This is a genomic window from Bradyrhizobium sp. JYMT SZCCT0180 (genome assembly GCF_018130165.1).
Classification (GTDB): Bacteria; Pseudomonadota; Alphaproteobacteria; order Rhizobiales; family Xanthobacteraceae; genus Bradyrhizobium.
This window is the reverse complement of the sequence record NZ_JAFCLZ010000028.1, coordinates 55582-107168: the sequence shown is the minus strand read 5'-3', so window position 1 is coordinate 107168 and position 51587 is coordinate 55582. Positions and strand designations below refer to the sequence as shown.

The 51587-nt window shown below is 62.5% G+C and carries 48 protein-coding genes (1 of these 48 running past the window's edge); 19 read left to right on the top strand and 29 right to left on the bottom strand.

Features of this window, described 5'->3' with window-relative positions:
* Nucleotides 1-360: 360 nt before the first annotated feature.
* Both JQ641_RS32645 and JQ641_RS32640 read right to left on the bottom strand, forming a co-directional pair.
* Entirely contained in the window at nt 361-1137 is a 777-nt protein-coding gene (locus JQ641_RS32645; RefSeq protein WP_212000282.1) for an IclR family transcriptional regulator, read from the bottom strand.
* Nucleotides 1134-1949: a sugar phosphate isomerase/epimerase family protein gene (locus JQ641_RS32640; protein WP_212000281.1), complete on the bottom strand. Its 816-nt coding sequence runs from the start codon at nt 1947-1949 to the stop codon at nt 1134-1136. The genes JQ641_RS32645 and JQ641_RS32640 overlap by 4 nt, the downstream gene beginning before the upstream one ends.
* 84 nt (nt 1950-2033) lie before the next feature.
* Here JQ641_RS32640 and JQ641_RS32635 point away from each other — a divergent pair, with 84 nt between their 5' ends.
* The gene (locus tag JQ641_RS32635) at nt 2034-2654 is read left to right on the top strand and encodes a nuclear transport factor 2 family protein (RefSeq protein WP_212000280.1); all 621 of its coding nucleotides are present in this window, start codon (nt 2034-2036) and stop codon (nt 2652-2654) included.
* 63 nt (nt 2655-2717) lie between these two features.
* On the opposite strand, the gene JQ641_RS32630 is transcribed toward JQ641_RS32635, so the two are convergent.
* A complete protein-coding gene (locus JQ641_RS32630; RefSeq protein ID WP_283815243.1) occupies nt 2718-3626 on the bottom strand; it encodes an NAD(P)-dependent oxidoreductase in 909 nt (302 codons plus the stop codon).
* Between the two features lie 202 nt (nt 3627-3828).
* On the opposite strand from JQ641_RS32630, the gene JQ641_RS32625 reads away from it, so the two are divergent.
* Entirely contained in the window at nt 3829-7182 is a 3354-nt protein-coding gene (locus JQ641_RS32625) for an adenylate/guanylate cyclase domain-containing protein (protein WP_212000278.1), read from the top strand.
* Between the two features lie 128 nt (nt 7183-7310).
* Nucleotides 7311-7589 carry a hypothetical protein gene (locus tag JQ641_RS32620; protein WP_212000276.1) on the top strand — a complete coding sequence of 93 codons (279 nt, stop codon included), beginning with the start codon at nt 7311-7313 and terminating at the stop codon, nt 7587-7589.
* A 226-nt stretch (nt 7590-7815) separates the two neighbouring features.
* On the opposite strand, the gene JQ641_RS32615 is transcribed toward JQ641_RS32620, so the two are convergent.
* The 3 genes from JQ641_RS32615 to JQ641_RS32605 form a co-directional block, all read right to left on the bottom strand.
* Nucleotides 7816-8049, bottom strand: coding sequence for a hypothetical protein (locus JQ641_RS32615; RefSeq protein WP_192737929.1), 234 nt, complete (start codon nt 8047-8049; stop codon nt 7816-7818).
* A complete protein-coding gene (locus JQ641_RS32610; protein WP_212000274.1) occupies nt 8019-9173 on the bottom strand; it encodes an ATP-grasp domain-containing protein in 1155 nt (384 codons plus the stop codon). The genes JQ641_RS32615 and JQ641_RS32610 overlap by 31 nt, the downstream gene beginning before the upstream one ends.
* Nucleotides 9174-9379: 206 nt before the next feature.
* Entirely contained in the window at nt 9380-11047 is a 1668-nt protein-coding gene (locus JQ641_RS32605) for a sulfatase-like hydrolase/transferase (RefSeq protein ID WP_212000271.1), read from the bottom strand.
* Between the two features lie 105 nt (nt 11048-11152).
* Between JQ641_RS32605 and JQ641_RS32600 the strand changes: the two genes are divergently transcribed.
* Nucleotides 11153-11968 carry a class I SAM-dependent methyltransferase gene (locus JQ641_RS32600; protein ID WP_212000268.1) on the top strand — a complete coding sequence of 272 codons (816 nt, stop codon included), beginning with the start codon at nt 11153-11155 and terminating at the stop codon, nt 11966-11968.
* Between the two features lie 58 nt (nt 11969-12026).
* Here the strand turns inward: JQ641_RS32600 and JQ641_RS32595 are convergent, their stop codons facing one another.
* The 5 genes from JQ641_RS32595 to JQ641_RS32575 form a co-directional block, all read right to left on the bottom strand.
* Nucleotides 12027-13940 (bottom strand): diguanylate cyclase, encoded by a 1914-nt coding sequence (locus JQ641_RS32595; RefSeq protein ID WP_212000262.1) that lies wholly within the window; start codon nt 13938-13940, stop codon nt 12027-12029.
* 231 nt (nt 13941-14171) lie between these two features.
* Nucleotides 14172-15455 (bottom strand): cystathionine gamma-synthase family protein, encoded by a 1284-nt coding sequence (locus tag JQ641_RS32590; RefSeq protein ID WP_212000261.1) that lies wholly within the window; start codon nt 15453-15455, stop codon nt 14172-14174.
* Nucleotides 15456-15705: 250 nt separating this feature from the next.
* Nucleotides 15706-15894, bottom strand: a complete 189-nt coding sequence (locus tag JQ641_RS32585; RefSeq protein ID WP_212000260.1) for a hypothetical protein — start codon at nt 15892-15894, stop codon at nt 15706-15708.
* A gap of 122 nt (nt 15895-16016) precedes the next feature.
* Entirely contained in the window at nt 16017-16778 is a 762-nt protein-coding gene (locus JQ641_RS32580; protein ID WP_212000259.1) for a hypothetical protein, read from the bottom strand.
* Between the two features lie 155 nt (nt 16779-16933).
* Nucleotides 16934-18238 (bottom strand): PQQ-dependent sugar dehydrogenase, encoded by a 1305-nt coding sequence (locus JQ641_RS32575; protein ID WP_212000257.1) that lies wholly within the window; start codon nt 18236-18238, stop codon nt 16934-16936.
* 204 nt (nt 18239-18442) lie between these two features.
* Here JQ641_RS32575 and JQ641_RS32570 point away from each other — a divergent pair, with 204 nt between their 5' ends.
* Nucleotides 18443-19429, top strand: coding sequence for a DUF808 domain-containing protein (locus JQ641_RS32570; RefSeq protein ID WP_212000254.1), 987 nt, complete (start codon nt 18443-18445; stop codon nt 19427-19429).
* A gap of 43 nt (nt 19430-19472) precedes the next feature.
* Here JQ641_RS32570 and JQ641_RS32565 read toward each other — a convergent pair whose 3' ends face one another.
* The gene (locus JQ641_RS32565) at nt 19473-20549 is read right to left on the bottom strand and encodes an HlyD family secretion protein (RefSeq protein WP_212000252.1); all 1077 of its coding nucleotides are present in this window, start codon (nt 20547-20549) and stop codon (nt 19473-19475) included.
* On the bottom strand, nt 20546-21067 hold the full coding sequence (locus JQ641_RS32560) for a MarR family winged helix-turn-helix transcriptional regulator (protein ID WP_212000250.1): 522 nt from the start codon (nt 21065-21067) through the stop codon (nt 20546-20548). Before JQ641_RS32560 ends, JQ641_RS32565 begins: the two co-directional genes overlap by 4 nt.
* A 50-nt stretch (nt 21068-21117) precedes the next feature.
* Here JQ641_RS32560 and JQ641_RS32555 point away from each other — a divergent pair, with 50 nt between their 5' ends.
* Nucleotides 21118-22668 (top strand): DHA2 family efflux MFS transporter permease subunit, encoded by a 1551-nt coding sequence (locus JQ641_RS32555; RefSeq protein WP_212000249.1) that lies wholly within the window; start codon nt 21118-21120, stop codon nt 22666-22668.
* A 461-nt stretch (nt 22669-23129) separates the two neighbouring features.
* Here JQ641_RS32555 and JQ641_RS32550 read toward each other — a convergent pair whose 3' ends face one another.
* Nucleotides 23130-23333: a hypothetical protein gene (locus tag JQ641_RS32550; protein WP_212000248.1), complete on the bottom strand. Its 204-nt coding sequence runs from the start codon at nt 23331-23333 to the stop codon at nt 23130-23132.
* A gap of 216 nt (nt 23334-23549) precedes the next feature.
* Complete coding sequence (locus tag JQ641_RS32545) at nt 23550-25112, bottom strand: 2-isopropylmalate synthase (RefSeq protein WP_212000246.1); 1563 nt, start codon at nt 25110-25112, stop codon at nt 23550-23552.
* A gap of 546 nt (nt 25113-25658) precedes the next feature.
* On the opposite strand from JQ641_RS32545, the gene JQ641_RS38550 reads away from it, so the two are divergent.
* From JQ641_RS38550 to JQ641_RS32535, 3 genes are all read left to right on the top strand, one after another.
* Entirely contained in the window at nt 25659-25790 is a 132-nt protein-coding gene (locus JQ641_RS38550; protein WP_283815241.1) for a hypothetical protein, read from the top strand.
* A gap of 125 nt (nt 25791-25915) precedes the next feature.
* On the top strand, nt 25916-26365 hold the full coding sequence (locus tag JQ641_RS32540) for an MgtC/SapB family protein (RefSeq protein ID WP_212000244.1): 450 nt from the start codon (nt 25916-25918) through the stop codon (nt 26363-26365).
* Nucleotides 26366-26474: 109 nt separating this feature from the next.
* Nucleotides 26475-26732 carry a hypothetical protein gene (locus JQ641_RS32535; protein ID WP_192737945.1) on the top strand — a complete coding sequence of 86 codons (258 nt, stop codon included), beginning with the start codon at nt 26475-26477 and terminating at the stop codon, nt 26730-26732.
* A gap of 90 nt (nt 26733-26822) precedes the next feature.
* Here the strand turns inward: JQ641_RS32535 and JQ641_RS32530 are convergent, their stop codons facing one another.
* The 6 genes from JQ641_RS32530 to JQ641_RS32505 all read right to left on the bottom strand — a co-directional run bounded on the left by JQ641_RS32530 (nt 26823) and on the right by JQ641_RS32505 (nt 32578).
* A complete protein-coding gene (locus tag JQ641_RS32530) occupies nt 26823-27755 on the bottom strand; it encodes a polyphosphate kinase 2 family protein (RefSeq protein ID WP_212000243.1) in 933 nt (310 codons plus the stop codon).
* The gene (locus tag JQ641_RS32525) at nt 27752-28732 is read right to left on the bottom strand and encodes a branched-chain amino acid ABC transporter permease (protein ID WP_349628658.1); all 981 of its coding nucleotides are present in this window, start codon (nt 28730-28732) and stop codon (nt 27752-27754) included. The genes JQ641_RS32530 and JQ641_RS32525 overlap by 4 nt, the downstream gene beginning before the upstream one ends.
* Complete coding sequence (locus JQ641_RS32520) at nt 28729-29610, bottom strand: branched-chain amino acid ABC transporter permease (protein WP_192737948.1); 882 nt, start codon at nt 29608-29610, stop codon at nt 28729-28731. The genes JQ641_RS32525 and JQ641_RS32520 overlap by 4 nt, the downstream gene beginning before the upstream one ends.
* A gap of 164 nt (nt 29611-29774) precedes the next feature.
* A complete protein-coding gene (locus tag JQ641_RS32515) occupies nt 29775-30479 on the bottom strand; it encodes an ABC transporter ATP-binding protein (protein WP_212000239.1) in 705 nt (234 codons plus the stop codon).
* Between the two features lie 2 nt (nt 30480-30481).
* The gene (locus JQ641_RS32510; RefSeq protein ID WP_192737950.1) at nt 30482-31249 is read right to left on the bottom strand and encodes an ABC transporter ATP-binding protein; all 768 of its coding nucleotides are present in this window, start codon (nt 31247-31249) and stop codon (nt 30482-30484) included.
* An 18-nt stretch (nt 31250-31267) separates the two neighbouring features.
* The gene (locus tag JQ641_RS32505) at nt 31268-32578 is read right to left on the bottom strand and encodes an ABC transporter substrate-binding protein (protein ID WP_212000237.1); all 1311 of its coding nucleotides are present in this window, start codon (nt 32576-32578) and stop codon (nt 31268-31270) included.
* Nucleotides 32579-32839: 261 nt separating this feature from the next.
* On the opposite strand from JQ641_RS32505, the gene JQ641_RS32500 reads away from it, so the two are divergent.
* The gene (locus JQ641_RS32500) at nt 32840-33667 is read left to right on the top strand and encodes a FadR/GntR family transcriptional regulator (protein WP_212000235.1); all 828 of its coding nucleotides are present in this window, start codon (nt 32840-32842) and stop codon (nt 33665-33667) included.
* Between the two features lie 25 nt (nt 33668-33692).
* Here the strand turns inward: JQ641_RS32500 and JQ641_RS32495 are convergent, their stop codons facing one another.
* Nucleotides 33693-34403: an NUDIX hydrolase gene (locus tag JQ641_RS32495; RefSeq protein ID WP_212000233.1), complete on the bottom strand. Its 711-nt coding sequence runs from the start codon at nt 34401-34403 to the stop codon at nt 33693-33695.
* 43 nt (nt 34404-34446) lie between these two features.
* Nucleotides 34447-35475 (bottom strand): ABC transporter substrate-binding protein, encoded by a 1029-nt coding sequence (locus tag JQ641_RS32490; RefSeq protein ID WP_212000230.1) that lies wholly within the window; start codon nt 35473-35475, stop codon nt 34447-34449.
* A 207-nt stretch (nt 35476-35682) separates the two neighbouring features.
* Here JQ641_RS32490 and JQ641_RS32485 point away from each other — a divergent pair, with 207 nt between their 5' ends.
* Nucleotides 35683-36132: a cupin domain-containing protein gene (locus JQ641_RS32485; RefSeq protein ID WP_192737955.1), complete on the top strand. Its 450-nt coding sequence runs from the start codon at nt 35683-35685 to the stop codon at nt 36130-36132.
* Between the two features lie 128 nt (nt 36133-36260).
* Here the strand turns inward: JQ641_RS32485 and JQ641_RS32480 are convergent, their stop codons facing one another.
* From JQ641_RS32480 to JQ641_RS32465, 4 genes are all read right to left on the bottom strand, one after another.
* On the bottom strand, nt 36261-37505 hold the full coding sequence (locus JQ641_RS32480; protein WP_212000228.1) for an MFS transporter: 1245 nt from the start codon (nt 37503-37505) through the stop codon (nt 36261-36263).
* A gap of 134 nt (nt 37506-37639) precedes the next feature.
* Nucleotides 37640-38425: an ABC transporter permease gene (locus JQ641_RS32475; protein ID WP_192737957.1), complete on the bottom strand. Its 786-nt coding sequence runs from the start codon at nt 38423-38425 to the stop codon at nt 37640-37642.
* Nucleotides 38425-39243, bottom strand: coding sequence for an ABC transporter ATP-binding protein (locus JQ641_RS32470; protein ID WP_212000294.1), 819 nt, complete (start codon nt 39241-39243; stop codon nt 38425-38427). Before JQ641_RS32470 ends, JQ641_RS32475 begins: the two co-directional genes overlap by 1 nt.
* An 88-nt stretch (nt 39244-39331) precedes the next feature.
* Nucleotides 39332-41014, bottom strand: a complete 1683-nt coding sequence (locus JQ641_RS32465; protein ID WP_212000293.1) for an amidohydrolase — start codon at nt 41012-41014, stop codon at nt 39332-39334.
* Nucleotides 41015-41151: 137 nt separating this feature from the next.
* On the opposite strand from JQ641_RS32465, the gene JQ641_RS32460 reads away from it, so the two are divergent.
* The 6 genes from JQ641_RS32460 (at nt 41152) to JQ641_RS32435 (ending at nt 47335) form a co-directional block, all read left to right on the top strand.
* Nucleotides 41152-41556: a winged helix-turn-helix transcriptional regulator gene (locus JQ641_RS32460; protein ID WP_212000226.1), complete on the top strand. Its 405-nt coding sequence runs from the start codon at nt 41152-41154 to the stop codon at nt 41554-41556.
* A 256-nt stretch (nt 41557-41812) separates the two neighbouring features.
* Complete coding sequence (locus JQ641_RS32455) at nt 41813-42952, top strand: SGNH/GDSL hydrolase family protein (protein WP_212000224.1); 1140 nt, start codon at nt 41813-41815, stop codon at nt 42950-42952.
* Nucleotides 42953-43095: 143 nt separating this feature from the next.
* Nucleotides 43096-43896 (top strand): ATP-binding cassette domain-containing protein, encoded by an 801-nt coding sequence (locus JQ641_RS32450; RefSeq protein ID WP_212000223.1) that lies wholly within the window; start codon nt 43096-43098, stop codon nt 43894-43896.
* Nucleotides 43893-45452, top strand: coding sequence for an ABC transporter permease/substrate-binding protein (locus JQ641_RS32445; RefSeq protein WP_212000222.1), 1560 nt, complete (start codon nt 43893-43895; stop codon nt 45450-45452). Before JQ641_RS32450 ends, JQ641_RS32445 begins: the two co-directional genes overlap by 4 nt.
* A 90-nt stretch (nt 45453-45542) precedes the next feature.
* Nucleotides 45543-46382, top strand: coding sequence for a dienelactone hydrolase family protein (locus tag JQ641_RS32440; RefSeq protein WP_212000221.1), 840 nt, complete (start codon nt 45543-45545; stop codon nt 46380-46382).
* A 17-nt stretch (nt 46383-46399) separates the two neighbouring features.
* Nucleotides 46400-47335 (top strand): DUF1932 domain-containing protein, encoded by a 936-nt coding sequence (locus tag JQ641_RS32435; protein ID WP_212000220.1) that lies wholly within the window; start codon nt 46400-46402, stop codon nt 47333-47335.
* 127 nt (nt 47336-47462) lie between these two features.
* Here the strand turns inward: JQ641_RS32435 and JQ641_RS32430 are convergent, their stop codons facing one another.
* Nucleotides 47463-49133, bottom strand: coding sequence for a sulfatase-like hydrolase/transferase (locus JQ641_RS32430; protein WP_349628657.1), 1671 nt, complete (start codon nt 49131-49133; stop codon nt 47463-47465).
* A gap of 99 nt (nt 49134-49232) precedes the next feature.
* Entirely contained in the window at nt 49233-50945 is a 1713-nt protein-coding gene (locus JQ641_RS32425; RefSeq protein ID WP_212000211.1) for a sulfatase-like hydrolase/transferase, read from the bottom strand.
* A gap of 124 nt (nt 50946-51069) precedes the next feature.
* On the opposite strand from JQ641_RS32425, the gene JQ641_RS32420 reads away from it, so the two are divergent.
* On the top strand, nt 51070-51549 hold the full coding sequence (locus JQ641_RS32420; RefSeq protein ID WP_212000209.1) for a hypothetical protein: 480 nt from the start codon (nt 51070-51072) through the stop codon (nt 51547-51549).
* Between the two features lie 4 nt (nt 51550-51553).
* A protein-coding gene (locus JQ641_RS32415; RefSeq protein ID WP_212000208.1) for a hypothetical protein crosses the window boundary here: on the top strand, nt 51554-51587 show its start. Its footprint extends 161 nt past the window's final position; only the first 34 of its 195 coding nucleotides appear in the window; its start codon is at nt 51554-51556; the stop codon falls past the right edge of the window.

Sequence of the window (51587 nt, the reverse complement as noted above, 5' to 3'; positions counted from 1 at the left end):
AAGAAAAAGGCCGGCGGGCATTACGCCGCCGACCTTGTCTTGCAACTGCCGTCTCGGGAGGTCCGGTTCCGTTGCTTTGCATTCCGTCGTGCTGGATAGGTAGCGCGACGCGTCGGCGGGCACCATTGCACGCAGGTATGGGACGGCCGTCCCGAGGTAGCCTGCCTCTACGCGGTTGGGCTGGAGCCGACTATCCCTTGGTTTAGGGCGCGTACTCGTGCGACCCGACTGACATCGTCATTTCCGGCGGGGTCGCCTCGCCGCTGGTTCCGGAATAACCTGGCGCCAAGCGGCCGTTACCGGGCGGGCCGGCTTCTGACTACCGCTCATCCGCGCAACTTTCGACACAAGCGACCAATATCAAAAGCGGATGCGGCGCTCCAGCTCGAGCTTGGCCTCGGTCAGTGCCTCTGTCACCAACTTCTCAATCTTCGAGTCAAATCGAACGGCCGGAAGCGCGACGTTTATTGAACCAAGCGGCTCGCCGCCCTCGGACAGAATGGCCTTGGCCAATCCAACGATTCCCGGCGTGAATTCTTCGAAGGAATAGGCGATCCCTGCTTGCCTTGCCTTGACGAGCTGACGTCGCAGCTCTTTTACCGAGGAGATCGTTTTCTTGGTCGCAGCTTCGAACTCGACCTTCGCCAGATACTTTTCCCGTAACGCGTCCGCCATGTGCGCCAGGATGATCTTGCCGCCGGAAGTCGCATAGAGCGGCGCCAGGTCGCCCGTCCGCATGTGTGACCCAAGACGTTGCGGACCGCTGACAGCCGCGACGACTTCAGCCTGATTCCCCTTCAGCAGATTGAGGGCCGAGGATTCGCGCGTCTTCGCGGTGATCTCCTCCAGAACCGGAAGTGCCTGCGTCACCAGGTCCAACGGTCGGGATAGCTGGCGTACGATGCTCGTGAAGCGGTCGCCAAGACGATAGTGCTTGTCGCTGCCAGAGTAGGAAACGTAACCGCGGCTGATAACCGTCTTAAGTAGCTGCGTCAGGCTGCTCTTTGGAATATCGAGCGCCTCGGCTATCTCCTGATGAGGCAGCCCATTGCTGCGGCGAGCAAGCAACTCGAACAAGTCCAGGACCCGGTCCGCTGATTTTACCGCGCTGGACGAATGCTCGAGCGGACTGTTCATGATGCCGAACCGTCGTGCTTACGGAGCAGGTTGCGGGTCGCGGTCCCGGCAAGGCGCGCCCGCTCGATCACCGACAGCGTGGCCAGCGAAGCATCCGGGGCCTCAACGCCCACCGGCGTCCCGTCCGAAAATGCATCGAGGAACGCATCGAGCCAAAGCTCACCGTTACCGGGGTACATTCGTCCGCCCCGCGCCTCCGGCTTGATTTCGTCAGCTGAAGGAATCTTCGCGCGAGCGTCGCAGAGATGTATGTATGAAAAGAGCGACGGATCGTAGCCTGCAATGTCGCGGGGATGGCCACCGGACCTGCTGAGATGAAGCGCGTCGACCAACAGCCCGGCGTTCTCAGGCTTTACGGATTGAAGCAACTGGTGCGCTTCTGCGAGCGTGCCGATGGTCGCATATGGAATGAACTCCAGCATCGTGCGCAGCCCGCACGAATTGGCAAGTTCGCAGAATGCACCGAAATTCTCGATAAGGCGCTGGCGGTTTTCGTCGAATCCGACGGTCAGAACATACCGGGCACCTAGATCACGACCGACTTCCAGTGCTCCGCGCAACGCGGCGATATTGGTGTCAGGCTGAATCCAGATGGCCTCGATGTCGAGAATTTCCATGTCGGTATCGCTAAGGCGCTGCTTGATGCGCTTTTGAAGTGCGGCATCCCCGACAACAGGGATGATCGTGTCACCGCGCAGCGGTGGGACGACCCGCAATCCGACCGCGTCGAACCCGCCTTCTTTGCCGGCATCGATCAGACCGATGGGATCGGCATCAAGGACCGTCAAATGAGCGAGTGACATCCGCCGCATAACGCCCTCTCCCAAGTTTACAATTGCGAATTGTTTATATATATAAACTAAGAAGAAGCAAGTTAGCGAACGGCGAGGTGAACAATGACTTCTTCCACAGAGATGGCCGACCGGCTGGCGATCCGCGAAGTACTTGAAAACTGGGCAATTTGGCGCGATGCCGGTGACTGGGAACGCTTCCGCACCGTCTGGCACGACGACGGACGCATGATGGCAACCTGGTTCCAGGGCTCCGCCGACGAGTTCATTGCGGTAAGCCGAGAGGGTTTTGAGCGCGGCGTCCGCATTCTGCATTTCCTTGGCGGGATATCGATCGATGTCGCGGGTACGCGCGCGATCGGACAGACCAAGATGACCATCAGCCAGCGTGCGGCGGTCGACGGTGTCGATTGCGATGTCGTCTGCACCGGGCGCTTCTACGATTTTCTCGAGAAGCGAGGCGATCGATGGGGCGTTGTTCTGCGTCAGCCGATTTACGAGAAGGATCGGATCGATCCCGTTGATCCCTCTGCCTCACTCCAGCTGGATCGCGATCGGCTGATGAGCTTTCCGATCGGCTATCGCCACCTCGCCTATTTGCAGACCGGCATTGGATATCCGGTGAAGCCAGACATGCCCGGACTGACGGGCCCGGAGGTCGAACGTCTCTACGCTCGGGGTGCGGGCTGGCTGAATGGAAAACCGTTGGGGGTTGGACCGGAATAAGGTCGCTTCAAAAGAACCGGCTGATGCTAACGCGACGAACGGGGGAATGCGCCCGACGACCCGCTACGTGCCGCCCGCCTTCAACACTTCGAACACCGCGGCCGTATCCTGATCGCCCAATCCCATCGCCATGGCCTGTGTGTAAACCGGTTGCGTCATCGTAAAGAGCGGCGTTTCGCAGCCGACCTCGCTGGCGAACTCCGCGATAATGGCCATGTCCTTTTTCCAGGTCGATATCCGCATCGTTGCCGGTTCATAGAGGCGGCTTGCCATCATCGGGGCCCGCATCTGAAACATCCGCGAACCGCCCGCGCCGGGAGCGATCATCTCGATCACCTGATTCAAATCGAGGCCGGCCCGTTCCGCGAGCAGCATCGCTTCCGCCGAAGCGACGTTATGGATCGCGACCAGGTGATTGGCGACGAACTTCATCCGGCTGCCATTGCCGTATTCGCCGAGATCGGCACTTTGCTTGGCAAAGTCGGCAAACAGATCGCCACAGCGCGCGATCGCGGCTTTATCGCCGCTCGCATAGACGACGAGGTCCCGGACCACGGCCTGGGCGCCGGTGCCGCTGAGCGGACAGTCGAGCGCGATATGACCTGCGGGTTCGAGAATTTGCTTGAAACGCACCTTGTCGGCGATGGTGAAGGTACTGAGTTCGACGACGATGCGCTCACCCTGCCCGCACGCGGCGATTTCCGCAGCAACGGCATGGGCAGCCGCGGCGTTGGGCAGGCTCGTCATGATCGTCGCGGCGCGGGCGGCGACGGCGCTGGCGCCATCGACGATATCAACGCCGGCAAGCGCAAGCTCGCTCCTGCGCGCCGGTTCGGTGTCGAATCCGACGACGGTCCTGCCCCGTGCGACGAGGTTGCGGGCGATGGCGCCCCCCATGATGCCCAGTCCAATGATACCCACTGTCCGATCTGTCACGTGACCTCCAGCCTGTTGACTCCTGCCAACAACCAACTCGTTCGACGATTCTCAGCCAACCGCGGCAAATCATATCATTGGCGGTGCTTCGCGGTCCGGCTCAAATCCGAATTCCTCCTCGGACGGCCGATTTCGCCAATGGAGCGATGCACGAAATACTGACTTGTTGCCAGTTGTGCTGGACGCTACCTTCGCTTGCCCGATTTTTCGATTATCCTATTTTTTCCTGGAAGTTCACATGATCTGCCCGGGTTGCCAGCACGAAAACAGCGCGGAAGCGAAATTCTGCGAGGAATGCGCTTTGGCCCTGGCACCTGCTTGCACGAATTGCGGCAACCAGATTTCACCCACGGCCAAGTTCTGCTCGCATTGCGGTCACCCTACGGGCCGGAGCGTGCCGACGTTCTTGTCTTCGCGCTCGCTGGCGCTGAGACCGCCGACCCCGCGCCACCTCGCCGAAAGAATCCTCACGGCCAGAGCCGAAGTCGAGGGCGAGCGCAAGCAGGTCAGCGTGCTGTTCGCTGACATCACGGGGTCATTGGAGCTGATATACGGCCGGGATCCCGAGAGTGCGCAGGCGATCCTCAATCCCGTGCTCGAGCAGATGATTGAGGCCGTTCATTACTATGAGGGGACGGTCAACAGGCTTTTGGGTGACGGGATCATGGCGATCTTCGGCGCGCCATTGGCGCACGAGGATCATGCCGTGCGCGCTTGCTACGCCGCGCTGATGATACAGGAATCCGCCGCCGAACTGGCGGACCGCGCCGAACAGCCGCTCAAGATTCGCGTCGGGATCAACTCCGGGGAAATTGTCGTCTGTGCCATCAGTAAAGATCTCGATATGGAGTACACCGTCGTTGGCGAGACCGCGCATCTGGCGGCTCGCATGGAGCAGATGGCGCGGCCCGGCTCGATCCTGACGACAACGCAGACCATCCGCCTGGCGGAAGGATACATTACCGCGCGGTCTCTCGGCCCGATGCCGATCAAGGGACTTGCCGAGCCCGAGGATGTCTATGAACTCGTTGGCGCCGGCCCCGCGCGCACCCGTTTGCAGGCGGCAACCATTCGGGGCCTGACCCAGTTCGTTGGCCGCGAGACCGAACTGGATCAGCTCCGCCGGGCACAACAGCCGGTAGCCACCGGGGCAGGCCAATTGGTCGCTGTTATCGGCGAGGCCGGCGTCGGCAAATCGCGTCTGCTTCATGAGTTCACCCACTCACACCGGCTGCTCGGCTGGCTGGTTCTCGAGACCACGGCGATCTCGCTCGGACGAGGAACGAGCTACTTGCCCGTGGTCGCGCTTCTCAAGAGCTATTTTGCAATCCAGGACCGGGACGAGCAGCACGAAATACGCCGCAAGGTCGTCGAGAAGACAATCGCGCTCGACGAAGGGCTTGAACCGACGCTGCCGGCGCTATTGGCGCTGCTCGACATACCCGTCGATGACGCCGGCTGGCACGCGCTCGATCCGGCTCAGCGCCGGCGCCGCTATCTTGATGCCGTAAGAGGCCTGATACTGCAGGCAGCGCGCAAGCAGCCGGTTCTCCTGATCTTCGAGGACCTTCATTGGGTGGACAACGAGACCCAAGCGTTGCTCGACGCCCTGGCGGGCGCTCTCGGGTCGGCCCGGCTGCTGCTGCTGGTCACCTATCGTCCCGGCTACCAGGACGTCTGGGGCTCCAGGCCAAACTACCGTCAGGTCAGGTTAAGCGCGCTGCCGACCCATGACACAAATGATCTGCTGGAGGTGCTGCTTGGCCGGGATCCCGAACTTGATCCGCTCAAGCAGCTTCTGATGGGGCGCGGCGGCAATCCGTTTTTTCTCGAGGAAACTGTCCGTGCCCTGGTGGAAACACAGGCCTTGTCGGGAGAACGAGGTCATTATCGGCTGACGCGCCCGATTGGAAATATCCAGGTCCCGCCCACGGTGCAGGCCATCCTGGCGGCGCGCATCGATCGGCTTCTCCCCGGCGACAAAAATCTGCTGCAGATCGCATCCGTGGTGGGCCGGGAGATTCCGTTGGCGGTGCTTCGACCCATGGCCGATTTTACCGAAGACGCACTTGAGCATGCGCTCGAACATTTGCAGACGGCCGAGTTTCTCTTTGAGACCGGACTTTACCCGGACGTTGAATATACATTCACCCATGCGCTCACGCACGAAGTGACCTATAATGGGCTGCTGCGGGCCCGGCGGAGCTCGCTCCATGCGCGACTGGTCAATGCGATAGAGACCTTGTACCGGGATCGGCTCGGCGAACACATCGAGCGCCTGGCGCAGCATGCCGTTCGTGGTGAGCTGCTGGAGAAGGCTGTTCGATACCTCCGGCAGGCCGGACAGAAAGCGCTGTCGCGTTCGGCGCTCGAGAACGGACGGGTCTGGTTCGAACAGGCGCTCTCCATCCTCGAGAAAGTGCCCGAAACCAGAGAGAATATCGAACTTTCCATCGATATCCGGTTTGATCTGCGCAACTCGCTTCACCCGCTGGGCCACCTCGAGCGATGCCTGGATCACCTTCAGAAGGTGCAGGTGCAGGCCACGCAGCTCGGCGACAAGCGACGACTTGGCCAGGCTTCATCGTTCCTGTGTCAGTATTACCGCCTGATGGGGGAGCTCGATCCGGCCACCGAAGCCGGCGAACGCGCCATGGCGATCGCCGAAGAGCTCGACGAACTGCCGCTGCGAATGGTGGTGAGCGGACATTTTGCGGCCCTGTGTGCCGCCAGGGGAAATCACCGTCGCGCAGCCGAGATACTGGACGTGGCCGTTGAGCGCCTTCGCGGCGACATTGCCACCGAGATGATGGGCACCACGGGGGTTCTCGGCGTATTCATGCGCGGATATCTTGCGTGCTCGCTCGCCGAACTCGGCGAGTTTGAGCGCGCGGCATATTTCGCCAAGGAGTCCGTCGAAATCGCCGAAAGCGCGAACCAGGTCTACAGCCTCGCTTTTTCCTATTACTGCAAAGGCACCGTTCTGGCGCTGCAGGGCGAAGTGGCACAAAGCATCAAGATCCTCGAGCAAGCCCTCAATCTCGGCCGCTCGTGGACGCTCCCCCTGGTGCTGCCGCTGATCGGCATCGCGCTCGGGCACGCTTATTGCCTGGCGGATCGCGCGGACGAGGCGATCGCGCTGCTGGAGGAAACCGAACGCGAGGGAAACACCATGCATCGCCTCGGTGGCCACGCCATGATTCTGGTCCGCCTGGGCGAAGCCTATCTTCGGGGCGCCCGCTTGGCCGACGCAGAGCGAACCGCCCGGCGAGCGCTCCTGATTGCGCGCAAACAGGGAGAGTACGGTTATGAAGCCTACGCGCTCCGGCTGCTTGCCGAGCTTGGACTGAGTGACCCCTCCCCCCTCGACGAGAGCGAAACCAATTTTCACGAAGCCCTCCGAAAGGCCGAGGCGTTCGATCTGCGCCCTCTGGCGGCTCAATGTCACCTCGGGCTCGGAAAGCGCTACAGGTCAGCCGGCCAGAGCGGAAGCGCCGAGCAGCACCTCAATGCGGCCGCAGCCCTGTTCCAGCAACTTGGCATGCAATTCTGGCTTGAGCAGACGCAGTCGCAGCTTGCTTCATTGTCCTAGTTTAGGCTCGAGGAGAAGAGCCAGAACAGGCAGACGCCAGCGCAAAACCCCGTTACGAGGGATTTGTTGATGGTTCGGTAATCTTCTGCATCCAAGATTCGGGCAGTTAGTTGCGTTGGAGTACCGCTTTGGAAAATTTTGACGAGCTGCGCGACCTCGCAGCGGACGTTCGCACATTCATTGAAAGCTCAGAAGACCCGGCCGCCGCATTGAGGGATGTGGTCGCGGCGTATGATGTTGTTCTGGGTATATTCCCCTCGGATGAGGGAATGGGCCTGCACGTCGTCAAGGGCAGCAGCTTGCTTGACCGCCTCGCTACCCTTCAGTCGAATGCCCTCTATAGTCACACCGCCATTGCCTTGCATAACCGGGAACAGGCGGTTCAGCTTCAGGCGCTGGTGGCTTAAAGGCGCCCCTGAGATCGTTCAAACTGCTTTTGACGTGCGCCGCATCGTAAGGGTCCGGCGCTTCGCGGCCCTGGCTTCCGGGGCTGCAACTTCCAGGGCGGTGACCTCCAGTCCGCAAGCGCTGGCCAGCGCTCGCAGCTCGAGTTGAAGGGCCTCGAGCTCATGGCTGTCGAGGCCTCCATCGATTGCGAGCGCGGTGACGACCGGATCCCGGATCTCGGGAGACTTACTTCTTGGCGGCCTTCTTTTTCTTGGCAGCTCTCTTCTTGGCTCTTGCTTCCCTTGCAAGACGGTCCTTTTTTGCGGCCGCGGTCGCTTTCCACTTTTTCTCAAAATCCTTCACTCCCGCGACGAACTGACGAAGCATCGCCTTCCCTTCGGCGCTCTTCGGCGTGACCGCCACCCGAATATAGGTACGGCCTGTGGTGCTTATCTTCTTGTTGACTTGAATGTACGCCATCCGCTCTTGCCCCTTCCCGTTGTTTTCAGGCGGCCCCGACCGGAGGCGGCCCCTTGCCAAGTACTTCGAATGTTATCAGCGAATTGGGAGGCGTGGAAGATGCGCGGCGCGCTGTCGAGGTCTCGCATCATGTACCAGTCCGGCGTGGCCTCGTAGCTGTCTTCGATCTTGACCTTCAGGCCTCGCGCCAGCTGAACGAAGGTCCTCGCCATGTTGTGCTTTCCGACCATATCGAAAACGTTGGTCGAAGACGTAAACCTCCCGACGCCGATTTCCGTGATGCAGGGAATGCCGCGCACGTCCTCCTTGAGATCGACGCTGAAGACGCCGGACGCCCTTGCATCAAGCAGCTTGATGGCCCGCACGCAGGTGTCCACGACTTTCGGTTCGAAGACCGTCTTTGCCAGCCCCGCCACCGAGGAGACCCGCGACGGCTGGCTGCCCATGCCAAGATAGGAAAGCCGTTCGTAGGTCTTGATCAGCACCAGCTCGCCGTCCTTCCAGACGCTCTGGCAGCCGAAATCCCGCCCCGGCAAAAACTCCGACAGCAAGAACGCCGCGACCGGCACGCCGCGCATCTCCTGCCAGTACTTGATCCAGCTCCGTGCCTGCTCGGCGGTCTGGACCGGCAGCGCGCCGAGCGCGCCGGCCCCGCTCCGGACGCGGCACCATAAAGGTCTGCCGCCTTTGAGCTGCTGGAAGATTTTGCTGACGTTGTTTAGGTCCCGCACCGGATAGGTTTCGGGAGCGTCGATGCCGTTACGGCGCAACAGTGAAACGAGACGATACTTGTCGCGGGAAACACTCAAAACGGCTTCGCTCGGCAGGAACAGATATTCGCCGAGCGTCTTCCGTGCGCGCGACAGGCTCTCAACATCGGAATCAACGGTTGGAATAATGAGATGCAGGCGCTCGGTCTTCATGATCCAGCGCAGCACCTCGCTCCATTCCGGGTGATCGGCTGATGGGACGAGGTAATTCCTGTCGGCGTCGGATTTCTTCAGGGCGAACTGGTCGTCGTTGCAGCCAACGATAAAGGAAGAGCCGGCGCCGGCCCGGATGCTGCGGACCAAATTGTTACTCGAACCGTTACCCGCGCTCGTAAACAGCAATCGCGCAGCCACCAACTTCTCCCGTATCGCTTAAATTATGATCTCGCCTGAAAGGAAGCTAACGATGAACCTCGCGAAGGTAGGCAACAAATCCTGTTGAAGCAACCGGGCATGGGCGTATCCCACAGCGACAAGCATTCGCGAAGCTCGCAACGGGACGAAGCTCTGACGCAGCAGCGGACGTTCGGCAAGCGGGCGACGTGGGCCCCGGAGAAGGTTTAGCGCTGGTATCGCACGGCCGGTGCCACGTCGATCACGCCCAGATCGACCAGGGTACGGTGAAACTGGCGTTTTCGTTCCGACGATGATGCGAAGTAGGCGCCGCCGCATTGTTCAAGCAGGCTCGCGCGCGTCGCGAAGATCTCGTCCAGCGGCAGACCGGCATGCTGCAAGGCCACAGTGCCGAGAAAGGCGATATCCAGGTCCGGGCCGCGTCCACGCGGAATTCGATCAGGGAAGTCATTCAAGGTTTCCATGGCGTAGAACGTGCGGAACTGCCGCCTCGCGTCCGAGCCGAGCTTGAGTTTCTTCTCGATCCGCCGGGTCATGACGGGCTGATGATCGCCATAGTGCACAATGAGTGTCGGACGCTTGGGAAAACGGGAGGAAAGCTCGGATTTGAGTTTATTCCAGGTCACGGCGGTCTCGACCAGCCGCGCGTAATACTCGGCATAATGTGCATCGGGAAGGCTCGCGGCAGCGAACGCCCGCTCGCCTTCAAAGCGCCCGGGGGCAACCAGGTTTCGGTTGTGCGGGCCGTGATTGAAGTTGGTCAGCGCATATAGAAAGCGAGGTGAGGCATCGTCGGCCATGCCTTTCATATGCGCATTGAGCGCGGCGTCGAGAAACAACGAATCGGAATTTGTCGCTTCGAAACGATCGACGTCGAACGGCGGTTCAAAATCATCCGTGAAGAGGCGCTCGTTGATCCCGATTGAACGGTAGAACCTGTCGTAGCTAAGAAAGCTGCGGCGGCAACTCGAGGTGAGCATTGTTCTGTATCCGAGCGCCGCGAGCGTCCCTGGAAGACTGCTGTGGAAGCGGCCGGCCCCGCGCTTGAAGAGAAAATAGGCGTTCGAACCGAAGCTCGCGCTTGAAAGGCCGGTCAGCAGGCTGAATTCCGATTGCCACGATCCTCCGCCGAAAATATCCACGTTGAGGCTGCCATGGTGTCCGTCTTTCGGTGACAGAAACGATTCGACAATCGGCTCAACCGGCAGACCAAACAGGCGCGGATCGAAGATCGACTCGTGCTGGATCACGATGATGTCGGGATAGTCGAGGCTGCGCGCCGGTACGGCCTCCATCAGCGGCAGCGGGTCCTTGGCGATATCGCTCAGCGCCAGCCCGCCGGACGGCCGCCAGGAAAGCGGGTTGAGAAGCGAAGCGATGAAGCTGGAAAGAAAACAGCGGCGGAGCGCCGCATTGCGCTGGAAAGGTACCGGCCCGCCGCTCGCTTTGTAGGCGGCCACCAGGCCGATACAAGCCATGCCGAAAAACAGGATCTGGAGTTCAAACGGCACTGGCGGTCCGCGCACGTAAATCAGGGTCGCGACCGCGGCCAGCATGAGCGTGATGCTTCCCGCCAGAGCAGCCGTCAGTGCGATTGGATATTGCACCAGTAAAAATGGAACTGTTCCGGCAAAAGCCAGCGGCAAATCCGTTGCAATGAGTTTGATCCCACTGTGATTATACTTGACTCTCGACGCTCCGAAAACTGCCGCCGCCACGATGGATGACAACAGGATCGCGCGTTCCAGATCGCTAACGACAAACAGCAGCATTGCGGTGCACAAACACAGCGCGGCCGCAGCCAAAGTAAGATGCTCAAGGCTGCGTTCCGCCAACCAAAGCACGGCGAGAGCGATCAGGATGATCAGGGCCAACGACATCTCGATAGGATGCCAGAGGAATGATTTGGCGTCCACGATGGCGAAAGCGTGCATTCGCGAAGCACATTGAAATCTGCTAGGGGTCAAGATGGAGCAGACATGATCGACCCCTTCGACATCAATCGCCGGAACTGGGACGAGCGCACCGCCATTCATGCGCGCGATAGCAACGGCGATTACATGCTCGACCGGTTTCGGGCGGGCGAGGACGCGCTGACTGCGATTGAAGTGGCGGAACTGGGCGACATCAGGGGAAAGCGCGTCCTGCATCTGCAGTGCCATATCGGCCGCGACACGTTGTGCCTGGTGCGGCGCGGCGCGACGGTGACCGGGCTGGATTTCTCTCCGGCCGCGCTGGATGTGGCGCGGCGCCTCTCCGATGAGACCGGGCTAAAGGCTGATTTCGTCGAGGGGACCGTCGACCAGGCCCCTACCCTGACGCCGGGCCCGTTCGATCTCGTCTTCACCACCTGGGGCACCATTTGCTGGCTGCCTGATATGAAGAAATGGGCAGAGACCATTGCGACCGTGCTGGCCCCGGGTGGCGAACTCTATTTCGCGGACGCGCATCCCACCTTCACGGTGATGGAAGAATTCGACGGCAGGCTTGTTCCCACCTACGATTTTCAAACGCCTGCCGACCGGCCGCTGCAATTCGCAAACGAGACCACCTACACCGGCGATCCCACGATCATGTCGCACCGATCGACCCGCGAGTGGATCCACTCGCTCTCGGCCGTGCTCGGCGGCCTGATCGATGCCGGACTGACGATTACGATGTTCAGGGAGCACGAAGTGTTGCCCTGGCGCGGCCTGCCAAGCCTGGTGCCGGCATCGGAAAGGCTGTGGCGGCTTGCCGATGGCGTGCCGCGGATGCCGTTGTCGTATTCGGTCAGGGCCAAAAAGGGTTCGTGAAAATCGGCGCCGCGAGGCATCCAGCTTCAGACGCTCCTGGCTTCAGGCGCTGTTGTAATCAAGCGCTTCTGGCGTCAGGCCAGGCGACGACTTGTCCTGACATGACCAGCCGATCGCGTCCTTCATTCTTGGCCGAATAGAGCGCTCGATCCGCTGCGGCAATCAGAGCCGCGTGGTCGGTCATGCTCTGGGCAGGGACATTCGTCGCACCGCCGAGACTGACCGTAATGAGTTTGGAAGGCGGGTTGAGCGCGTGCAGCATGCCGAGTTCAAGAAGCGCTTCACGCACCTTCTCGCCGACCTGCATGCAGCCCTCCGAATCGGTGTTGGGCAGGAGCAGCACGAACTCTTCACCGCCGTAGCGGGCTGCCAGGTCTGCCGGCCTGCGAATTTGCGCGTCCAGGATCCGCGCCAGCGCGCGCAGGCAGGCGTCTCCGGCCTGGTGACCATAATGATCATTGAACTTCTTGAAATGGTCGACGTCGATCAACAACAGCGACAGCGGCGTGCCATCGCGCTTGGCGCGCGCCCATTCCTCCGACAGGCGCTCGTCGAAATGCCGGCGGTTGGCCAATCCCGTCAATCCATCGGACGTGGCAAGCGCCGCCAGCTTGTTCTGCAAATCCTGTTGCTCTGTCATGTCGCGCGAGATGGCGACCACGCCGTCGATCTTGTTGGTCTCGGCCGCGCGCGTCACGCGCAGAGCGGTCTCGACCCAGATTTCATTCTTTTCGCGGTGACGGACGCGGTAGATCAGCCGCGCCTCTTCGGCCTCGCCGTTTTTCAACGCCGCGATGGCTTGCTCAACCCGCGGCCGGTCCTCGACGTTGATTGCCGCAAGGGCCGGCGCTCCCAGCAACTTGGCGGGGTCGTGGCCGAAAACGCGGGCGCATGATGGCGAAACGTAGAGAATCCGCTCGTCCAGCCCGATACGCATCACCACATCGCTGCACTGTTCGGCCAGCAGGCGAAAGTCCGCCTCCTTGGCCACAAGGGCTGCCGCCATGCGCTGGCGCTGGAGCAGGTAACGCACGAAGGCAAAGCCGGTCAGCGCGATCACCAGCAAGAGGCCTGCGACGACAGCCAGCCGTGTGAACGATTGCTGGCGCCATGGCTCCAGCACATCTTCCTGCGCCTTGGTCGCCAGAACCAGGATGGGATATCGGCTGCTCAGCTGGTAGAAGCTCAACCGCTCAAGTCCGTCCAGCGGCGATTTGAAGTAATAGACGCTGGCGCTGGGGCGGTCTTTCAGGGTCCGGAACAATGGCGACTTGGACATATCGCGTCCGACATTGCTGCCGTCTTCGTCGCGGCTGCGCGCCAGCAAGACGCCATCGGCATTCAATAGCGCCACCGAGCCGTTCGGCCCGATGTCAAATCGACGGTAGAATTCCTTGAAATAGGCCACGTCGATGCTGGTCAACACCACGCCGGCAAAGCTGCCATCGGGATGATTGAAGCGACGGGACAAAGTGATGATCCACTGTCCTCCCGAACGACTCTTGACCGGCCGGCCGATCAGCGTCCCGCGGTCGGTGGAAGTGCGATGGTGTTGGAAGTAGTCGCGATCGCCGTTGTTGAGACCAGCCAGATTGATGTCTTCGGTGGTTGCGAGCCAGCGACCGGTTTCATCATAGACGAAGATGCCGCGGATACGTTGCCGGTTGTACTTGCGCGATTTGAGAAACGTCTGGATCTTTTCGACCGCGGCGGGATTGGTTCCGCCGGTCTCCATGCGGTCGGCCATTCCGGCGAGGATGGTGTCAGCCAGGTCGAAAGTATCTTCGGCATGCTGCGTCAGCGAACGGGCAAGATTGGCCATGTCCACTTCCGCGTTCTTCAGGTCGACCTGCCGGGACTCCCATTCGCGCCAGCCGCTCAGCGCAAGAATTGCAACGCAAGCCAACGCCACGAATCCCGCCGCCCACAACGGGATATGCGCTTTGCCAATTTCCCGGCGGCTGGTGATCATCTTGAGGCTGCTCCGATCCGAGCAAACTTCCATGGAGGGCTTAACGCCGCGTTGCCTCTACGACAGCTATGGCGAAGTGGGTGAGCGCTTTACCCTCGCGCCGGATCGGATGTTACGTAATGCGATCGTACTTCATTAACCATGGAGGTTGCGTGGGCAAGGCCCGCCGCAAAGCTGCCCCGGAGGGAACCTCGTCCCCCCGATATAAGCGGCATCAGGCGAGGCACACGGCTACGCCGCGTTCAAGGCCTGCGCGATATCGGCGATCAGATCGGACGGGTGCTCGATGCCGATCGACAGCCGGATCGTGGAGTCGAGCACGCCGATTTTCTGGCGGATGTCGGCTGGAACGCCGGAATGCGTCATGCTCGCCGGCAGGCTGGCCAGCGACTCGGTGCCGCCGAGACTGACCGCCAGCTTGAAGATCTGCAGCGCGTTGAGGAATTTGAAGGCGGCGGCCTGGCCGCCGACAATATCGAACGAGAACGTCGAGCCGGCGCCGGTGCATTGGTGTGCGAACAGGCGTCCGGCCGGCGAGTTGGCTTCGTGGTGCGCCAGGTAATGCACCTTGGCCACCTTGGCGTGGTCACGCAGAAAATCCGCCACCAGCCGTGCGTTGGCGTCGGCCTTCTCCATGCGGATGCTCAGGGTCTCGAGCGACCTGGAAAGCATCCAGCAGGAATGCGGGTCGAGCTGGGTGCCGATCGCGCCGCGTAGCGCCTTGATATCCTTCATCAGGGTTTTTGAACCAAGCGCTGCGCCCGCGATCAGGTCGGAATGGCCACCGATATACTTGGTCAGTGAATACAGCGACAGATCGGCGCCGTGCTCGATCGGCCGCTGAAACACCGGTCCGAGCAGCGTGTTGTCGCACGCGACGATCGGCACGTGGTCCTGCGCCTCGCCGATATTGTCGGCGACACGGCGGATCATCTCGATGTCGACCAGGCCGTTGGTGGGATTGGCCGGAGTCTCAATGAAGATCATCGAGACCCGGCCTTTGCGCATGGCGTCTTCCGCCGCCAGCTGCACCGCGGCTTCGTCGATGCCGTCGGCAAAACCCACCGAGCCGATCGAGAGGCCCGCAAGCGTTTTCGTGAACAGGGTCTCCGTGCCGCCATAGAGCGGTTGTGAGTGCAAAATGACATCACCGGGGCGGACGAAGGCGAGGATCGCCGTCGATATCGCCGACATGCCGGACGAGAACAGCGCGCATTTCTCGGTGCGCTCATAGATCGCAAGCCTGTCCTCGACGATCTCGCTGTTGGGATGATTGAACCGCGAATAGACCAGGCCGGCGCCCATCCCCTCGGGCGGCTCGCGCCGGCCCGAGACGAAATCGAAGAAATCCTGACCGTCTTCGGCGGTTCGAAACACGAAGGTCGAGGTCAGGAAGACCGGCGGCTTGACGGCGCCTTCCGACAATTGCGGATCGTAGCCGTAGTTCAGCATCAAGGTTTCCGGATGCAGCATGTGGTTGCCGATGTGGGTCTTGGACGGAAACGGTTTCACCATGGCCTGCCTCGCTGGCTGCATTCAGAAACGTTCCCCTTTGTGGGGGTCGTCGGCAAGCGCCGATGGTGTTGGATATGACGGCATCCAACGACTCGGGTCACCGATCTCTGGAGCAGCCTAGCAACATCCGGGGCTGAATTCACTGCGTTCGCAGGCAAGGCGACCACGTCGCCCGTGCGAGATGCTGTCGCAGCCGGGCCGGCAATACCGGCACGAGGTTAGGAAATATCGTCGATTTGTCGCAGCCTGGTCAGCGCTCGGACCGCATATACGGGCTGCGCTCGGTCACATGCTTGAGTTCGGGCGCAACGTCCATCGTCTGGGTCACGTGCTGCGCTATATTGGTTCGCTTCGTGCTGGCCGGATTGCCCACAAACGCCCACATGACCACGCCAATTGCGAGCGTCGCGCCGCTGATCACCCCGATGTCTCGCTTCATTGCGATCTCCCGTTTTGTTTTCGGGTGTGCGCAAATCAAGCCAGCGGCTCGTGGTCGAAGTATGGCTAATGCAAGATAGGCTGGCCTATCGCGGCAATGTGATGGCTGAACCGCGACAGCGCTCAGCTCTTGCTTGGCGTGGCGGCGTCCGCAGACAATTTGCCGAGCATGACGGAGAGTTCCTCATCGGCGCTGATGATCGTCTTGTTGCTGTCTCCCTCGCCCGGTGCAGGATCCACTGCAGTTGGCGGCTCGGCGGGTGCGCCAATAGCTTCCTGTCGTCTGACCGGTTCGACCGGCGAGGACGCGGAATCGGACGATTTTTCGGAAAGCTTTAATGTCGACTCCGGCAAAGGCCTCGGCGACCGACGGGCCGCCGTCGCGCCGCCAACCGGATTGGGCGGCCTGGCGTCGTCAACCAGCCTGCCATTGCCACGCGGCGCAACACTCTTGCTTGCTCTTCCGATGATACCCTCAACGATGGCGGGAAGGCGCTGCTTGTCGACGTCAGCCATGTATTCGCAGGCTAACTCGTCGACATATTGCTGGCCGTAGTCAGCCAACACGGAGGTTATCCGCGCGAGGTCGACATCGCTTTCAACAAGCTGACGCCATGCCTGCCTGTCATAAGAAACCGTCGGTGGGCTTATCGGCTTCGGGGGTTCGTGAGAGACGACCGGTTCAGGAACCGGAGGCTGCGCCATACGCTCATCGGCCGGCGCGCGGCCGAGCGTTGTGACACTCACGCGCCGTCGCCTGTTTTCTGCCACCAGGAGTGACAGCAGGCCGACGCCCATCAGCAGGAACCCAACCGTCGCCCATACCAGCGTGACGCAAAGCAGAGCCCCGGCAATCAGCAATATCCACCCGGCAACGCGCACCAACAGGCCTTCTCTGCGACTAGGGCCAAATTCAATTGCTAAACATGAGAGCTAATTCTCAACGCTTCCGGCAAGCTGCGCAACACAAGATTGCCGCCACATCCGGTGACGGCCGGCCGGCGCTTTCGTTCGCCGATCCAGCCGTCGCGGGCGTTCTGCTACGCGCCGGTGACGCGCCAGATGACGTCGCCGACATCGTCCGCCATCAGGAGCGACCGGCCGTCGGGACCAACCACCACCCCGACCGGTCGTCCATAGGATTCCTTCTCGTCGGGCGCGAGGAAGCCGGAGAGAATATCCCGCGCCGGCCCTGACGGACGCCCGTTCTCGAACGGCACAAAAACGAGCTTGTAACCGCTCAGCGTGCTGCGGTTCCAGGAGCCGTGCTGGCCGATCGCCATGCCGTCGGGAAAACCCGGCAGCGTGCCTGATGGCACCCAGCAAAGACCGAGCGACGCAGTGTGCCCGCCGAGCGCATAGTCCGGCGTGATCGCCTTGGCGACCATGGCCGGATCCTGCGGCACCCGATCGTCCACCGTCCGGCCCCAGTAGCAATAGGGCCAGCCGTAGAAGCCGCCATCGCGCACCGAGGTCAGATAGTCCGGAGGGGTCTCGTCGCCGAGCCCGTCGCGCTCGTTGACCACGGTCCAGAGCACGCCGGTCTGTGGCTCCCAGGCCATGCCGACCGCATTGCGCAGGCCGCCGGCAAAGATGCGGCTGGAGCCGCCGGCAAGATCGAGCTCATGGATCGCGGCACGGCCTTCTTCCACTTCCATGCCGTTGTCGGCAATGTTGGTGAGCGAGCCGACACCAGCGTAGAGCTTCTTGCCATCCGGGCTCGGCAGCAGGCTCCGCGTCCAATGTCCGCCCGGCTTGAAGGTGACGAGTTTGCGACCTGTTGCCGTGATGCGATCGGCGTTCGCCACATAGGGGAACGCCACGACGCCGTCGGTGTTGCCGACATAGAAATTGTCGCCCACCAGCGCCATGCCGAACGGCTGGTTCAGCCCCTCCATGAAAACCCCGCGCTTCTCGGCGACGCCGTCGCTATCCGCATCGCGGAGCAGCGTGATGCGGTTCGCGCTTTCGCCAAGCGCCGCGGCCCGCCGCATCGTCGCCTGCATCGCATAACCGAACACGTTTCTGACCGGACCTGGGACCTGGTTCGACTCCGCAATCAGGACGTCGCCATTGGGCAGCACGTTGATCCAGCGCGGATGTTTCAGGCCGGTCGCAAATGCATTGACCTTGAGCCCCGGTGCTGCGGCCGGCTTCTGCCCGTCGTCCCAGCCCCTCGCCGACGGCATCTTGAGCGTCGGGATGGCGCCCTGCGGCTTCGCTTGCGGCACCACGGGCGCGCTGCCCCAGGCAGGCGCCGGCGCGTCGCCCTGCAATTTGCGCCAAAACAAGGCAGCCCCGCCGATCAGCGCGACGATGCGCGCAAAAATTGCAGAAAAGTTCATGCTATTCCCCATTGGATCGCGCGCACACTAGCCGACGAAAGCGTGCGTTGAAACCTCGCACGCCGAATTGCGAGTCTTGATTGCGTCGAAAAAGCAGGTCGTGAAAATCCGCCCGATGCTGTAAAAGCCGATCCGCTGTCATAGCTCAATCTGCGGAGGGTCACGCTCGGCGAGGAACCCGCGAATCATGAACGGGATTTATCGATGAGCGTCGGATTGATCGCCCTTCTCGACGATATCGCGGCGATCGCAAAGGTGGCGGCGGCTTCCCTTGACGATGTGGTCAGCCAGGCCGCCAAGGCGGGGGTAAAGGCGGCCGGCGTCGTCATCGACGATACCGCTGTCACGCCAGGTTACGTGATCGGATTCGCGGCCAAGCGCGAACTGCCGATCGTGGGCAAGATCGCGGCGGGATCGCTTCGCAACAAGCTCCTGATCCTGCTCCCCGCTGCGCTGGCGCTCAGCTACTTCCTGCCCTCGGCGATCACACCGCTGCTGATGTTCGGCGGGGCCTATCTCTGCTACGAAGGCGTTGAAAAACTGTACGAAGCCGTCATGCCCCATCATGCGCACCAGCATGAGGCCGAGCTCGGCACGGTGGCGTTGCAGGCACAGACGCTCGAGGACCAGAAGGTCGCGAGCGCAATCAAGACCGACTTCATCCTTTCGGCGGAGATCATGGCGATCACACTGGCGGCCCTGCCCGCCGGCAGCATCCTGAAGCAGGCCGTCGTGCTGGCGGTGGTCGCAATCGGGATCACCGTCGCGGTGTATGGCCTGGTAGCCCTGATCGTGAAGGCCGACGACGCCGGCGTGGCGCTGGCGCGAAACGACAATGTTTCGGTCATTGCCAGTATCGGCCGCGGATTGGGCCACGCCCTTGTCCGCGGCATGCCCATCTTCCTGATATTTCTCAGTGCCGTCGGTACCGCCGCCATGATCTGGGTCGGCGGCGGCATCATATTGCACGGCATCGAGGCCTACGGCCCGCCTTCGATCGGTCACGCCGTCCACAGCGCGACCGACGCTGCGGCCCACGCCCTGCCGGCGGTCGCCGGCTTGCTCAAATGGATCGTCGAGGCGGCCATCTCAGGCGTGATCGGTCTGGTGGTCGGCGCAGCGTCAATCCCGGTCATTGGATATGCCGTGGCGCCTGTCTGGAAACAGGTGAAGCGGCTTCTGCCGGGCTGACAGCACTCGCTTGGGATCTGGTGTCCGAAAACCAAGCCGAAAACTAATCGGTCCTGACAGTCTCTTGCGCGGGGTTCGCCGCAACCGCAGGTCCGCCGCCGAGCAGCCTTGCGAGGCTGCGGGCGCGCCTTGTGTCGATGCTGACATAGGCGGTCATGCCGGCCCGCAGCGGCGGCTCGCCGGGCCGCGCAACCAGCTGCAGCCGCACCGGCAGGCGCTGCACCACCTTGACCCAATTGCCCGAGGCGTTTTGCGCCGGCAGGATCGCGAACTCCGCGCCGGTCGCCGGGCTGATGCTTTCCACCACGGCGTCCCAGGTGACGTCGGGATGCATATCCAGCACGACCTTGGCCTTCTGCCCCACCGTCACATAGGTCAGGTCGGTCTCCTTGAAATTCGCCTCCAGCCAGGGCCTGCGATCGGTGACCAGCGCAAACAGCGGCGTCTGCGCCTTGACCTGCTCGCCGAGCTGCAGCTTGAAATTGACGACCACACCCGCTTTCGGCGCCTTGATTTCGGTATAGGCCAGGTCGAGCGCGGCGCGATCGCGCACCGCCAGTTTTTCGCGCACCGCGGCAAACGCATCCGTCGGCCGGTCGGGCTTGCCGCCGAGGGCTGCCTCGACGCGCGCGATGCGCTGGTGCAGCACGGCGACGCGATCTTCGCCTTCCTGCTCCTCGCTGTTGGTCTGCTCGACCTTCGCGGTCGAGGCGACGCCGCGTCCGGACAGCTCACGCTGGCGTCTCGCCAGGGACTGGAGATACGACAGCTTGTTCTCCGCCTCCTTTGTCTCGGCCCGGATCTCGCGCAGGCTGGCCTTGAGCTGCTCGACGGCGGCGCGCGCGGAATCAATTTCCGCTTCGGCCTTGGCGAGCGCCAACTGGTAGGGCGTCGGATCGAGGCGAAGCAGCACGTCGCCGGCGGCGACGGCCGAATGGTCGTGGATCCGCAACTCGGTGATGCGCCCCTGAACCTCGCTGGCGATCTGGGCAATGTCAGCCTTGACGAACGCGTTCTCGGTCGAGATGTGGCGGCCGCCCTGCAGCCAGAACGCCAGCGCGCCCACCAGCACCAACAGGGGCACGCCGACCAGCGCCAATCGCTTCATCCGCTTGGTCATGGCGCGGTCCTGCCGTTGAGCCGGCTTGTCGCCACGGGAGCCCGCTTTCGCGGGGCCGTCGCCAACTCCCCCTGCGCACCCTCGCCGTCATCCGCCGACACCAGGGTTTTCTTGATGCGCTGCAACAAAGCCATCAGCTGTTTGCGTTCGGGCCCGGCGAGATCGGCGAGCCCGGCATCGACCGTATCCTCGGCGATACGCCAGATCCGCTTGTGGACCCGCTCGGCTTCCTTGGTCAGATATACGCGCTTGACGCGGCGGTCGGCCGCTTGGGTGCGGCGCTCGACCCAGCCATTGGCCACCAGGCGGTCGATCATGCGGCCGGCGGTGGCCTTCTCGACCTCCATCATCTCGGCCAGTTCGGAATGCGAGGCGCCGGGGCGCCGGTGCAGGCGGGTCAACACCAGCCATTGCGCCCGCGTGATGCCGAGGCGGCGCACGCGGCGATCGAACTCGGTCCGCAACAGGCGGGCAACGTCCGAAATCACAACCCCAATATATTCGTCGGTATTCGGCATGGCGCTGTTGTAGCCGCCCTGAAATTAGTAAGCTAGGTTAGTATTTCACCGTGGCTGCCGCAAGGGACATCACCCTGAGTTCCACCAGCATGGAGGCCGAGGACGCCGCCGGGACCATGTCCACGGCGCAGCGATATTTGACGCTGATGACGGTCGTGCTCGGCTCTTCGCTGTACGGCACGGCGCTGCTGACGACGTCGACCATCCTGCCGCAGATGCAGGGCGCGCTGTCGGCGACCCAGGACGAGGTCGCCTGGGTGATGACCTTCAACATCCTGGCGACCGCGGTGGTGACGCCGATGACGGGCTGGCTGGTGTCCCGCTTCGGCAGCAAACGCGTCATGGTGTGGTCGGTCGGGTGGTTCACGCTCGCGACGCTGCTCTGCGGCATGGCGCAATCGCTCGAGGAGCTGGTGCTGTGGCGCATCCTGCAGGGCGGCGCCGGCGCGCCGGTGATACCGCTGTCGCAGTCGATCCTGTTCGCGACCTTCCCTCGCCGCCAGCATTCGATGGTGATGTCGATCTTCGGCATGGCGGTCGCGGTCGCGCCGGTGTTCGGCCCGGTGTATGGCGGCTATCTCGCCGAGGCGCATAGCTGGCGCTGGTCGTTCTACATGCTGGTGCCGATCGGAATTGCTTCCACGATCGGCATGGCCTGGACGCTGCCGTCCGACAACCAGTTGACCAAGGTCCGCTTCGACTGGACCGGCTTCATCGCGCTGGCGACGGCGCTGGCGGCCATTCAGCTGGTGCTCGCGCGCGGCGCGCGGCTGGACTGGTTCGACTCGACCGAGATCGTGGTCGAATGCCTGATTGCCGGCATCGCGTTCTATGTTTTCCTCATCCACAGCCTCGGCGCCCGCGATCCGTTCGTGAACCTGAAACTCCTGACCGACCGCAATTATGCGATCGGGCTGGCGCTGGTGACGATCTACGGCATGCTGAACTTCACGCCGATGGTGTTGCTGCCGCCGCTGCTGCAGCAGCAGGCCGGTTATCCCGACGCCCTGGTCGGACAGGTGATCGGATCGCGCGGCGTCGGGATGCTGGTCGGCTTCATGATGGCCGGCATCATGAACCGGCTCGACCCGCGCCTCACCATGGCCTTCGGGTTTGGCCTGCAGACCGTGGCGGGGCTGTGGATGCTGACCTTCGACCTCAACGTCACGATGGAGATCCTGGTCATCAACAGCATGATCCAGGGATTTGCCGTCGGCGTCGTCTGGGTGCCGATCACGGCGGTGGCGTTCGGCACGCTGGATGCCAAGCATTATGCAGAAGCGTCCGCGATCTTCCATTTGCTGCGCAATATCGGTTCGAGCTTCTTCATCTCGCTGTCGATCGCCGAAATCGTGCGCACCTCGGGCGCCAATTACAGCCGGATGACCGAGATGATCTCACCCTACAACCGCGCGCTGACGACGCCGGGCCTGACCGGCGGGTGGAATTTCGACACCGTGCCGGGCCTTGCCAGGGTGGCAAAAGAGATCGGCCGCCAGTCGATGATGATCGGCTATTTGAATGCGTTCACGATGTACACGGTGACGTCGGGCCTCGCCGTCCTGTTCGTCCTGATGGTCCGGGGCCGCAAGACGGCTTAAAGGCCGCTTGATGCGATGCGACATCACCGGGTTCTTACGGGCGCCGGCCGTCGCGTTTCCGTGATAAGTGTTTCGCAGACAGGCTTTGATGAAACAATTCTGTCCACCGACGAAGCCATTTTAGTGATCTGGCGAACACTTCCTGAAACCATTGTCAGGCATACTGACGCGTTACTGAAGAAGCAATTTCACCAGACCAGCGGTGGCATCCTCAACGAAGTGGAACACGCCATGCTTTCAGAAAAATTCTTTCTACTGTTGGAAACCCTCCGGAGCGAAGCCGAGCGGAGCCCGACCTATTCGGACGGCAGCACCCGGGTGATCAGCACCTCGCCCCACGTCCCGGTCCAGTTGCCGAGCGCCAGCCGGAAGTAGAGCGCGCCTACGCCAGTCGCGACGCTCAAACGCACGACGCCGCACCCTGTTGGGCACGGCGTCGCTTCGGCAACCTGACGAACCAATCAACCCACGTTCTTCGGGCCGATCGGGAAGTCTCCCTTCGGGCCCGGCTTCGGGTCGAGCGTTCCATCCACGATGCAGTAGCCGATTCCCAGTGCAACGCCCAAGGCGATGAAGGGAAACCAGCCGCCGCTGACCTGGTCCAGCTTGGCATCCGACAACGGCGCAAGGCCGCCGGCATTCAGAGTTGCTTGCGTGTTGGCCATCATTGTCTCCTTCAATAGGCCGTCCATCCCCCGACGCCCATCCAAGGGCCTGAGATCGTCGAGGGTCGGCATCGAGGCTGGCCAAAACCGGACGTTTGCGCTGTGACTGGAATCACGGTGGCAGCCCGGCACTGCGTTCAACCCGAGCACCCAACGCAAAAACGCGGCGCCAAGGCGCCGCGTTTCGCTATTGATCGTTCGTGACGTGCGTGGTGATCAGCTCGCCACGGCCGACGACGGCATGTCGCGCTCGCGCTTCATGACGATCTTGTTGAGCGCGCCGAGATAGGCTTTAGCCGAAGCCACCAGCGTATCCGGATCAGACCCCTTCGAGGTCATCGAACGGCCTTCATGGGCGAGCCGAACGGAAACCTCGGCTTGCGCGTCGGTGCCCTCGGTAACGGCGTGGACCTGGTACAGCTCGAGCTTGGCCTCGTGCGGCACCAGCGCCTTGATGCAGTTGAACACCGCATCGACCGGACCGTTGCCTTCGGCTTCCTCGATCTTGATCTGGCCGCCGATGTCGAGCTTCATGGTGGCGCGTTGCGGCCCATGGGTACCCGCGATCACTGTCAGCGACGTCAGCTTGATGCGGTCATGCGAGTTGGCGATTTCCTGATCGACCAGCGCCTCGATGTCCTCGTCGTAGATGTCCTTCTTGCGGTCGGCCAGCGCCTTCATCCGCACGAACGCGTCTTCCAGCTGGTTGGCGCCGAGCTTGTAGCCCATCTCCTCCAGCTTGTGCACGAAGGCGTGACGTCCGGAATGCTTGCCGAGCACCAGCGACGACTTCTTCAGGCCGATCATCTCGGGGCGCATGATCTCGTAGGTCGAGGCGTCCTTCAGCACGCCGTCCTGATGGATGCCGCTTTCATGGGCAAACGCGTTACGGCCGACGATCGCCTTGTTGTACTGCACCGGGAACGAGGTCGCCGCCGACACCAGTTTCGAGGCCCGCGTCAGCATGGTGGTGTCGATCTTGTTCCACCACGGAAACACGTCGTTGCGGACGTTCATCGCCATCACGACTTCTTCCAGCGCGGCGTTGCCGGCCCGCTCGCCGATGCCGTTGACGGTGCATTCGATCTGGCGCGCGCCGCCGGCGATACCGGCCAGCGAATTCGCCACCGCCATGCCGAGGTCGTTGTGGCAGTGCACGGAGAACACCGCCTTGTCGGAATTCGGCACCCGCTCGATCAGCGTGCGCATGAAGCGGGTGTATTCCTCGGGCGTGGTGTAGCCGACGGTGTCCGGAATATTGACCGTGGTGGCGCCGGCCTTGATCACGGCCTCGACGATGCGGCAGAGATAATCCATCTCGCTGCGGGTGGCGTCCTCGGCCGACCATTCGACGTCGTCGATCTGGTTGCGGGCGCGGGTGACGTTGGAGATCGAGAGCTCCATCACCTGCTCGGGCGTCATGTTCAGCTTGACGCGCATGTGCAGCGGCGAGGTCGCGATCACGGTATGGACGCGGCCACGGCGAGCGAATTTCACCGCTTCGGCGCAGCGGTCGATGTCTTTCGGATGGGCGCGCGACAAACCTGCGATGACCGAGTTCTTGGAGCGGCGGGCGATCTCGCTGACGGCCTGGAAATCGCCTTCGGAGGTGATCGGGAAGCCGGCCTCGATGACGTCGACGCCCATGTCGTCGAGCATCTCGGCGATCTCGATCTTTTCCTCGAACGTCATTGTGGCGCCGGGGCACTGCTCGCCGTCGCGCAAGGTGGTGTCGAATACGATTACGCGGTCCTTCTCGGACTTATTGGCTGTGGTCATCTGCAACTTCCTTTGGGTGGTGCGCCGTTTTTGGGCGCTGAAGGGTTCCTTGATCTCACGCAACCCCTGAGTGCCCAGGCGCAACCGCCCAGACGGCCCTCAGGGGCCGATAAGAAGCAGAAGCCCGCCAATAAGGAGGGTGGGCAAGGACGCAGCCGGAATCGCGGGAGCACGAACGGCCGAGGCCGATCCACCCTGAACTCCAACATTTTCGCTGCGAATCAGCATTGCCAGACCCTTGAGGAGACGAAATCCTTGGCCAAAACCATTGACAGTTCGTTGCCTGGACCACGTTCCAAGGCCGTTCTAGACGAGAAATATGGCCGGCCGCAATGCCAAAAGATGGTCAGGAAGGATGACCTAACGGGGCAAAAGCCCCGCAGGGTAAACGGCGTCCTGCCGTCAGCATCCCCCGGACACGCAGCCGTGAGCGGCGGCCGGCCGGCCTTCCGCCCCTCTTGCCCTCCCCGTCGTTGTTCCGGGTTGAAAGCCAGGGAGGGAGAACCATCTGTTGCGCGGGTGGCGATCTGAAAAATGGAGCGGCGCATGAGCCCGCGGTTTTTCCTGCTGACCTTGCTGGCTGCCTTTGGCTTTGCGGTTCTGTTTGCAACGCTCACAACGGTACGGCAGCTGCACATTCAAACGTCCGCGATCACGCAACCGCAGCACCGGGGTTGAGCGCGCCGGATACGCGTTACGCTGATGTCGCATTTGTTCCACCATCCCGCAGCGCTTAAAGCCGCATGGTGATGCGTGGATGCCGACTGTATGACCGGTGATCGGTTCATGGACGAGGCACGCGTTTGGACAGGTTTCAGATCGGTAGTCACTTTATTGCGCTGGCCGCCGCCTTCGCGCTCGCGGTGCCGATCGGCTGGGATCGCGAGAAGCGCGCACGGAGCGCTGGCCTAAGGACGTTTCCGCTCGTCGCCCTGGCCAGTTGCGGCTTCGTGCAAGCCAGCGAGAACCTGCTCGTGCACTCCCCCGACGGCATGGCGAAAGTGATCGAAGGGCTGATTACCGGCATCGGCTTCATCGGCGGCGGCGCCATTCTCAAACAAGGCAACTCCGTTCACGGCACCGCGACCGCGGCAAGCCTGTGGGCGACCGGCGCGATCGGCGTTTCCGTCGGGCTCGGCAGTTATGACGTCGCCGTCACGGTTGCCATCTTTACCTTCCTGACGTTGCGCCTCCTGACGCTCGTCAAGGACGAGAGCGATGAAGTCGAAGGCGGCAAGCCCGATCGGACCTGACGGGGTGACTGCTAAAGGTGCTTTGTTGCGTTAGCCGCTGCCTCAACTTTTGCGTAAAGCCAGTTTATGGACGTAAGCTGCCGGGTACGATCCGACAGGAGGCCGTCTCATGCCAAAGAAGGGTGTTACGGGCCATGACGAGTGGGTGGTGACCCAGGCACTCGCCACGGCCCTGGTCGCGCTCGAACAGCTTCCGGAGAAGATTCAGCCGCGACCCCATATGGAGGATCTTCGCAAACTCCTGATTGCCGGCTGCGCCCCCGGTAGCGAGGGTCTGCATCTGGCCCAGGCGAAGTGCCGGTTGTTCCCACAAACCGACCCGGAGACGATCTACCGGGAGTATGGCCTGGAGGGCGGTCGGGACTGAACGCCGTAGGGTGGGCAAAGCGGAAGCGTGCCCACCATTCCAAGCGAAATGTTAGATGGTGGGCACGGCGCAAACGCGCCTTTGCCCATCCTACTTCTTCACAACCTTCCCCACGCCCTTCTCTTCCGCCAGCAGCGCCTCACGCACCTGCTTGAACTCGCTGCGGTCGGCCTTGTCGACCTCGGGAAAACGCAAATCCAGCCTGTCGAGCGCGCTGACGATGGTCGAGCCGATCACGACGCGGGCGAACCATTTGTGGTCGGCCGGCACCACATGCCAAGGCGCGTGGCGCGCCGACGTGTGACGGATCATGTCCTGATAGGCGGCCTGGTACTTTGCCCACAGCTTGCGCTCGGCAATATCGGCCAGCGAGAATTTCCAGTTCTTGGCGGGCTCGTCCAGCCGGGCGAGAAAGCGCTCGCGCTGCTCTTCCCTGGAGATGTTGAGGAAGAATTTCAGGATCACGGTGCCGTTGCGCGCGAGGTAACGCTCCATGGCCGAGATATCCTCGAACCGTTCGCGCCAGATATTCCCAGTCACCAGCTTTTTCGGAATCTTCTGCTTGCCGAGAATCTCGGTGTGCACCCGCACGACAAGGCATTCCTCGTAATAGGAGCGGTTGAAGATGCCGATCCGGCCACGCTCGGGCAGCGCTATCATGCTGCGCCAGAGAAAATCGTGGTCGAGCTCCTTGGTCGATGGCTGCTTGAACGACGTGACCTCGCAGCCCTGCGGGTTGATGCCGTCGAACACGCTCTTGATCGCCGAGTCCTTGCCGGCGGCGTCCATGCCCTGGAACACCAGAAGCATCGACCAATTGTCCTGCGCGTAAAGCTTCTCCTGAAGATCGTTCAGCCGCTTGCGGTTGGCCTCGATGATCTTCTCGCCTTTGTCCTTGTCGAGACCACCCTTCTCGCTGGTCTTGTGCGATTTCAGGTGAAACTCGGCCGTCCCGTCAACGCGAAACGGGGCGACAAAGGATTTTAGGGTATCGCCAAGCGGCTGCTGTGATTTCTTGCTCATGAGGCTACGGGCTTCTTCTTGGGTTGCGTCTTGAACCGATCCATGACGCTACCAAGAATGCCCTTGGGAAGGAATATGATGAACAGCACCAGCAGCACGCCGTAGACCAGATTGTCCCAGCCCACCGCCTTGGTCCCGAACCAGATGCGCAGAAATTCGGCAAGCAGGATCGTAATGATGGCGCCGACCGTCGGCCCGAACGACACGTAGACGCCGCCGACGATGACGGCGAACACCATCTGCAGCGACACCGCAATGCCGCTGACCGTGTCGGGCGAGATGAACATCTGGTACTGGCAGTACAGCGCGCCCGCCAGCGCCGTCATCAGCGCACTGATGATGGTGATCTTGAGCTTTTCGAAGGTGACGTTGACACCCGCGGCGGCCGCCGCGTCCTCGTCGTCCGAGATCGCCTCCATGGCGTAGCGGCTCATGCTGCGGTCGACCCATTGCCAGATCAGAAGTCCGACCACCCAGACGAACAGCGCGATCAGATACCACGTCGTCTTGTCGTCGAACTGCAGCGCCAGCAACTGGCTGCCCTTGGTGCGGTTCGGCGTGTAGCCGAGCGAGCCACCGGTGTAGTCGCGCGTCGCGGTGATGACCTGCAGCACGATGCCGGACAGCGCCAGCGTCACCAGCACGAAATAATGCCCGGTGATGCGGAAGCGGAAGCAGGGATAGGCGACGATGACCGCGAGCACGCCCGCCGCCACCATGCTGAGCGGAATGCCGATCCACGGCGAGACGCCGAGATGGTTCCAGAGCAGCGCCGTGACATAGGCGCCGACGCCCATGAAGCCGCCATGGCCGAGCGACACCAGGCCGAAACGGCCCATGATCGACCACGAGGTGTAGGCGAACGACCAGATCAGGATCAGCACCAGGATGTGCAGATGATAAGGGTCGCGATAGACGAAGGGCAGCGCGATCAGCGCCGCCAATCCAACGGCCCAGGCAATGGTTCGTGCGTTCACGAGCGCCTCGCGAAAAGGCCGGCGGGCCGGATGAACATCATGACGATGAAGAAGGCGAAGGCGAGCACGTAGCCCCATTCGAGGTCGGAGAACAGGCCGCCCAGCGAAATGATCTCGGCGAACACGAACGCCGCGATGAAGCCGCCCACGAAATTGCCGAGCCCGCCGAGCACGCAGATCAGGAAGGTGATCGGCCCGAACGACAGGCCGACAAAGGGATGCACGTCGTATTGCAGCACGAGGAGACAGGCGGCCAGGCCGGCGAGCGCGCCGCCCAGCGCCGAGGTGACGAGGTAGATGCGCTTGGTGTCGACGCCCATCAGCGACATGATCTGGCGGTCCTGCGAGATGGCGCGGATCGCGGTGCCGGTATAGGTGCGGGTCATGAAGAAATAGACACTGACCATGCCGATCAGGGCCGCGGCAAACGACAACAGCCGCGAATAGCTGAAGTGCATCTCGCCGAGCGCCAGTACCGGCAGGCGGATGCCGAGATTGCGGAAGTCGATGCCGAAAGCGACGGTGGCAAAGCTCTGCAGGATGAACAGCACGCCACCGGTGGCGAGCAGCTGGTTGATCGGCGGCGCGGTGAGCAGCGGCGCGATCACGATGTAGTGCAATGCCGCTCCCAGCAGCGCGACCAGCAGGATGGTCAGCGGCGCCGCCGCCCAGTACGGCAGGCCGTAGAACTGGACCAGGTAGTACATGCCGTACATGCCGATCATGACCAGCTCGGCATAGCAGATCCAGGTCACGTCGATGACGCCGAAGATCAAATTGAGCCCGAGCGCCAAGAGCGCCAGCACCCCGCCGAGCAGGATGCCGTTGACCACGGCCTCCAGCAGATAGATGTCGAAGATGTCCAGAAATCCCTGCATCGGCTTGTCCTAGACCGCGGTGATATTTGGTTGATTTGGCGCAGGCGTCATCCTGAGGTGCGAGCGCAGCGAGCCTCGAAGGATGGGCCACGGGCACTCATCCTTCGAGGCGCGCAAGAGCGCGCACCTCAGGATGACGGGAGATTGTGAGCTGCATGCCATGCTCATACCCCCAAATACGCCTGCTTGATGGTGTCGTTGTTCATCATCTCCGCCGACGTGCCCGACGCACGGATGCTGCCGGCCTCGAGCAGATAGGCGCGGTCGACCACCTTGAGCACCTGCTGCACGTTCTGTTCGACGATCAGCACCGTCAGCCCGCTGGCGCGGATCCGCTTCACCAGTTCGAACACCTGTTGAACCACGACCGGCGCCAGACCCGCCGACGGCTCGTCGAGCAGCAGCAGTTTCGGGTTTGACATCAGCGCGCGGCCGATCGCGCACATCTGCTGTTCGCCACCCGACATGGTGCCGGCCATCTGGCTGCGACGTTCCTTCATGCGCGGAAACAAATCGAACACGAATTCCAGCCGCTCGGCATATTTGGCGCGGGCGCCTTCCATGTAGGCGCCCATCTTCAGATTGTCGTCGACCGTGAGCCGCGGAAACAGCCGGCGGTTTTCCGGCACGTGGGCGATGCCGAGGCTGACGATGCGATGCGCCGGGGTCGCCAGCACGTCGGTGCCCTCCATCGAGATCGAGCCTCTGGTGGGCCGGATCAGGCCGGAGATCACCCGCATCAGCGTAGTCTTGCCGGCGCCGTTGGGGCCGATCACGCCGACCGCCTCCCCCGCCTTGACGTCGAGGCTGACGCCGAACAACGCCTGGAAAGTGCCGTAACCCGCATCGACCGATTTCAATTCGAGCATACCTAGTCCCCTGCCCGCCGGCGCGCTTCCCCGGCCGCGGCTAGAGTCGAATCCGCATCGGTGCCGAGATAGACCTCGATCACCCGGGGGTCGCTCGACACCGCACTCGGCAGGCCTTCGGAAATCTTTTCGCCATGATCGAGCACCATGACGCGATCGACCACCCGCATCAGCACGCCCATGATGTGCTCGACCCAGATGATGGTGATGCCGAGTTCGTCGCGGATCTTGCGCAGCATGTCCGCCGCAGCATCCATCTCTTTTTCGTCGAGGCCGCCGAGGCTTTCGTCGGCGAGCAGAAGTTTCGGCCCGGTCGCCAGCGCTTTCGCAAGTTCAAGCTTCTTCAGGCCGGCGGCTCCGAGGCCGTCCACGGTGGCATGGCGATCGGTGGTCAGGCCGACCATGTGAAGCGCCTTTTCGGCGGCCTCATTGGCCTTGGCGCGACTGTGGCTGCCCTGGCCGTAGTAACCGGCTAGTGCCACGTTTTCGAAGATGCTGAGCCGGTGAAACGGCCGCGGGATCTGGAAGGTACGGCCGATGCCGCGGTTGATGATGCGATGCGGCGCGACGCCCGCGATCTCCGCGCCGTCGAACAGAATCGAGCCGGCGGTCGGGACCAGCGTGCCCGACAGCATGTTGAAGATCGTGCTCTTGCCGGAGCCGTTCGGCCCGATCAGGCCGAGAATCTCGCCCTGTTCGACCCGGAACGACACGTTGTTGACCGCGGTGAAGCCGCCGAAGCGCTTCACCAACCCGTTCACCGTCAGCACCCCAGATACTCCGCTAACCTACTGGCTGCTGAAGGTGGTGCCCTTCGGCAGGGGCAACACGGCCTCGCGTTGCGCCTGGCTCTTCGGCCACACCACATACGATTTATCGTCGACATACTGGATCACCACCGGGAACGAGCGCTCGTTCTGGCCGGCCATCTGCTGGCCTTCGCCGTAGAACTTGACGCCGAAGCCGAGCATGGTGCCGCCTTCCGGCAAATCGACTTCGAGCGAGGCCTTGCGCAACGCCTCGGGATCGACGCCGCCATATTTCTTGATCGCGCGCGGCAGCACCTCGGTCATGAAGACGTAGGTGTTGGACGCGGCCATGCCGACATGGGCCGAGCGGATGGCGACGCCGGGCTTGGCCTTGTCGAACTCCTCACCCACCATCTTGATCATCGGCGGCAGCTTCGGATCCATCGACTTCTGGTTGGCGAGCCAGATCGAGATCGGGTCGGTATTGAAGACGTAGTTGACGTCGCCGCCGAGCCCTTCCTTCAGCTTCTCATACACGCCATAGCCCGCGCCATGGCCAACCAGCGCGCCGAACTTCAGGCCCTGCTCGCGCGCCTGGCGCAGCAGCAGTGTGATGTCCGGGTTGTAGCCGGTGTGGAAGACCACGTCGGGCCGCCCGCGCTTCAGCTTGGTGACGAGCGCGGACAGATCCGGCGCGGTGGCGGAATAGCCCTCCTTCAGGACGACGTTGAAGCCGGCCTTCTTGGCGCCCGCCTCGTTACCCTTCGAAACGTCGACGCCATACGCGCCATCCTCATGGATGATCGCAACCCGCAGGTCCTTCGGCTCCTTGCCGAACTTTTCCTTGGAATTCTGGGCGATGAAATCCATCGTCATCAGGCCGAACTGATCGCCGCTGGCCTGCGGACGGAAGATATATTTGAAATTCTTGTCGGCGAGCACCGCCGAGGAGATGCAGGTGGTGATCCACATGAACTTCTTCAGTTGCTCGACGCGGGCGGCCACCGGCACGCACTGCGCCGACGAGAAGAAGCCGAGCAGCATGTCGACCTTTTCCTGTTCGACGAGGCGGATCGCCTCGTTGATGGCGACATCGGGCTTGCTCTGCGCGTCGGCGTAGACCGCCTCGATCTTGTAGCCTTCGACGCCGGTCTTGCTGAAATGGTCGAGCATGATCTTGGCGCCGGTGTATTGCAGCTCGGAACCGCCGCCGGCGAGCGGGCCGGTCAGGTCGTAGATCACGCCGATCTTGATTTTCTTCTCCTGGGCCTCGGCGGCAACCGCCATCCCCAGCACCGCCACCGCGGCGGACAGCCCGACAAACAGGCGCGCAACCTTATGCCCCGGCATCAAATCCTCCCTGTATATGGTGCGATGCACCTTTTTGTTTTTGTCTAATCTTTTTTCGACATCACACGGGTAGCGCCGCGTGATGTCAAGGCAATAACCGAGGTTACACTGTCGCGGCACCTCGGCATCCGAAAAATATCAGTCGCAGCACAACCGATGCGCGCAACGGCTCAATCATCGGATGTTAAACATCGGATGATTGCTAGCATACATCACCCATGCTAGCAAATCGCAAATCCTCTAAATCAAAAGGAGAAGGAGGTGGCCAAGCGGGGGATCGCCGACAAGCGTGTCAAGCCGGGGCGTATTCGCAACGTGTTGACGACACTCGGCCGCGAAATTGCGCAGGACCGCATTCCGGTCGGTGCGGCCCTGCCACCGGAGCCGGATCTCGAAACCCGCTTCGGCGTCGGACGCGGCGTGGTGCGGGAGGCCATCAAGACGCTCGCCGCAAAAGGACTGGTCAGCGTCCGCCCCCGGCATGGCACCCACGTGCTGCCGCGCAGTGAATGGAGCCTGCTCGACCGCGACGTTTTGAGCTGGCTGGTCGGCAAGGACGAGCCGGGCCGCGATCTCCTGCTGGCAATCCAGGAAGTCCGCTCGATCATCGAGCCGGCGGCCGCAGCGCTCGCCGCCGAGCGCGCCACCAAGAACGACCGCTGGCGCATCAATGCGGCTTTGGCCGCGATGGAAACCGCGCAGGACCAGGCCAGCACCATCGCCGCGGACAAGGCGTTTCATCTCGCGATCCTCGACGCCACGCACAACCCGGTGCTGCAAGGCTTCCGTGGCGCCATCGACACCATCCTGAGCACGGTTTTCATCGTCGCGGTGGGCAGCGCCGGCTGGTTCCGGGACAATCTGCCCAACCATGCCGCCGCCGCACGCGCGATCGAGAGCGGCGACGCCGAGAAGGCGCGGATCGCGATGGAGCGGGTGCTTGGCTACACCAAATTCAAACTGTCGACCCGCAAGACAGCAACCGCCGCCGAGCGACGATCGGCCGGCACGGTCGCAAGCACGCCAACGAAAAGAGCAATCGTCAAGAAGGCGAGCGCCAGCAAAAAGCGAAAGCGCCATGTGTCGTAGCATGAAACGCTCGACCCATGTCCTCTTACGCCGTAAACTGCGCCTCAATGAACGCCGTCACGAAGCGCGGCATTGCCGCATTGAGATCGCGCATATCCCGCACCAGATGAATGGCCGACAATTCAGGCGATTGCTGCAAGGCGAGATTGGCCTCGATCCGGCTGCGCAATGCCTCGCCCGATATATCGACGTGCAACAGCCGGATCATTGCCAGCGCCGGGCCGGTGTAGACGCAGTGCCAATCCGGATCGCTCCGGTATTCCCCCGGCACGAGACCGGTTTCCTCCTCGAGCTCGCGCGCCACACTGCCGGATATGTCGAGCGCGCCATCCCTGACGTCGTCGAGATCGGGCGTGCCTGACGGAAAATAGATTCGTCCGGCGTTGGAGGTGTGCTGGCCCATCTCGCCGAGCACGAACGCGCCGTCGGCGCAGCGCAGCGCGCCCATCCCAAAACCGTTGAACACGCCCCGGTCCGGAAAGCCCCAGTCACGCCAGGCCAAGAAGCTCGCGAAATCAGTCTCGAAATAGCTGGCCGTGAGGTGACCGCCGGCAAACACCGGATGGCGCCCGAGCAGCACGCGCCCGTTCCACAATTGCGGATTGTCGCGCTGCGCCTCTGCAAAATGCGCATCGATCTCCGCCCGCCGCGCGGCGGCGAACGGCCATGACCAGGATTCGACCGGCAGATCGAGCGAGTTAACGCGATGAATGACCGGTGGCGCCGTGCCATTCATCGCCGCATCACTTCCGACATTGCGTCACGCACCATTTCACGACTTATTTGGCGCTCGACCCCGTCGTCTTCTTGACCTGATCGACATATTTGTTGGTGTAGGTCTTGGTGACGTCGATGTTGGCTTTTGCCACCTCGGGTGAGCTCTCGCTGAACACCGCCAGCACCGCATCCGCGCCCTTCGGGTCCATCTTGCCGTTCAACGAATACATCGGGATCGTGTTCTTCAGCGCCGCCAGATACAGCTCCTTGTTCTTGCCGACGATCTCTTCCGGCATTTTCGCCATGATTTCTTCTGGCGAATGGGTGTGAATCCAGGTCAGCGTGTTGACGATCGCCGTGGTCAGAGCCTGCACTTCCTTCTCGTGGGATTTGATCCATGCCGCCGTGGTGTAGAGCGAGCCGCCCGGATATTCGCCGCCGAATACTGCGAGCGTATCCTTTTGCGTGCGGGTGTCGCTCAGGATCTTGAGGTCGGGATAGCTGCCCTGCAGCACCGTGACCGATGGATCCAGCATCACGGCCGCGTCGATCTGACCCTGCTGCATCGCCGCGACAGCGGTGGCGCCAAGGCCGACGCCGATCACCGAGGCGCTGGTCGGATCGAGGCCGTTTTTCTTGAGCAGGTATTTCAGGAAGAAGTCGGTCGAGGAGCCCGGCGCGCTGACACCGACCTTCTTGCCGGCGAGATCCTTGATCGAGTTGATTTCCTTGTTGTGCGAGGGCGACACAACAAGCACCAGCCCCGGATAGCGGTCATAGACCACGAACGACACCAGTTCCTGCTTCTTGGCCGCCAGATTGACGCAATGGTCGAAATAGCCGGAAACCACGTCGGCGCTGCCGCCCAGCACGGCCTTCAGTGCATCCGAGCCGCCCTTGAGATCGACCAGCTCGACGGCAAGGCCGGCTTTTTCGTATTCGCCGAGTTGCCTGGCTAGCACGGTCGGCAGATAGCACAGGCAGGAGCCGCCGCCGATCGCGATGGTGACCTTGCTTTGCGCTGCGGCAAAGCCTGACGTCAGAACCAGCGCCAGCAGCGCCCCGGCCAGCCGGCCAACAATTTTCTTCATGGTTTCCTCCGATGGGTTGCCGACAGGATAATGCAGTGCACAGGCCTTGAGAAGGCGACTTTGCCGACAATGCGAGGGCCATTATTGCAACGCTGTTCCGCTCGGTGCGATTTATTCCATCGCGGATGCGTGGTTTTTCGTCGCGCTGGCGAAGTGCGGCCTCGCGGCGTAGCATTCCGCCGCAAAAGTTTCCCTGGGAGGATTATCATGAATCGTATCGCCATCACCCTGTCGATCGCCACCGCCTTTGCCGCCGGCTGCGGCGTCACGCATCTGCTGCGCCCTGCCCTTGCCGCCGAAAACATCACTGCACAGGTCATCTCGACCGGCGATCTCGAAGGGGACAAGCTGTCTCCTCTCAACGCCGGCGGCATGCGCAACAAAATGCTGGTCTCCGCGGATGGCGTGACCATCGCGATCCAGGATGGCAGCCCGCCGAAGCATCTGCATGCCAACGCCAACGAGATTCAGTTCATCCTCGAAGGCACCGGAACGATCTGGCTTGGCGACAAGGAAGTAACGGTGAAGCCGGGCGACCTCGTCGTCATCCCCAAAGGCACCCCGCATGGCGGCACCAAGCCTGTCGGCCGCACCATCAAGGCGATCGCGATCAAGACCCCGCCGCAGGCGCCGGATGACACGAAGATCCTGAACTGACGCGAAGCGTCATCCCGGGGCGATGCAGAGCATCGAACCTCAGATGCGCAATTGCGCATCGGGGGATCTCGAGATTCCGGGCCTGGTCCTTCGGACCATCCCGGAATGACGTCGTGAAAATTGGAACCCTACCCCGGCGCCTCGACCGATCTGCTCGACCCGCGCTGGAGCACGATCACCGCCGCGATCAGCTGTAGCGCGATGCAGAGCGCAATCGGCGTCTCGTACCCGCCGCTCCAGCTCTGAGCGAAACCGAGAAAGGCGGGCCCCAATGAGCCCACGGTTCCGCTGATAGCATTCGACAGCCCCATGACCACGACAAAGCTCGCCGCACTGAACTCGCGGTGCATGATGAGCGGCGGCAGCGTGATGAGATTGCCGACCGAAAAGCCGAATACTGCGCAGGCGGCCAGTACGATCGGAATCGCATCGAAATGCAGGATGCTCAGGAGTGCTGCCGCCTGACTGACGATCGAGATAGCGGTGACGCGCCGCGGATCGAACCGGTCGACCACCATGCCAAGGCCAAAGCGGCCGGCGATCGCCATGAATGTCATTACCGAAACCGCCAGACCCGCATTGGCGCGGCCGATCTTCGGCTCGAGCATGGCGATCTGGTGCACGATAAAACCGATCTGGGCCACGAGGGCCAGTGCAAACGGGATCGAGATGGTCCAGAACGCGACACGGCGGATGAGCTGCACGCGCGAAATGTCGCTCGGGGCGCAAGCCGTTTCGGCATGCAGCGGATTAGCCGGTCCTCCGGCCGATGGCGGGCCGATCCAGGCGACCGTGACGGGTACGAGAACGGCGACCATGACCGCTGTTCCGGTCAGCATCGCGGCCGCAAAGCCGAACCGTTCGACCAGATACACCAGCGAGGGCGTCACGATGACGCCGCTGAAGCTGGCGCCGGTGAATGCGAGGCTGATGGCGAGACCGCGGCGGCGGACGAACCAGAGGCTCACGATGGTCGCACTCACGATCGTCCCCATCCCGATCCATCCAAGCGACATCAGGGCGAAAGCGACATAGAGCTGCCACGGCGCGGCCGCGAACGCGAGCAGCGTCGTCGACGTCGCCAGCGTGGCAATTCCGAGCAAGACGAGCCGCCGCGGACCCAGCCGGGTCACGAGTTCGTTGGTAAACGTCGCAAAAATGTTGGCAAGCAGGAGCGACACCGTGCTCGCGCCCGAAATGAGCGCGGCCGGCCAGCCGTTCAGACGCTGCAGCTCGGCCAGGTAGACGCCATGACCGTAAAGGCCGAAACCAAACAGAAACAGCGCCATGAGGAAACAGGCGAGCACGACGCGCCAGCCGGCGTAGCCCAGCGACGTCTCATCGGATTGGCTTGATTCCTGTGCGGGGATCATTTGCTTTCGGGCGGTCGCGCCGATCGAAGCCGCGCATGGGGCGGCCCGGCTTGATCATGCGTCAGTTCGCTCGCCGAAGGCGAGTAACAATTAAGCAGGCAACTGTAACAGGCCGCGGCCTCCGACGGCGTCGATCAATCCCGCGCCACCGGCGCCGGCCGCCATACCAGGAGCCGCCGCTCGACCAGCGTCACGCCGAAATCGATCAGGATCACGAAGGCCGACAGCACGAACATGCCGGCGAAGACAGCGCCGACGTCGAACACCCCCTCGGCCTGCTGGATCAGGTAGCCGAGGCCGGCCGCCGATCCCAGATATTCGCCGACAACGGCGCCGACCACGGCGAAACCGACCGCGGTATGCAGCGAGGAAAACATCCACGACAGCGCCGAGGGCCAGTACACATGCCGCGTCAACTGCCGTTCGCTCATGCCGAGCATGCGGCCGTTATCGAGCACGGTGGTGCTGACCTCCTTGACGCCCTGATAGACGTTGAAGAACACGATGAAGAACACCAGCGTCACGCCGAGCGCGACCTTGGACCAGATGCCGAGCCCGAGCCACAGCGCGAAGATCGGCGCCAGCACCACGCGCGGCAACGCGTTCATCATCTTGACATAGGGATCGAACACCGCGGCGACGCGGGGCTGGCGCGCGAACCAGAAGCCGACCAGCACGCCGCCGACCGAACCGATCACGAAAGCCAGGACCGACTCCCACAGCGTGATCATCAGATGCTTCCAGATCACGCCGGTCGCGAACCATTTGTAGATCTGGCTGGCGACATCGACCGGGGTAGAGAAGAAGAACGGCGGCAGCAACATGCGGCCGAACACCGGCACGGTGGCAAAGAACTGCCACAGCGAGAGCGCGACCACGGCGACCATCAATTGCCAGAACAGCAGCGTCAGGCGGGACATCAGGAGGCCTCTGCCGCTTGCGAAGACTGCGCGTAACCCTTCATCACTTCATCCTTCAGCACGCTCCAGATTTCCCGGTGCAGCTCGTGGAACTGTTTCTCCATCCGCACTTCGGAGATATCGCGCGGGCGCGGCAGGGCCACCTTCCAGTCGCCGATGATGCGTGCGCCGGGTCCCGCCGACATGATCACCACGCGGTCGGCCAGCGCGATCGCCTCTTCGAGATCGTGGGTCACGAACAGCACCGCCTTGCGGTCGGCGGTCCATAGTTCCAGCAAGAGATTGCCCATGATCTGGCGGGTTTGGGCATCGAGCGGCCCGAACGGCTCATCCATCAGCAGGATCTTGGGATCGCGGATCAGCACCTGCGCGAGCCCGACGCGCTTGCGCTGCCCGCCGGACAGCATATGCGGATAACGGGTGCCGAACGCGCCGAGCCCGACCGACGTCAACCAGCCCTGCGCGCGCTCCAGCGCCATCGCCCGCGGCGCGCCCTTGATCTCGAGGCCGATGGCGACATTGTCGATCGCGGTCTTCCAGGGAAACAGCGCGTCAGCCTGAAACAGGTAGCCGGCGTCCCGGTTGAGTCCGTTGAGCGGCTGGTCGAAAATCCGTACCGCGCCTGCGGCCGGCTTCAACAGGCCGGCGGCGACGTTGAGCAGCGTCGATTTCCCGCATCCGGTGGGGCCCACGATGGCGACGAACTCGCCATGCGCCACCGAAAGGCTGGCGCGTTCCACGGCCGTATAGACGCGGTCCCCGGCCACGCGAAAGGCTACCGTCGCATTGTCGAGTGCGACCGCCACGGGCTCTACGATATCCGCCATGCTTCCCCCAGAATATCCGGATGGATGCCTTAGCGGGTACCGAAGACAAGTTCAACGCGGCGTCATGACGTGGCCACCGCTATGCTTCGCCATGCACGAGCCTGCCCTCGAACCAGGTCGAGAGAACTTTCGTATGCGAAAGGCGATCATGCCCGACCTCAAACAGGTTCTTTTCCAGCACGATCAGGTCGGCCGACTTGCCGACCTCGATCGTCCCGGTGAGGTGGCCAAGGCCCATCGCCTTGGTGGGATTGCGCGTGTAAATCTCGATGGCGGTCGGCAGATCGATGGCCTGTTCGGCCCATAGCGCCCCCGGATAGCCTCCCCTGGGGTTGCGTCGCGTCACCATTCCCTCGAGACCGAACCAGGGATCGGGCAGGCCGATGACCGGCCAATCCGAGCCGCCGGCCATCAATGCACCAGCCGCATGCAGGTCGCGGTTCGGCCAATAGCGCTCGGCGCGCTCGCCGATCACGGCCTGGTTCGCGACCGTGATGGCGCAAGGAAACCAGATCGCCGGGCACAAATCCGCGACGACATTGAGTTCCCTAAAGCGAGAAATGTCGGCCGGATCGATAAAGCTCGCATGCGCGATGTGGTGCATGGGGCCGTCGGGCCCGCGCAGCCGGCGCACGATCTCCACGGCATCGAGGATATCGCGCACCGCGGCATCGCCCGCGCAGTGGACCTTGACGCCAAGGCCCATCGTCTCGGCCCTGACAATCCAGTGCACGACGTCCGGAAGCCGCAGAAACGACTGGGAGACAACGGCATGCCCGGTTTCGTCCGGCTTGTAGGCCTCGAGCATGGCCGCGGTTCGCGTCATCGGCACGCCGTCCATGAACAGCTTGATGAAGTCGGGCCGGACATGGGTTGTCCGGAACTCCTCACGCCTTGCAATGAGTGCCTCACCAAACAGCTCGGTGCCAGTAAGGGTATTGAACACCGGCAGCGAGCCGACGCACCAGGCGTTGAGTTCGCCGCGCCTGTCCAGACCGGTCAGCGCCTGCAGCATGGGCAAGGTGGTGTTGGCATCCTGGTAAGCGGTGACACCGTACGAATTCAGAATCTCGACAGCGCGCTGCGTCGAGGCAATATCGCGCTGCAGTGGATCGTTCACAGACTTGACGGCGGCCTGCTCGGCGAGCGCCGAAGCCTTTTCCAGAAGCAGCCCAACCGGCGCGCCGCTCGATCGATCGCGAACGATATGCCCGAGCTCCGGGTCCGGCGTTGCAGCGGTGACGTCCATCAGTTCCAGCGCCTTGCTGTTCACCCACCTGTTGTGAAGGCTATCGTCGCGCAGCATGACGGGATGGCCCAGGCTGACCGCGTCCAGCGCGGCCTTGGCCTCCACGGTCCCAAGCCGCGCGATCAGTTCGCTGCTCCAGATGCCGCCGCAAATCCATTCGCCGGCAGGCGTTTGGGATGCGCGCGCCTTCACCCGCGCCAGGATTTCGTCAAAGGAGATGCTTGCCTGGAAGGAGAGTTCGAACAAGTCGAGCTGCCCGCCCCGCGTATGGTGATTGTGGACGTCGCCGAGGCCGGGCATCATCATGCGGCCCTTCAGATCGACAATCCTGGTTTGCGGCCCCTGCCAATCTCTTGCACCCTTGGCAGAGCCGACGAACACGATTTTTCCATGCCTGACAGCGACTGCTTCCGCCCACGGCAGTCGTGCATCGACCGTGTAGACCTTCCCGTTCTCGAAAATCAGGTCGGCTGGATTTGCAGTGGGAGAACCGGGGGTTTGAGCGGAACGCATTTCAGTCATAAATGAATGCCTGGTTTCGGATTTGGGATCATGCCGGGAAATTCATCGAGTGCCTACTTTCCCGCAAGCATGCTTCCACGCCGATCACAGCCAAGCCAAGACACATAAATTTCTGACCAGGAATCGCCATGACCTACAACCGCAAGCGCCCCGCACTGGATGACTGCCCGGTCGAGGCCGTGCTTGCGATCGTTTCCGGTAAATGGAAGGTTCGGGTGCTCTATCTGCTGTCTCTCGACGACCTCACATTCAGTGAAGTCAGATGCTCCGTCGGAGACGTCAGCCAGCAGGTTTTGTCTTCCGTACTGAAGGAACTGATCGGGAATGGCGCAGTTCGCCGTTCCGGGATCGTCTCGCCCAGGCAGATCCGCTACGGCCTGACGGCAAAAGGACGCGAACTCGTAGCGCTGTTGATGCCCTTGGCGGAATGGGGAAGCAAGCTACTTGGCCAGAGCGGCGCCAACTGGAAGCCGCCGGAGATTCGGCGAAGGCCGCAGCGCGAAGATCGCCGGCTGGGGGCGTTGCCGGGCTGAGCCTGTCGATCTCTCCGAATTGCCACACGTTCAAGATTACTTGCTTTCGGCTGACTATCGTGGGCGGCTCCGGCTCGGGCGTGCAATATCGACCCGATTGGGTTGCGGCGGCAGATCGGCTATGTATTCCAGAGCGGAGAGCAGTTTCCGCATCTTTCCGTCGTCGCGGACAGATTTTGCCTAGCGACAGACCCATCGTCGCGCGACGAATTTAGGTATTTATTGGTTTGTTCGGAATTCATGCCGGAGACGCTCAATGAAGCGGGGGTTTCACCTCGTCGGATCGGCGGTACTGCTGGTCATCACGTGGGCCGTAATCTTTGAGATTGGGTTTCGGCTGCAGCAGTATTTCGGTCCGCTGTACGATCTCGAGATGGCGAGCGTCAATTTGAACTGGCAATCCGACGTGGTGAACCATCAGCCGACACCGCAAGACCAGAACCTGTGCATCTACGGCGATTCGACCGGCTTCAGCTACAAGCGATCGTTTGACGCGAACGGCATCAGGATCACCGACGATACGGCACAGCAGGCCGGGTGCGAAAACCCGGTTTCGGTCCTGTTCCTCGGCGATTCCTTTATGGAAGGCTACGACGACAAGAACACGCTGCCGTATCACGTTGCAAAATACTTCAAGACCGAGCGCGGCACCTGCCTGAAGACCTACAATGCCGGATATACCTCGTATTCCCCGGCCATCTTCGTGCCGCAGGCCAAGAAGCTACTGCCGGTGCTGCGTCCCGACTATATCGTGGTCGACGTGGACGAAACCGATCTGTACGACGATTTCGCCCGGTACCGCGGACTGATTGTCCGCAACGAACGCGGACAAAATGTCGGCGTCAAGGCTTCACCCATTGGACGCGAATGCAGTCTCGGCCTGATGGAAGCCCGCAAGCATCCCTTGTACCTGATGCGCTTTGCGGCAAGGGTTTGGCATTCCTTTGTGCACATGCCAGCGGTGGTTGAGAAGAACCGATCGGACTTCACCCTCTTTTCATATTCGCAGGACCAGGGCAGCGATCTCGAACGGAAATATGCAGAGCCGCTCGCAAGTTTCAGGAGCAATCTGCAGGAGCTGGCCGAGGTGCTGAAGGATTACACTCGGGATGGCAGCCGGGTGCTGTTCATCTCTCATCCGCACCTCCAGCACCTCAAGCCCGACGCCAAGGGCCGCCTGTGGAATAATCTCGTCAGCTCTTCGGTGCAAAAGACTTGCGTCGCCAACGGCTTTCTTTTCTTCAATGCCACCGACGCGCTGAAGAAGCGGTCCGGATCACACCCCGAGCGCTTCTATTGGGGAGGCAACGATATGCATTTCAGTCATGAGGGACTGGCGGAATATTCCGCTGCCGTCGCAGCGTTCATGGCCTCGGCGATGATCCCGAAGGATTGACCGCTCAGCCCAATGGCCTGCCGGCCGACGAGGCCATCGAATAGCGTCGCCGCGTGCCGGCGGCATAAAAAGGGTTGGCACTCGGCTTACGATTGGCCGATTGTTCGGCTATCGCAATTTCACTTTCGGAGAATCCACGCCGAATGCCCGCCTCGCCTCTCATCTCCTACGCGCGTGTCGGCAAGACCTTCGACGGCGGCCGGGGCGCGAACCGCGTGGTGGCGGTCGACGACGTCTCGCTCGATGTCGCCGAAGGTGAGTTCCTGGCCATTGTCGGCGGCTCCGGGTCAGGCAAGACAACGCTCTTGCGGCTGGCCAACCGGCTGATCGACGCCGACGAGGGCCACATCACGGTGGAAGGCGAGGACGTCCGTAATGTCGACCCGATCGGTCTGCGCCGGCGGATCGGCTACGTGTTCCAGAGCGGCGGGCTGTTTCCGCATCTTTCCGTCGCCGACAACATCGGCATCACGCCAAAGCTGCTCGGCTGGCCTGCGGCCGAAATCGCGGCGCGGGTCGATGAATTGGTCGATCTGGTGCGGCTCGACCGCGCGCAGCATCGCGACCGGCTGCCGCATGAATTGTCCGGCGGCCAGCGCCAGCGCGTCGGCGTGGCGCGGGCCCTTGCCGCGAAGCCGCGCATCGTGCTGATGGACGAGCCGTTCGGCGCGCTCGACCCCCTCACCCGCGACGCGCTCGGCGACGATTATCGCGAATTGCACCGCAGGCTCGGGCTGACCACGGTCATGATCACCCATGACATGACCGAAGCCATTCTGCTCGCCGACCGCATCGCTATCATGCGCGGCGGACGGCTTCTGGCCCAAGGCACGCCCGCCGAACTCTCTGATAGCGGCGACGCTTATGTCGGCGAGTTGCTGCGCACGCCGCGGCGGCAGGCGGAACGGCTCGGCGCGTTGCTGCCGCGGGATGGCGCGGCATGAACCTGTTCGCCGATCCGCGCTGGAGCGAGGCGCTCGGGCATCTGCCCGATTATCTCGGCAACCATGTCCGCGTCAGCGTGACCGCGCTGGCTTTGGGCCTCGCGGTCAGCCTGCCCCTCGCGATTGCGGCACGCAATCGTCCGGTGATGCGCGGCGCGCTGCTCGGGCTTGCCAGCATCGTGCAGACCGTGCCGGGACTGGCGTTGCTCGCATTGTTCTATCCGCTGCTGCTGGCGCTCGCGGCGGTGTCGCTGTCGTGGTTCGGATTTGGATTTTCCGCCTTCGGTTTCCTCCCCGCCGTGCTGGCGTTGGCGCTCTATTCGATGCTGCCGGTACTGCGCAACACCATCACCGGCCTGCAGGGCGTCGATGCCGCAATCCTCGAAGCCGCACAGGGCGTCGGCATGACGCCGCGGCAGTCGCTGTTCACGGTGGAGCTGCCGCTGGCATTGCCGGTGATGATGGCGGGCATTCGCACCGCGGCGGTCTGGGTGATCGGCACCGCGACGCTGTCGACGCCGATCGGCCAGACCAGTCTCGGCAATTACATCTTTGCTGGGTTGCAGACCCAGAACTGGGTTTTCGTGCTGTTCGGCTGCCTGTCGGCCGCGGTGTTGGCGCTAACCGTCGATCAATTGCTGGCGCTGATCGAGAACGGCTTGCGCAACCGCAGCCGCGTGCGCGCCATGCTTGGCGGCGCCGGCATCGCGGTGCTGGTCGCGGCCACGCTGGTGCCCGCCATGACGCGCTCGCAAACCAACTATGTCATCGGCGCCAAGACCTTTACCGAGCAGTATGTGCTGTCGGCGCTGATGGCGCAGCGGCTGCGCGCCGCCGGCCTCTCCGCCGGTTCGCGCGAAGGCCTCGGCTCGAACGTGATCTTCGGGGCGCTGGCCGCCAACGATATCGATCTTTACGTCGACTATTCCGGCACGCTGTGGGCCAATCAGTTCCAGCGCAGCGATATCAGGCCGCGCCAGGAGGTGCTCGACGAATTGAAGACCATGCTCGCCAAACAGAAAATCACGCTGCTCGGCGAACTCGGTTTTGAGAACGCCTATGCGCTGGTGATGCCGCGCAAACGGGCCGAACAACTCGGCATCCGCAGCATCGCCGACCTGGCGCCGCACGCGGCCGGAATGTCGATGGCCGCGGACTACGAGTTCTTTTCAAGGCCGGAATGGGCAGCGCTGAAAAAGGCCTATGGGTTGTCGTTCCGCGCGCAGCGGCAGATGCAGCCGGACTTCATGTATGCGGCGGCAGCTTCCGGCGAAGTCGACGTGATCGCGGGCTACACCAGCGACGGACTGATCGCGAAATACGATCTGGTGGTGCTCGCCGATCCCAGCCACGCGATCCCGCCCTATGATGCGATGGTGCTGCTCGCCCCCAAGCGCGCCGGCGACGCGGCGTTGCGGGCGGCGCTGCAGCCGCTGATCGGCAAGATCGATATCGCCGTGATGCGCGAGGCCAATCTGCGCGCCTCGGGCAACGACGCGACTTCATCGCCCGATGCGGTGGCGAAATGGCTGTGGGAGAAGATCGGGACGAAGTAGGTGACCTGCGCTAAGGTGTCCCGGCTCACATGGAACCGCGCCGTGAATTTTTCGCGCTCTCTCGTACTGCCTGCCGTTGGTATCGCTGCGATGTCGGTACTAATATCCGGAACGACCGATGCCACCGCAGCATCCCTACCCGCGCGCGTCACCTTTGCGAGTGCCGACGGGTGGACGACGCTGGTTGGTTATGTCTTCAGACCGGAAGGGCCGCATGCGGCGCGCACGCCGGCGGTGGTGATGATGCATGGCCGCGCCGGCGTCTATTCCTCGGCTGCCAACGGCAAGTACGACGCCTCGACGCTTTCCAGACGCAATCAGCAATGGGGACACATCTGGGCCCGGCAAGGTTATCTCGCCATCCTGGTCGATGGTTTTGGTCCTCGCGGCTATCCAACTGGTTTTCCCCGTTTCAGCTACGATTCCCGGCCGGATGAATTGAATGAAATCACCATTCGCCCGCTCGACGCCTATGGCGCACTGGCTTACTTGCGGACACGCAACGACGTGATATCAGACCGGGTCGCGTTGCAGGGCTGGTCCAACGGCGGCAGCGCCACCCTGGCGACGATGGCGGTGAGCGCGCCCGGCATCACAGCGCCGACGCCCGCGACCGGCTTCCGGGCCGGACTGGCGTTCTACCCGGGCTGCGGCCTGAAAGGCCAGTTCGCCGACGGCATCAAACCTTACGCGCCGGTGCGCGTGTTGCATGGATCGGCCGACGAGGAAGTCTCGTCGCGGCGCTGTGCCGACTTCGTCGCCAAAAGCCGCGCGATCGGCGGCGACATCCAGTTCCAGCTCTATCCCGATGCGGCGCATGGTTTCGACGATCCCAGTCCCTCGCGCCAGAGCGACGCCGCCAATGCGTCCGCGACCCGCGACGCGATCGCGCGCGCGGTTGTGTTCTTTGCAAGCGTGCTGAAGCCTTAGTCAGGAGAATGTCGCAAATGACCGTTGTATCGACCGACCCAAGACAGTGGAACGTAGGCCTCGTCGGCTATGGCGAAGTGGGTCGCATTCTCGCCGAGGACCTGCGCAAACAGGACGTGAAAGTCGCGGCCTACGACATCAAGCTGCGCAGCGATCAGACAGGCTCCGCCTTGCGCGATCATGCTTTCGCGCATGGCGTCGCGCTTGCGGCGTCCCATGCCGATCTCGCCGCGAGTGCCGATTTCATCGTTTCGGCCGTTACCGCAAGCCAGGCCGTCCCGGTCGCGCAGGCTTGCGCGCCGGCCGTGAGGCAGGACGCCTGGTTCCTCGATTTCAATTCGGCATCGCCGGGCGCCAAACAGCGCGCCGCCGGCCTGATCGACGGCAAGGGCGGCCACTATGTCGAAGGCGCCGTGATGACGTCGATCCCGCCGTACCGGATCAAGGTGCCCTTGTTGCTTGGCGGCAGCGGCGCCGAGGCGCTCGCGCCGCTGCTGGTGCAACTCGGCTTCGACGCCAAGGTCGCAAGCAACGAATTAGGCGTCGCTTCGGCGGTCAAGATGTGCCGCAGCGTGATGATCAAGGGCCTGGAAGCGATGGTGATCGAGAGTTTTACGACCGCCCGCGCCTATGGCGTCGAGGACGCGGTGCTGGCGTCGCTCAGAGAGACCTTTCCCGGCATCGACTGGGAAAAACAAGGCGCCTACTTCTTCCAGCGTGTGATCGAGCATGGCCGCCGCCGCAGCGAGGAGGTTCGCGAAGTGGCTGAAACCGTGCGCGAGGCCGGCCTCACGCCATGGTCGGCGGAAGGCACCGCTGAACGTCAGGCCTTTATCGCCGATCTCGCCGACGAAGGCCTGTTCGGTGCGAAAGGCACGGCAGCGTTTGCCCGCAGCGCCGACTGGCGCGTTGAAGCCGACCGGATTCTTGCCGCCGTGAAGAAGAAGGACTGAAACGTAGGGTGGGCAAAGGCGCACTTGCGCCGTGCCCACCCCTTGCTCTCCGAATTAAATGGTGGGCACGCTAGCGCTTTGCCCACCCTACGTCGCTGCACCGCATCCGGGACACGGAGCGTTCAGTCTACAGCCCCCGCACTAGGCCGGCGTCGATCAGGAGGCGGTTGAAGCGCCTGGCTTCCGCACCGTCCTTGCAGGCATAGAACGCGCCCTTGCATCGCAGCATGATGCTCTTCTGCTCCTTGAACGACGGATCGAGCGGAACGCCGGCGGCATCCTGGATGACGAGCGGAATGTAGGCGGCATCGAGGGTTACGAGGGCCGACGACAAATCGGGCGGCTGGAAGTTGATTCCATCCAGCGCATAGTAGGTCGAGAAGTAACGCGGATCCGCGCTCATCAGACGTTGCCCCAGCAGTTTCCGGTCGATGCCGGGCTCGAGCAGTTTCTGCGAGATGGCCGGTTGATGATCGCCGAAGCGCAGCACCAGGAACGACTGGTCCGGATAGTCGCGCGCCAGCCGTGCGGTGAAATCGCGGTAGTCCTTTGCCGTCATGCTCTGGCGCCGAATATACTCGTCGATCTCCGGCGTATTTCCCGGCGGCTTCCAGTCCGGCGTCAGATCGGGCCGATAGACGCTGGTCCAGGGAAAATGATTGGCCGTGAGATACACGAACATGAAGACCGGCGACTGTGACGCTTGCTCGTCAGCAAACGCCTTCAAGGCCTGATCGAAGTAGAACTTGTCGGGCTGCATGTCCTCATCGACGCCCATGTCGGCCATGTCGATGAACCTGTTGACGCCGACACCCTTCTGGAACGCCCGGGCGCTGAGGAAGTCACCATAGGTCGGATAGAGCGAGACGGTCTTGTAACCGCAGCGCTGCAGCGCTTGCGGCAGGCCACGCTCGATGCGGTTCGCGGTGATCCTCGTGACGTAGAACTTCAGATCGCCGAACGAGCGCACCGACATGCCGGTCAGGACATTGAACTCGGTGTACCAGGTCGGGCCGCCGGTCGCCTCCGCGATCATGGTCCGTTGCTTGCCGTCAATGGACTTGAAGAAGTCGGAATAGCCTGGCGGAACCTTGACGCCGGGGGCTGCGGTGATGTCGAAACTCGACTCGTCGAGCAGCATGATGATGTGCGGGCGCTTGGCAGTCGTATCGCATTTCTCTTCCGGCGGCAGCGCCGGCCGGGCCGTGGCGTGCGCTCCCGGGGCCAGGCTAAGCGAGCCGCTCGCCGGCGGATCGGCCTCGATCCATCCCGTCGAGGCCAGCCGCGATACCGCGACCACACCCGAGCGCGCGAGGTTGGAAATATGATTGATGCCCTGGAACGGCTCCCAAGGCTGCTCGGGGGCCGCGACCGACAGCGCCGACATCGATACGGTCGTGGCGGCAAGAACCGCCAGCACCGGGCCGCGCGCTGCGCGAAGCGGATCGGCGCGCCAGATCGCCCACAGCAGCGGAACGGCAATCACCGCCGCCACGATCAGCTGCGTCCGGAGTTGCGGAAACACCGAGAGCAGGAACGAAAACGTATCGCGATCGATGATCAGGAAATCGAGGAAGGTGAGAGATAGCTGCAGAATGTCGAACTTGAAGCGCGACAGCACGATCAGCAGCACCACCAAAACCAGCGCCAGCGCCGCGGCGACGCCGGGCCGCCGCAGCACCAGCAGCAACAGGCAATTCACAAAAATCCACGCCAGCAGCGCGAGCGTGATCCCAACGAATCCGTATTCCGTGCTGAGCAGGACAGCCAGGGCCGCAAGGTGCAACGCGGCGACCACGCCGACGCCGGCATAGAACCAAACCCCGCGCGATGCCGTATCGCCGGTCCGGCTTGCTGCAGGTTTGGCCGTGGCTGGAATGCTGTCCCTCCCTCGGTGCTAGAGGTTTTTCACGTAACCGGCGTCGATCAGGAGCCGGTTGAAGCGTCGGGCTTCCGCGCCGCCCTTGCAAGCATAGAACACGCCCTTGCAACGCAGCATGATGCTCTTCTGCTCCGAAAAGGAGGGATCGAGCGGGATGCCGGCGGCCTCCTGGACCACCAGCGGCAGATAGGCCGCGTCGACGGTTTCCATCACCGCAGGGCTCTTGACCGGTTCGAAGTTGATGGCGTCGATTGCATAATAGGTCGTGAAATAGCGTGGATCGTAACTCTCGAATTTCTTGCCGGCGGCGATCTCGTCAATCCCGGGATCAAGAACATGCGACGAGAATTCCGGCTGATGGTCGCCATAGCGCACGATCAGGAACGGCTGCGCCGGGAATTTCTTCTTCAAGCCGGCGACGAACGCCGAATAGTCGTTGGCGCTCATGGTCTGCCGGCGGACATATTCATCGACCACGGGCGCGTTGCCGGGCTTCGACCAGGATGGCGTCAGGTCCGCACGAAACGGCGTTTCCCACGGGAAATGATTGGCGGCGAGATAGACGAAAATGAACTGCGGGTTCAATGCTGCGTTCTGCGACAGCAGGTTCAGCGCCTTGTCATAGAAGAAGCTGTCGGGCTCGATGCCCTTGGCGCCGAGATCGCGTGCATCGTAGAATTTCTGGATGCCGGTGGTGGTGTGAAAGCCGCGGGCGCTCATGAACGCGCCGTGGGCGGGATAGAGCGAGGTCGTGCTGTAACCGCAGCGGCGCAGCGCGAGCGGCAAGCCGCGCTCGACGCGGCCCGCTGCGATACGAGTCACGAAGTAGGAAAACCGGCCGAACGAGCGCGACGAAAGCCCGGCCAGCACATTGTATTCGGTGAACCAGCTCGCCCCGCCGCTGCTTTCGGCCACAAACTTGCGCGCCTTGCCGTCGAAGGAGTCGAAATGGCTGCCGTAGCCCGCCGGCACCTTGACGCCCTGCGCCTGGCGAATGTCGAAGCTCGACTCGTCATGGACCATGATGATGTGCGGCCGCCGCCCCGCCGGGGCGCATGAATCCACCAGCGGCAGCTTGAGGCGACCGGCGACGACAGCGTCGGACTCCATGAAGCCGTAGTTGACGAAATCCGAGACCGCGGTAACGCCGGAACGGGCGAATTTGGACAGATAGCCGTCGGGATAGTAGCCGCGCCAGGCATCGTCCGGCCAGGCAAAGGAGTATCCGGTGAGCGCGGCAAGACAGGCGAGCATCCCCGCCAGCGCCGGCAACCGGCGGATCCGGAACGGATCGAGCCACCACAGCGCATACATCAGCGGGATGGTGACGAGGCCGGTCAGGATCACCGACCAGCGCAGGTTCGGAAAGATCGTGAACAGGAATGCCGCGCTGTCGCGATCGATCACCATCAGGTCGACGAAGTTCGCGGTCATCTGCACGACGCCGTGCTTGAACTGCGACAGCAGCACCAGCACCACCACCAGCGTCAGCGACAGTGCGCCCGACAGCGCAGGCCGGCGCAGCAGCGCGATGAACAGCAAGTTCAGGATGCCCCATGTCAACAGGAAGCCCGCGCGCCCGCCGAAATCGGTTTCGGTCTGGTACATGATGGCCAGCGCGGCCACGTGCGGCGCGGCGACGGCCAACAGGCGCCATATGCCGATCGCGGCAATGCTGGCGGTAACCGCGGCAGTAGCAGACGAACCTGGGTTTGGCGCGGGCGCCATGGGTGGGACGCAACACTACCCGGCGCAATGCAATTGCCTTGGCTGGCGACGGCCAGGAGACCCACGACGCAGCCGGAACCTCGATCGTGTCATGAAAACGTAGTGTAAACGTCATGAACAGGCAATGAATTTGCCGTTGCAACGCAAAGCTTTAGTGAATCCGGCAGAGCGCGGGTGCACGCCGCTAACTTCCGGCCAGCCCTTCCGCTCCCTACCAAAGGAGAAGGACCGTCACGGGCTGAACCTGATTTTAGTGACTTTTTTGGTCAGGTATCCGACAGACAACCGTTTTCGGACGGCGGTACTTTTTGGCATGCCGAGGACCAGAGCTGATCCAGAGCTGCTGCCGATCCACCGTCCGCGCTGCCCTGACTGCAAGACGCGGATGCTGACGGTTGCCGTGTCGGCGGGGCCGGAAGGTTTCGAGCATCGAAAATATCAATGCCCGAAATGCGCCCATACGGAAACCAGGATCGAGGCGATCGACCCGCTGGATACGACGGCCGTGGATGAGGCAGGTCCCGGGCCGGGACGGTTGCCCCCGCAGGAAGCCGCGCCAGGCCCGGTCTTCGATAATCCGACCAAGACCCAGCCGAGGCGTTAGATCCATGGCCCGACCGATCAAGAACCCCCGCCCCAAGC

Bases quoted from the DNA above. Each gene is read 5' to 3' on its own strand.
- JQ641_RS32625 (WP_212000278.1), top strand. From the start codon at position 3,829: ATGATCTGCCCGGGTTGCCAGCACGAAAACAGCGCGGAAGCGAAATTC.
- JQ641_RS32480 (WP_212000228.1), bottom strand. From the start codon at position 37,505: ATGATCCCCGCACAGGAATCAAGCCAATCCGATGAGACGTCGCTGGGC.
- JQ641_RS32465 (WP_212000293.1), bottom strand. From the start codon at position 41,014: ATGCGTTCCGCTCAAACCCCCGGTTCTCCCACTGCAAATCCAGCCGAC.
- JQ641_RS32595 (WP_212000262.1), bottom strand. From the start codon at position 13,940: ATGATCACCAGCCGCCGGGAAATTGGCAAAGCGCATATCCCGTTGTGG.
- JQ641_RS32515 (WP_212000239.1), bottom strand. From the start codon at position 30,479: ATGCTCGAATTGAAATCGGTCGATGCGGGTTACGGCACTTTCCAGGCG.
- JQ641_RS32440 (WP_212000221.1), top strand. From the start codon at position 45,543: ATGTCGGTACTAATATCCGGAACGACCGATGCCACCGCAGCATCCCTA.
- JQ641_RS32530 (WP_212000243.1), bottom strand. From the start codon at position 27,755: ATGAGCAAGAAATCACAGCAGCCGCTTGGCGATACCCTAAAATCCTTT.
- JQ641_RS32550 (WP_212000248.1), bottom strand. From the start codon at position 23,333: ATGGCCAACACGCAAGCAACTCTGAATGCCGGCGGCCTTGCGCCGTTG.
- JQ641_RS32635 (WP_212000280.1), top strand. From the start codon at position 2,034: ATGACTTCTTCCACAGAGATGGCCGACCGGCTGGCGATCCGCGAAGTA.
- JQ641_RS32600 (WP_212000268.1), top strand. From the start codon at position 11,153: ATGATCGACCCCTTCGACATCAATCGCCGGAACTGGGACGAGCGCACC.
- JQ641_RS32590 (WP_212000261.1), bottom strand. From the start codon at position 15,455: ATGGTGAAACCGTTTCCGTCCAAGACCCACATCGGCAACCACATGCTG.
- JQ641_RS32640 (WP_212000281.1), bottom strand. From the start codon at position 1,949: ATGCGGCGGATGTCACTCGCTCATTTGACGGTCCTTGATGCCGATCCC.
- JQ641_RS32485 (WP_192737955.1), top strand. From the start codon at position 35,683: ATGAATCGTATCGCCATCACCCTGTCGATCGCCACCGCCTTTGCCGCC.
- JQ641_RS32520 (WP_192737948.1), bottom strand. From the start codon at position 29,610: ATGCAGGGATTTCTGGACATCTTCGACATCTATCTGCTGGAGGCCGTG.
- JQ641_RS32535 (WP_192737945.1), top strand. From the start codon at position 26,475: ATGCCAAAGAAGGGTGTTACGGGCCATGACGAGTGGGTGGTGACCCAG.
- JQ641_RS32455 (WP_212000224.1), top strand. From the start codon at position 41,813: ATGAAGCGGGGGTTTCACCTCGTCGGATCGGCGGTACTGCTGGTCATC.
- JQ641_RS32435 (WP_212000220.1), top strand. From the start codon at position 46,400: ATGACCGTTGTATCGACCGACCCAAGACAGTGGAACGTAGGCCTCGTC.
- JQ641_RS32475 (WP_192737957.1), bottom strand. From the start codon at position 38,425: ATGTCCCGCCTGACGCTGCTGTTCTGGCAATTGATGGTCGCCGTGGTC.
- JQ641_RS32450 (WP_212000223.1), top strand. From the start codon at position 43,096: ATGCCCGCCTCGCCTCTCATCTCCTACGCGCGTGTCGGCAAGACCTTC.
- JQ641_RS32460 (WP_212000226.1), top strand. From the start codon at position 41,152: ATGACCTACAACCGCAAGCGCCCCGCACTGGATGACTGCCCGGTCGAG.
- JQ641_RS32425 (WP_212000211.1), bottom strand. From the start codon at position 50,945: ATGGCGCCCGCGCCAAACCCAGGTTCGTCTGCTACTGCCGCGGTTACC.
- JQ641_RS32490 (WP_212000230.1), bottom strand. From the start codon at position 35,475: ATGAAGAAAATTGTTGGCCGGCTGGCCGGGGCGCTGCTGGCGCTGGTT.
- JQ641_RS32585 (WP_212000260.1), bottom strand. From the start codon at position 15,894: ATGAAGCGAGACATCGGGGTGATCAGCGGCGCGACGCTCGCAATTGGC.
- JQ641_RS32560 (WP_212000250.1), bottom strand. From the start codon at position 21,067: ATGCCGAATACCGACGAATATATTGGGGTTGTGATTTCGGACGTTGCC.
- JQ641_RS32495 (WP_212000233.1), bottom strand. From the start codon at position 34,403: ATGAATGGCACGGCGCCACCGGTCATTCATCGCGTTAACTCGCTCGAT.
- JQ641_RS32420 (WP_212000209.1), top strand. From the start codon at position 51,070: ATGAATTTGCCGTTGCAACGCAAAGCTTTAGTGAATCCGGCAGAGCGC.
- JQ641_RS32505 (WP_212000237.1), bottom strand. From the start codon at position 32,578: ATGCCGGGGCATAAGGTTGCGCGCCTGTTTGTCGGGCTGTCCGCCGCG.
- JQ641_RS32565 (WP_212000252.1), bottom strand. From the start codon at position 20,549: ATGACCAAGCGGATGAAGCGATTGGCGCTGGTCGGCGTGCCCCTGTTG.
- JQ641_RS32570 (WP_212000254.1), top strand. From the start codon at position 18,443: ATGAGCGTCGGATTGATCGCCCTTCTCGACGATATCGCGGCGATCGCA.
- JQ641_RS32575 (WP_212000257.1), bottom strand. From the start codon at position 18,238: ATGAACTTTTCTGCAATTTTTGCGCGCATCGTCGCGCTGATCGGCGGG.
- JQ641_RS32645 (WP_212000282.1), bottom strand. From the start codon at position 1,137: ATGAACAGTCCGCTCGAGCATTCGTCCAGCGCGGTAAAATCAGCGGAC.
- JQ641_RS32615 (WP_192737929.1), bottom strand. From the start codon at position 8,049: ATGGCGTACATTCAAGTCAACAAGAAGATAAGCACCACAGGCCGTACC.
- JQ641_RS32545 (WP_212000246.1), bottom strand. From the start codon at position 25,112: ATGACCACAGCCAATAAGTCCGAGAAGGACCGCGTAATCGTATTCGAC.
- JQ641_RS32445 (WP_212000222.1), top strand. From the start codon at position 43,893: ATGAACCTGTTCGCCGATCCGCGCTGGAGCGAGGCGCTCGGGCATCTG.
- JQ641_RS38550 (WP_283815241.1), top strand. From the start codon at position 25,659: ATGAGCCCGCGGTTTTTCCTGCTGACCTTGCTGGCTGCCTTTGGCTTT.